Consider the following 56695-nt stretch of genomic DNA (forward strand, 5'->3'; position numbering starts at 1 on the left):
CTACCCGCTCACCCGCTACCCGGACGGCTCGCTGCGCCCGTACTGGGACGAGAGCGCGTACTACGAATTCTCGCTGCCCGAGGTCGAGGCGCTGGAAGAGGTCGTCGAGGAACTGCACGCCATGTGCCTGGCCGCGGCCGCGCACATCGTCCAGCACGACCGCTTCGCCGACCTCGGCATCACCGACCCGAGACTCGCCTCGCTGATAGCCGAGTCCTGGCGGAGGCGGGATGAACTCCCCTCCGTCTACGGCCGGTTCGATCTGCGCTACGACGGCACCGGCCCGGCCAAGATGCTGGAGTACAACGCCGACACCCCCACCTCCCTGGTCGAGGCCGCCAGCCCGCAGTGGTTCTGGATGGAGGACCGCTTCCCCGGCGCCGACCAGTGGAACTCCCTCCATGAACGCCTCGTCGACGCCTGGAAGCGCCAGGCGCCGCTGCTTCCGCCCGGGCCGCTGCACTTCGTCCACTCCGACGGCGACGAGCTGGGCGAGGACCTGATGACGGTCGCGTATCTGCGCGAGACCGCCGAGCAGGCCGGCCTCGTCACCGAGGCGCTGTCCGTCGAACGGATTGGCTGGGACCGGCTGTCCGGTCGCTTCGTGGACGACCGGCTGCGCTTCATCCGCAGCTGCTTCAAGCTCTATCCGTGGGAGTGGCTGGCCACCGACCGCTTCGGGCCGTACGTTCTCGACACCCTGGACAACGGCGGCGGCACCGGCACCACCTGCTGGATCGAGCCCGCGTGGAAGATGCTGCTCTCCAACAAGGCGCTGCTGGCGATCCTCTGGGAGCTCAATCCGGGCCACCCGAATCTGCTTCCTGCCTATCTCGACGGGCCACGTGAACTCGCCGCGGAGCGCGGTTACGTGGCCAAGCCGCTGCTCGGCCGCGAGGGCGCCGGAGTCACCATCCACGAGCCGGGTGCCGAGCCCCTACTGCGTGATGAGCCGTGCTGCTACCAGGAGTTGGCCCCGCTGCCCGATTTCGACGGCAACCGCGTGGTGCTCGGCGCATGGGTCGTCGGGGACCAGGCGGCGGGGCTCGGCATCCGGGAATCGGCGGGGCTGGTCACGGACGAGTACGCCCGCTTCCTGCCCCACGTCATCCTCCAGCCCGGTCGGAACGGTCCGAACGGGCCGCTCAGCCCTCCAGTACGGCTCTGAGCTGGTCCAGGCCCCAGTCCAGGTCCTCCTTGCTGATCACCAGCGGCGGGGCGATCCGGATCGTCGAGCCGTGGGTGTCCTTGACCAGGACCCCGCGGTCCATCATCTTCTCGGAGATCTCCCGGCCGGTGCCGTGGCTCGGCACGATGTCGACGCCCGCCCACAGCCCGCGGCCGCGCACCGCCTCCACCGCGCCGGCGCCCGTCAACAGGCCCAGCTCGTGGTGGAGATGGTCGCCCAGCTCGGTGGCGCGCTGCTGGAACTCGCCGGTGCGCAGCATCGCGATCACCTCCAGAGCCACCGCGCAGGCCAGCGGATTGCCGCCGAAGGTCGAGCCGTGCTCCCCGGGCCGGTAGACGCCGAGCACCTCGGCGGAGGAGACGACCGCCGACACCGGAACGACGCCGCCGCCCAGCGCCTTGCCCAGCACGTACATGTCCGGCACGACGTTCTCGTGCTCGCAGGCGAAGGTCCGGCCGGTTCGCCCGAGGCCCGACTGGATCTCGTCCGCGATGAAGAGGATGTTCCGCTCGCGGGTCAGCTCCCGCACCCTCGAGAGGTACCCGGCCGGCGGCACCAGCACCCCGGCCTCGCCCTGGATCGGCTCCAGCAGCACGGCCACGGTGTTCTCGGTCAGCGCCGCGCTCATCGCGGTCAGATCCCCGTACGGGACGATCTCGAAGCCCGGAGTGTAGGGACCGAAGTCCGCCCGTGCCTCCGGATCCGTCGAGAAGCTGATCACCGTCGTCGTACGGCCGTGGAAGTTGTTGGCCGCGACGACGATCTTCGCCATGTTGTCCGGGACGCCCTTGACCCGGTAGCCCCATTTCCGGGCGGTCTTCACGGCGGTCTCCACCGCCTCCGCCCCGGTGTTCATCGGCAGCACCATCTCCATGCCGCACAACTCGGCCAGCTGTGTACAGAAGTCGGCGAACCGGTCGTGATGGAAGGCACGGGAGGTGAGCGTGACTCTCTCCAGTTGTGCCTTGGCGGCGTCGATGAGACGACGGTTTCCGTGACCGAAGTTGAGCGCCGAGTACCCGGCGAGCATGTCGAGGTAGCGGCGCCCCTCGACATCGGTCATCCAGGCGCCCTCCGCCGTGGCGACGACGACGGGCAGAGGGTGGTAGTTGTGCGCGCTGTGAGCCTCCGCCGAGGCAATGGCACTCTCCGTTGTGGACACGGGATCTCCGTTCAGTAGAGACAAGCCGTCCGGTGTGGGGCGGGGTGGTGCCCCTGTTTCTATCGTCGCTCGCATGGTGGACTAAGAAACCTTGCTGTGGGGCGTGGCCGCTAGGCTGGGTATTACGCACGGCGACTGGCGTACGGGGAAGTGACCTCGAGGGAACCGCGCGCGGAAGATCACACGAGGTGCCGCCCGCCTGGGTACTCCGGGACACATCCCATCCGGGTGCTGCCCGCCCCTCGCCTCAGGCCGAGGGGATCCACGAGCCGCACCCCGGGACCACGACCGAGCAACGGATCGCCCCGGAGGACACCATGACGCTTCCCCTGCCGCACCCCGCACTCTCCGCCACCGACCCGGAACTGGCGGGCCTCGTCGCCGCCGAGGAACAGCTCCAGGCAGAGACGCTCCGGCTGATCCCCAGCGAGAACTATGTCTCCCGGGCCGTACTGGAAGCCTCCGGCACGGTCCTGCAGAACAAATACAGCGAGGGCTACCCCGGCCGCCGCTACTACGAGGGCCAGCAGAACATCGACCAGGTCGAGCGTCTCGCCATCGCCCGCGCCAAGGCCCTCTTCGGCGTTGAGCACGCCAATGTCCAGCCCTACTCCGGCTCTCCTGCCAACCTCGCCGTCTATCTCGCCTTCGCCGAGCCCGGCGACACCGTGATGGGCATGGCCCTGCCGATGGGCGGCCATCTCACCCACGGCTGGGGCGTCTCCGCCACCGGCACATGGTTCCGCGGCGTCCAGTACGGCGTACGCCATGACACGGGCCTCATCGACTTCGACGAGGTGCGCGAACTCGCCCTCAAGGAGCGCCCGAAGCTCATCTTCTGCGGTGGCACCGCGCTGCCCCGCACCATCGACTTCGCCGCCTTCGCGGAGATCGCCCGCGAGTCCGGCGCCGTCCTGGTCGCCGATGTCGCGCATATCGCGGGCCTGATCGCGGGCGGCGCCCATCCCTCCCCCGTGCCGCACGCCGACGTGATCTCCACAACCACCCACAAGACCCTGCGCGGGCCCCGCGGCGCGATGCTGATGTCCCGCGAGGAGCACGCCAAGGCGATCGACAAGGCGGTCTTCCCCGGACTCCAGGGCGGCCCGCACAACCAGACCACCGCGGCCATCGCGGTCGCCCTGCACGAGGCGGCCCAGCCCTCCTTCCGTACCTATGCGCAGTCGGTCGTCGCCAACGCCAAAGCGCTTGCCGAGGAGCTGCTCGCCCGCGGCTTCGACCTGGTCTCCGGCGGCACCGACAACCACCTGATCCTGATGGACCTCACCCCCAAGGACGTGCCCGGCAAGGTGGCGGCAAAGGCCCTCGATCGGGCCGGGATCGTCGTCAACTACAACACCGTCCCGTACGACCCGAGGAAGCCCTTCGACCCCTCCGGCGTACGCATCGGCACCCCCTCCCTCACCTCCCGCGGCCTCGGTACGCAGCACATGGCCGCCGTCGCCGACTGGATCGACCGTGGGGTCACCGCGGCCGGCACGGGCGACGAGGACGCGCTGGGCGACATCCGGTCCGAGGTCGCCGAGCTGATGGCCGCGTTCCCGGCGCCCGGACTTTCCGCCTAGCGCGGTCACCCGGTGACCTGTCACCGGTGACCGCGATGGTCGGCCAGGTCCGGCCGGGAGTCGGTTCGTCCTCAATCGCCGGACAGGCTCGAAAGCAATCCTGTCCGGGTGCTCGACGCCCGGACAGGGCGCCTAGCTGTCGAGCAGCTCCTGACGGGGGCCGGTCTCCGGCGTGCCGCCGCCCCGCCCGAACGGCGGGCGCGGCAGCCGTGAGGCCACCGGCCTCAGCACCGGTGCCGGCACCGCCCCGGCCGCGAGCCCCGAGATTCCCTTCGCCGGCAGAAGCCCCGGAAGGAGCCGCTCCAGCTTGCGCAGCGCGCGGTTCAGCCTCGACTTCACCGTGCCGCGCGGCCGGCCCAGCGCCTCGGCAGTCTCCGCCTCATCCATCTCCAGCAGATAGCGGTAGGTGACGACCTGCCGCTGCTGCTCACTCAGCCCGTCCAGCGCCGCCCGCAGCAGCGCGCTCCGCTCCTGCGCCACGGCTGCCACCGCGGGGTCCGCGGATTCCGGTATCAGCGGCTCTGAGCCGAGCAGCAGCGCCTCCCGCCCGGCGAGCGCCCGCAGCCGCACGGCGGAGCGCACTGTGTTCCTCGTCTCATTGACCACGATCCGCAGCGGCCACGGACGGAAGGCCGCGCCGTCCCGGAACCGCCCCAGCGACTGGTACGCCTTGAGGAAGGCGCTCTGCACCACATCCTGCGCGTCCGCACCCGCCCCGAAGACCACAGCCGCCCTCACCGCGACACTCGTAAGGGCGCGCACCAGCTCCGCGTACGCCTCCGGCTCTCCGGCGCGCACCCGTGAGGTCACCGCGGCCTCGTCAACGACGATGCCGCCCCCCTCTTCGACGGCGCGGCTCCCCTCCAGCGTCCCCTCGCGCTTGCTCACACCTTTGATACACCGGCGGCCGGGGATCGGTTCCACACCTGAGAGAATGATGAGCATGGCCTCTGATCGACCCCGCGCGCTCTCCGGTATCCAGCCCACCGCAGGCTCGTTCCACCTCGGGAACTACCTCGGTGCGATCCGCCAGTACGTGGCGCTGCAAGAGACCCACGACGCGTTCTACATGGTCGTGGACCTGCACGCGATCACCATGCCGCAGGACCCCGCCGAGCTGCGTGCCAATACCCGGCTCGCCGCCGCCCAGCTGCTCGCCGCCGGTCTCGACCCCGAGCGCTGCACCCTCTTCATCCAGAGCCATGTCCCCGAGCACGCCCAGCTCGGCTGGATCATGAACTGCCTCACCGGCTTCGGCGAGGCCTCCCGGATGACACAGTTCAAGGACAAGTCCGCCAAGCAGGGCGCCGACCGCGCCACCGTCGGCCTCTTCACGTATCCGATCCTGCAGGTCGCGGACATCCTGCTCTATCAGGCCAACGCCGTCCCGGTCGGCGAGGACCAGCGCCAGCACATCGAGCTCACCCGTGACCTCGCCGAGCGTTTCAACACCCGCTTCGGCGACACCTTCACCGTCCCGGCGCCGCACATCGTCAAGGAGGTCGCGAAGATCTACGACCTCCAGGACCCGTCGATCAAGATGAGCAAGTCGGCCTCCACGCCCAAGGGCCTGATCAACCTGCTCGACGAGCCCAAGGTGACCGCCAAGAAGGTCAAGAGCGCGGTCACCGACACCGACACCGTCATCCGGTTCGACCCCGTGAACAAGCCGGGCGTCTCCAACCTCCTCACCATCCACTCCACCCTCACCGGCACGACCGTCGCCGAGCTCGAGGCGGAGTACGAGGGCAAGATGTACGGTGCGCTCAAGACCGATCTTGCCGAGATCATGGTGGACTTCGTCACACCGTTCCGGAGCCGTACGCAGGAATATCTGGACGACCCCGAGACGCTTGACTCCATCCTGGCCAAGGGTGCGGAGAAGGCCCGCGCGGTCGCCGCCGAGACCCTGGCCGCCGCATACGACAAGGTGGGCTTCCTTCCCGCCAAACATTGAGCGGACACTGATTCCGTACTGAGTCATCACTGAATCAGCACTGTGTCCAAGGACTCTGGCCACACCTACGGTGCAGCCGCCACACTGGCGGCTGCACAACACCTAGCTACCGACGACTGAGGAGAACGACGTGGGGACCGTAACGCTCGGCGTTTCGATCGCGGTCCCGGAGCCTTACGGCAGCCTGCTCCAGGAGCGGCGCGCGGGCTTCGGGGATCCCGCCGCGCACGCCATTCCCACGCACGTCACGCTCCTCCCGCCCACCGAGGTCGAGGCCGACGCCCTGCCCGCGATCGAAGCGCATCTCGCCGAGGTCGCACGCTCCGGCCGGCCGTTCCCGATGCGGCTCTCCGGCACCGGGACGTTCCGTCCGCTCTCGCCCGTCGTCTTCGTCCAGGTCGCCGAGGGCGCGGCGGCCTGCACCTGGCTGCAGAAGCGGGTGCGGGACGCGTCCGGGCCGCTCGTGCGCGAGCTGCAGTTCTCGTACCACCCGCATGTGACCGTGGCGCACGGCATCACCGATGAGGCGATGGACCGGGCCTACGAAGAGCTCTCGGACTACGAGGCGGCGTGGACCTGCGCCTCCTTCGCCCTGTACGAGCAGGGCGCGGACGGCGTGTGGCGCAAGCTCAACTCGTACGCCTTCGGTGGCGGGGTCGCGGCCGTTCCGGCCCAGGGTGCCCCGATCGACGAGCCCGCCACCACCATCTGACCCGAGCATCCGGCCCACCGTGGCCCGTGCCCCGTTGCCCTGTGGCCCGCGAGGCCGTCAGACCGGCAGCCGGCGGAAGACCGGCCTCGGTACATGCCGCAGCGCCGACATCACCATACGCAGCGCCCCCGGCACCCACACCATCTCCGACCTGCGCCGCAGCCCCTGTTCGATGGCCGCGGCGACTGCGTCCGGCGTGGTGGCCAGCGGTGCCTCGGCCAGCCCCGCCGTCATCTTCGTGCGTACGAATCCGGGGCGTACGACCATCACATGCACCCCCGTCCCGTGCAGCGCGTCACCCAGACCCTGTGCGAACGCGTCCAGGCCGGCCTTGCTGGAGCCGTAGATGAAGTTGGCGCGGCGGGCCCGCTCGCCGGCGACCGACGACAGCACCACGATCGAGCCGTGCCCCTGGGCCTGCAGCGCGCCCGCGCACACCAGGGAGGCCGAGACCGCCCCCGTGAAATTGGTCTGCGCGACCCGGACCGCCGCCAGGGGCTCGGCCTCGTCGTTCGCCTGGTCGCCGAGGACGCCGAAGGCGAGCAGCACCATGTCGATGTCGCCCTCCGCGAAGACCTTGCCCAGTGCCGGCTCGTGCGCGGCGGGGTCGAGGGCGTCGAAGGCGACGGTGTGCACGTCCGCGCCGAGCGTGCTCAGCTCGGCCGCGGCGGTCTCCAGGGCGGGCGAGGGGCGGCCTGCCAGCCAGACCGTACGGGTGCGGCGGGCGATGAGCCTGCGGGCGGTGGCCAGGCCGATCTCCGACGTACCGCCGAGGACGAGCAGGGACTGCGGGGTGCCGAAGGCGTCCTTCATGACAGGGGCTCCTCAAAGTCGGAGGGAGAGGGCAGGGAGCAGGGGGACGAGCAGGTGGGTGCGGGGCCGTGGACGCCGGACGGGCAGGAAAGCTGCCGCAGCCGGGGGTCACAGGGCCAGGCGCCTCGACAGGTCCGAGACGAAGACGCCGCTCGGGTCCGCCTCGGCCCGCAGTGCGCGGAATTCGGGCAGTCGCGGGTACATCTCGGCGAGCAGTTCCGGGCGCAGCCGGGAGTCCTTCGCGAGATAGACCCGGCCGCCCGCCGACGCGACCTCCTCGTCCAGCTCGTCCAGGAACGCGCCGAGGCCCGGCAGCCCGGCCGGGATGTCCAGAGCGAGCGTCCAGCCGGGCATCGGGAAGGACAGCCACCCCGGGTCGCTTTCGCCGAACCGCTTCAGCACCGCCAGGAACGAGGGGCAGCCACGCCGAGAGATGCGCCGCACGATCCGGCGCAGCGCCTCCTCCTGCCCGTGGCCGACCACGAACTGGTACTGGACGAAGCCGCCGCGCCCGTAGATCCGGTTCCAGTGCGGGACGCCGTCCAGGGGATGGAAGAAGGTCGAGATCTTCTGCAGCTCGCCGGTCCGCTGCCGCGGCGCCTTGCGGTACCAGAGCGCGTTGAAGAGCCCGACGGTGGTTCGTCCCAGCAGGCCGCCCGGTACGAAGCCGGGGGCGGCCGGCAGCTGTCCCGGGCGATATGTGAGGGGCGTGCGCCGGGCGCGCGGAGGAAGCGCGTCCAGCGGTGCGTGCTCCCCGTAGGTGAGGACCGAGCGCCCCAGCGCACGGCCGCGCGCGAGGAGGTCGATCCAGGCGACCGAGTACCGGTGGCGATGATCGGTGGCGGTGAGCCTGGCCATCAGATCGTCGAGGTCCGTGGTCCGTTCGGTGTTGACGGACATCAGCGAGGTCTCCACCGGATGGAGCTGGACGGTCGCCGAGAGGATCACCCCGGTCAGGCCCATGCCGCCCGCTGTCGCGTTGAAGAGGTCGGTGCCGGGGACGACGTCTTGGATCTCGCCGTCGGCGGTGAGCAGTTCCAGCGACCGCACATGGCGGGAGAAGGATCCTGAGACATGGTGGTTCTTGCCATGGATGTCGGCGCCGATCGCGCCGCCCACCGTGACATAGCGGGTCCCCGGCGTCACCGGCACGAACCAGCCGAGCGGCAGGAGCACCTCCATCAGCCGGTGCAGGCTCACGCCCGCGTCGCACACGACGAGGCCCGCCTCCGTGTCGACGGTACGGATCCTGTCCAGCGCGGTCATGTCGAGTACGGATCCGCCCGCGTTCTGCGCCGCGTCGCCGTACGCCCGACCGAGCCCGCGGGCGATGCCGCCGCGCGCCCCGCACATCCGTACCGCTGCCGCGGCCTCCGCGGGCGTACGGGGCCGCAGCAGACGGGAGGTCGTCGGGGCGGTCCGGCCCCAACCGGTGACGGACACGAACTCGGCACTGAGCATGCCCTTGACCGTATAGCCGCTTATTACCTATTTGCTCTGTATGTCACTGGACTCGCCGAAATGGGTGATTAAACGAGTGTCATACAAGATGGGCGTGAAAGTGGGCCGTTCGCCGAGAAGAGTCGCCCCTGGCTCATGAGAAGGGGTGGCGAAGGCATATGGGATACGTCGACTGTGCTGCCGTCGACCGGCTGCTGCTGGCGGCGATGCGCGACTGCGGCAGCGAGCCGCGCGTGGCCGCGGTCGCCCGCGCGCTCTCCTTCACCGGCGAGCACGGCGCGCTCTGGCTCGTCGCCGGGCTCGCGGGCGCGGCGGCCGACCGGGAGCGGCGCGGGGTATGGCTGCGCGCCACGACCCTGGTGGGCTCGGCCCATCTGGCGAGCATGGGCCTCAAGCGCCTGGTACGCCGCCCCCGACCCGAACTCCCGGCTCGCGAGCCCCTCGTGCGCACCATGGGGCGTCTTTCCTTTCCCAGCTCGCACGCCACATCGGCTGCCGCGGCCGCCGTCGCCTTCGGTGCGGTGCGACCCGCCGGCCGTCGGCTGGCGCCGCCACTGGCTGCCGCGATGTGCGTGTCCCGCCTGGTCGTCGGGGTCCACTATCCGACGGACATCGCCGCGGGCGCCGTGCTCGGCGGACTCACCGCGAGACTGGGCGCGGCCTGGATGATGCGCCCCCTCGCGAGAGCGGCGGCACTCACCGCAGTGGCCGCAGGAGCGGCGGAACTCACCGCAGTGGCCACAGGAGCGGCGGGAGGAGGGCGCGATGACTGAGCGCGGCACTGCGCTGCTGGACCGGCAGGAGCGGCCCACGCCACCTCGGGCCGTAAGCCTGCCCGTCGGCCTGATGAGGACCGCCCGGCCGCGCCAGTGGGTCAAGAACGTGCTCGTCATGGCCGCGCCCGCCGCCGCCGGAGAGCTGGTCTCGCGGCACACCGCCGTCCAAATGGCCATCGTCTTCGCCGTCTTCACGGCGGCCGCGGCTGCCGTCTACCTGATCAACGACGCCCGGGACGCCGAGGCCGACCGCGCGCACCCCGTCAAATGCCGGCGGCCCGTCGCCGCCGGGGACGTCCCGGCGGCCCTTGCCTACACCGTCGGCGCACTCCTCGCCGGCGCCGCGATCGCCGGCGCCGTCACGCTGTGCAATGTCATGACCGGCGCGCTGATCACCGCGTATCTGTCGATGCAACTCGCGTACTGCGTCTGGCTCAAGCATGTCCTCGTCGTCGACCTGGCCGTCGTCACCACCGGGTTCCTGATGCGCGCGATGATCGGCGGGGTCGCGCTCGGCATCCCCCTGTCCCGGTGGTTCCTGATCACCACCGGCTTCGGCGCGCTCTTCATCGTGGCGGCCAAGCGGTACTCGGAAGCGGTGCAGATGGAGGGCGGCAAGGGCGTGACCCGGGCGCTGCTGAACGAGTACACGACCGGATATCTGCGCTTCGTCTGGCAGCTCGCGGCCGGTGTCGCCGTGCTCGCCTACTGCTTGTGGGCGATGGAGAGCGGCGGCGTGGCCGGTCGGGCGCTGCTGCCCTGGCGGCAGCTGTCGATGATCGCGTTCATCCTGGCAGTGCTGCGGTACGCGGTCTTCGCGGACCGGGGTACGGCCGGCGCGCCTGAGGACGTCGTGCTGCGCGATCCGGCGCTCGCCGTCATCGGGCTGGCGTGGGCGGCGATGTACGGACTGGCGGTCGCCGACCTGTGAGCGGCCATTCGTCCGGCTGCGCGGCCCCTTCGGCCGGGCCCCGCTCACCGCGAAGGCCCGCTCCTTCCTCGCGGGGACGCACCGTCGCGTCGGCATGGCCATCGCCACCTGCCTGCGATTCTGGGGAACCCGGACGCTGGCATTCGGTGTGGAGGGTACGCGTACGACATGGACTGGCTGACCAAGCTCCCCGTCATCGGCCCGCTCGTGGCCAGGCTGATGCGCACTCACGCCTGGCGTTCGTACGAGACGCTCGACCGGGTGCACTGGACGCGACTCGCCGCCGCGATCACCTTCATCAGCTTTCTCGCGCTCTTCCCGCTGATCACCGTCGCCGCGGCGATCGGCGCCGCGCTGCTCGGCAAGGAGCAGCTGGCCAAGATGGAGAACAAGCTCAGCGAGCAGGTGCCCGGTATCTCGGACCAGCTCGACCTCAACTCCCTGGTCACCAACGCGGGCACGGTCGGGCTTGTCGCGGGCGCGCTGCTGCTCTTCACCGGCATCGGCTGGATCGGCTCGCTGCGGGAATGTCTGCGGGCCGTCTGGGAGCTGGACGACGAGGAGGAGGGCAACCCCGTCCTGCGCAGGCTGAAGGACGCGGGTGTGCTGCTCGGGCTCGGCGCGACCGCGCTCGCCTCGCTCGCCGCCTCCGCGCTCGGCTCCACCGCCGTCGGCTGGAGCGCCGACCGGCTCGGCATCGACGAGGGCGGAGCCAGCGGCGTACTGCTGCAGATCGCGGCACTCGTGGTCGGCGTCGTCGCCGACTTCCTGATTCTGCTGTACATGCTGACGCTGCTGCCGGGAGTGGAGCCGCCGCGCCGCCGTCTGGTCGTGGCGGCACTGATCGGCGCGGTCGGCTTCGAACTCCTCAAGCTGCTGCTCGGCAGCTATATGAAGGGCGTCGCGTCGAAGAGCATGTACGGGGCCTTCGGCGTTCCGGTCGCCCTGCTGCTGTGGATCAACTTCACAGCGAAGCTGATGCTGTTCTGCGCCGCCTGGACAGCGACGCCGAGTGAGCAGAGCGGGCCGAGTGAGCAGGGCGGGCCGAGTGAGCCGAGCGGTACGACCGATGCCGTCGGCGGGACTAGCGGCGGCGCAGCGGCCAGCGGCGGTTGATCAGGAACACTCCGGCCGCCACCACCACCAGCACGCCGCCCGTGATGGCGATCGCAGTGCCGATGCCGCCGGCGCCCTTCCCGGCGGCGTGCGACTTCGCGGGAGCGCCGTTGTTGGCCGTATTCGCGTCGTTGGCGGACGGGGTGACCGCGGACTTCGGCGGGACCAGCTCACCGACCGGCTTGACCTTCCCGGCCGCGGCGAAGCCCCAGTCGAGCAGCCGGCCCGCTTCCTGGTAAACGGCCTGGCTCTCCTCCGAGTCCGGGTTCATGACGGTGACGAGCAGCACCCTGCCGTTGCGCTCGGCGACACCGGTGAAGGTCGCGCCCGCATGCGAGGTGTTGCCGTTCTTGACGCCCGCGATGCCCTTGTACGGAGAGATGCCGTAGTCGCCGGTGAGCAGGCGGTTGGTGTTCTGGATCTCGAACGTCTCGCGCTTCTTGCCCTCGACCTGCGCGCCGGGGAATTCGGCGTGCGCGGTGGAGCAGTACTCGCGGAAGTCCTTCTTCTGCATGCCGCTACGGGCGATGAGTGTGAGGTCGTACGCGGAGGAGACCTGGCCGTCGAAGTCGTAGCCGTCGGGCGATACGACATGGGTGTCGAGTGCCTGCAGTTCCTCGGCGTGCTCCTGCATGTCCATGACGGTCTTGGGCACGCCGCCGTTCATCGACGAGAGCACATGCACAGCGTCGTTGCCGGAGCGGAGGAAGACACCGAGCCACAGATCGTGGACGGAGTAGGTGAGGTTCTCCTTGACCCCGACCAGGCTGCTGCCCTCGCCGACGTCCGCGAGCTCGGCGTTGGTCACCGTGTGGATCTCGGTCCTCGGCAGCCGGGGCAGCACGGTGTCCGCGAACAGCATCTTGAGAGTGGACGCCGGGGGCAGCCGCCAGTGGGCGTTGTGCGCGGCCAGCACGTCGCCGCTCTCCGCGTCCGCGACGATCCAGGACCGGCCGCTCACATCCTTGGGCAGGACGGGCGCGCCGGGGCCGAGGCTGACCTGGGTGCCGGGCTTGCCGAGTTGGGTGCCCCCGACGGAGGACATGGAGGCCGGGGGGTTCGGCTGTTTCTTGTCTGTCGTGCGGTGCTCGGTGTCCGCGGACGCGGGCGTGATGGTGAGAACGGGGAGCAACGCGGCAGCGGTGACCGTCAGCGCGGTCTTTTTCAGAGCAGACACGGTCGAGAACGTACATGGCGTTGAGGAAAATATGTTCATCATGCCGATGACCCGCCGAGAGTGACGCCGGGACAGCCCACCCCGAGGAACCCGGTCGGAGGACGGCCGCGATACTGAGTCCATGAAGCTCAGCCGCCCGGTCTCCTGGTTCCTGCTCGCATTCGGGGTGTGGAGCTGGTTCATCTGGATCACTTTCGTCAAGAACCTTTGGAAGGACGGCAGCGGACTCGCCTTCGACGACGCGGGTGACCCGACCACGTACTTCTGGGTGCATCTGCTGCTCGCCATTACGTCCTTTCTCCTGGGGACGGTCGTCGGCGTGATCGGGTTGCGTGGCGTACGCGCATTGCGTCGTGAGGGCGCGCAGAAGGAAAAGGAATAGGGGAGCGCTTCCGTGCTGGTGGTCGTCCTGCTTGTGGTGGTCGTGATCCTGGCCGTGCTCGCCGGGGTGCACTGGTACGTATGGCGGCGGCTGGTCCGTGACACGACGGCGCGGGGCGGCGCGGCGCGCCGGGCGGGCACGGTGGCGGCGTGGGTGCTGCCGCTGCTCTCTGTGGGAGCGCTGGTGTCGGGGCGGGCGGGGGCGCCGTTCTGGCTGCAGCGGGTGGTGGCGTGGCCGGGGTATTTGTGGCTGGCAGTGCTGCTGTATCTGGCGCTGGCGCTGGTGGTGGGGGAGGGGGTACGGGTTCTGCTGCGGCGGGCGCTGGAGCGCCGGGCGGCGGCTGCGATGACCGGGCGGAAGCCCCTCACCCCGCCCCTTCCCGAAACTGCGGAGCAGGCCCCCCGGACCCCCGGGCCGACTCCGGCCGCGGCCGGAGCGACCGCGCAGGTGGAGCCCGGGCATGCTGCCGTCGTGACAACGCCGGCGGCGGACGCGGGCACGAACGGCACCCTCGTGGTCCCCATGCCCGAGGTGGTCCCCGTGCCCGAGGTGGTCCCCGTGCCCGAGGTGGTCCCCGTGCCCGAGGTGGTCCCCGCGGACCCGCCCGCCGGGCAAAGTGCCCCCTCGCGGCGGATGTTTGTTTCGCGGGTTGTCGGCGGAGGCGCCGCCGCTGTTGCTCTTGGGACCGTTGGGTACGGGACCTACGGCGTGCTGCGCGGGCCCCGGGTGAAGCGCGTCACCGTGCCGCTCGTCAGACTTCCGCGCGCCGCCCACGGGTTCCGGATCGCCGTCGTCAGCGATATCCACCTCGGCCCGATTCTCGGCCGCGCCCACACCCGGCGGATCGTCGACACCATCAACGCCACCTCGCCCGACCTCGTCGCCGTCGTCGGTGATCTCGTCGACGGCACCGTCGCCGATCTCGGGCCCGCCGCCGAGCCGCTCGCGCAGTTGCGGTCACGCCACGGGTCGTTCTTCGTCACCGGCAACCACGAGTACTTCTCGGGCGCCGAGGAGTGGGTCGACCACGTCCGCGAGCTGGGGCTCAGGCCGCTGCGGAACGAGCGCGTGGAGATCGGCGGCTTCGACCTCGCCGGCGTCAACGACCTCGCCGGCGAGAGCGAGGGCGACGGCCCCGATTTCGCCAAGGCCCTCGGCGACCGGGACCCGGCGCGCGCCTCCGTGCTGCTCGCGCATCAGCCCGTCGTCATCCATGACGCCGTCGAACACGGCGTGGACCTGCAGCTGTCCGGACATACGCACGGCGGTCAACTCTGGCCGGGAAACTATCTTGCGGCCCTGGCCAATCCGACGGTCGCAGGGCTCGAACGCTACGGAGACACTCAGCTGTACGTGACCCGCGGCGCCGGTGCCTGGGGACCGCCCGTGCGGGTCGGAGCCGCCTCCGACATCACCGTCGTACAGCTTGCCTCCCGCCAGGCATAGCCCAGATTCAGCGGACGGCACCGACATCCGGCGGCGGGGCGGCCGGGCCTTCCGGCGTTCCTGCGCGGTTTTTTCCACGCCGCGGTTTCTACGGCGCGACCGTCCGCGCGGCGGCCGGCAGTGCCACCGTCACCGCCAGGCCCTCACCCGGCGCGGTCTGCACCGTCACCGCGCCGCCGTGCGAGGCGACCACCGCCTGCACGATCGCCATGCCGAGACCGCTGCCCGCGGGCTGACCACCGTCCGCGTCCGAACTCCCGCCGCCCGCGCGGAAGAAGCGGTCGAAGATGCGGTCGGCGTCCTCGCGGTCCATGCCGGGCCCCTCGTCCGCGACCCGCAGCCGCACCCGGCCGCAGCCGCGCCCGTCGCCGTCCTCGCGCTCCAGCTCCACCCGCACCGGGGCGTCGGCCGGGGTGTGGGCGCGGATATTGGCCAGGAGGTTGCCGATGACCTGCCGCAGGCCCGACTCGTCGCCCTGGACGACCATCGCTCCATCGGCCTGTACGGCGACCGGGCGCCGCGGCTGCTGCGCCCGCAGATCGTCCGCAGCGTCCCGTACCAGACGGCTCAAGTCGACTGCACACAACTGTAGTTGGGGCTGCTGGTCGAGGCGGGCCAGAGTGAGCAGTTCCTCGACGAGCCGTCCCATCCGGTCGGCCTCGGCGTTCATCCGGGCCAGCGCCCGGGTCCGGTCCGCCGTCTCGCGCAGCATCCCCTTGTCGTACAGCTGGAGATAGCCGCGGATCGCGGACAGCGGCGTACGCAGCTCGTGCGAGGCGTCCGCGACGAACCGCCGCAGCTGGGCCGCGCTGTGCTCGCGCGTCTCGAAGGCCGACTCGACCTGGTGAAGCATGGAGTTGAGAGCGACCCGCAGCTGCTCGATCTCGGTGACGGGGTCGCGTCCGGCCGGTACCCGCCGGGTCAGGTCGCCCTCGGCGATGGCGGACGCCGTCTCCACCATGTCCTCCAGCGGCCGCAGCCGGTGCTTGGCGCCGAGCATGGTGAGCAGCGCGAGCAGCCCCAGCAGGAGGGTGCCGAAGGCGACATCGAGCCTGAGGGCCTTCTTCATCGAGGAGTGCACCGCCCCGGTGTGGGTCGCCATCAGGACGACCGTGCCGTCGCCGAGGCGTGTGCCGACCGCTCGGTACGCCTCCGAGTCGAGGCTCACGTCGACCGGCACCGGGGAGTCGGCGAGCGCGGCGGGATCATCGACGGCGTCGGCGAGTTTGTGCTGCCGTTCGATGGGCGCGATGCCCGCGAAGCCGATCGGCTCGCCCTCGCGGTCGAGGGCGACGAGGATCGTCTCCGGCCGAGGCAGGCTGTCGGCGTCCGACGTGCCCGGCGCGAACTGGTCGCGCAGCGCTCCGATGGCGCTCAGCGATTCGATCTGCTTCTGGGTGAACCCCGTCCGCTTCAGCGCGTTGCGGCTCCCGACGAGCTCTGTGTCCACCCGGTCCAGCAGATAGTGCCGCATGCCCATGAGGCTGACCGCGGTGGCCGCGACGATGCCGAGGGCCAGCAGCGCCACATTCACCAGCGTGAGCTTGGCGCGCAGGGAGTGAATTCCGCGGTGCTGGTGCCGACGCCGTATGCGGCCCGAGACACACCTCCATCGAGTCCTCGAGCGAGTCGTCGTGCGAGCCCTCATGCGAGTCCGTATCCGACGCCCCGCCGGGTGGTGATCAACGGTGGCCCCAGCGGGTCCAGCTTGTGTCGCAGATAGCTGATGTACGTCTCGACCACGGTGGACTCGGCCTGGTGCTCGTACTGCCAGACATGGCGCAGCAGCTGCTCCTTGGGCACGATGCGCCCGCCGTTGCGTACGAGAAAGCGCAGCAGCGCGAACTCGGTGGGCGTGAGCTGCACCGAGTTGCCCGCGCGCCGGGCCGCGTAGGTCGTATCGTCCAGCTCCAGATCCCCGTACCGCAGCGGTGGTCGCACCGGCAGCACATCGACGGGCCTGGTCCGGCGCAGTACTGCCCTGATGCGGGCCACGACCTCGTCGACGTTGAACGGCTTGGTGATGTAGTCGTCACCGAAGCCCAGCGCGCCCACGATCTCGGCAGGAGCGTCACGCGCGGTCACGAAGACGACGGCCATCTCCGGGTGAGCGGCACGCAGTTCACGCCCCAGCACCCGTCCGTCGCCGTCCGGGAGCATCACATCGAGGAGCGCCACATCCGGGCGCGTCTGCCCGGCCAGCTGCTGGGCCTGCCGTACGCTTCCCGCCGTAATCACCTCAAAACGGTGATAGCGCAGTGCGATCGCGAGGACGTCGGCGATGCTCGGCTCGTCCTCGACCACCAGCACGGTCGCTCCCTCGTGGTTCATGTCCCCAGTATCGGTGTGTATGCCGTACGGGGAGCCGGTCACTGTCTTGGAGTTCCTTGAGAGTCATGGCCGCGCCACGCCACGGGCCGTGTCCGCGGCCGATTCTTGAGACCGGCCCGGGGGAGACGGATCGACGAAGGGGCAGGAATCGTGGCGGCATTGGCACGGTGGTGCTATCGGCACCGGCTGGTGGTCCTGGTGCTGTGGGTGGGGGCACTGTTCGGCCTGGGGGTGGCGGGAAGTGCGGCAGGCACCAACTACTCGAACAGCTTCAGCCTCCCGAACACCGACTCCACACACGCGTACGACCTGATGGCGAAGGCCTTCCCGGAGCGCTCCGGCGACACCGACACGGTGGTGTGGCGGGTCTCCGAGGGTTCCGTACGCGACGGGTCGGTACGGGAGCGGATCGAGCCCGCGCTCAAGGAGATCGCGGGCATGAAGGGCGTCGGCGAGGTCGCGAGTCCGTACGCCGGAGCGGCGGGCGCGGCACAGATCAGCAAGGACGGGCGGATCGCCTACGCCCAGGTGACCTTTGCCGAGCAGGCCAACGGCGTGCCGAAGGAGCTCGTCCAGGACGTCGTCGACACCGCGCAGGACGCTGAGCGTGGCGGTCTGCGGGTCGAGCTCGGCGGGCAGGCGATCACCCGCATCCAGGAACCGCCGACCGGTACGGCCGAGATGGTCGGTATGGCGGCCGCGGCGATCGTGCTCTTCCTGGCCTTCGGCTCGCTCTTCGCGATGGTGCTTCCGCTGGTCGTGGCCGTCTTCGGGGTGGGTTCCGGGATGCTGTCGACGACGCTGCTCAGCCATGCCACGGATGTGCCCGAAGTGGCGCCGCTGCTCGGCTCGTTGATCGGCCTCGGCGTCGGTATCGACTATGCGCTGTTCATCGTGACCCGGCACCGCAAGGGCATCATGGGGGGCGTGACGCCGGAGGAGGCGGCCATCACCGCGCTGAACACCTCCGGGCGTGCGGTGCTGTTCGCCGGCGGCACGGTGTGCATCGCACTCGCCGGCATGCTCGTGATGAACATGCGTTTCCTCAACGGTGTGGTCGTCGCGACCTCGCTCACCGTCGTACTGAGCGTGCTCGCCGCGATCACGCTGCTGCCCGCGCTCCTCGGCGTCCTCGGCATGCGGGTGCTGAGCAGGCGGCAGCGGCGCAGGCTTGCCGCCGAAGGGCCCGAGCCGACGGAGTCGAACGGCGCCGCCGCCCGCTGGTCCGCGCAGGTGCAGAAGCGGCCCAAGTCGGTCGCGCTGGTCGCGGTCGTGGTGATGGCGGCGCTCGCCATTCCCGTACTGTCGCTGCGTCTCGGCGCGTCCGACCAGGGCAACCACAGGAAGGACACCACTACCCGGCAGGCGTACGACCTGCTCGCCGAGGGGTTCGGACCCGGGTTCAACGGGCCGCTGCAACTGGTCGCGCGGGACGCCGAACCCGCCGCCGTCCAGGCGCTGGTGGGCGAGGTGCGCGGAACGGCCGGCGTCGCCCAGGTCGTCGCGCTGCCCTCGCCGCCGGACTCCGGTATCGCGGTGATCCAGGTCGTACCGACGACCTCCCCGCAGTCCGAGGAGACCGACCGGCTGATCGACCGGCTTCGTGACGAGGTGATCCCGCAGTCGGGCCAGGAGGTCCATGTCGGCGGAGTCACCGCGGTCTTCAAGGACTTCGCGGCGGTGACCGGTGACCGGCTGCCGTACTTCATCGGGACGATCATCGCGCTGGGCTTCGTGCTGCTGCTGATCGCGTTCCGGTCGCTGGTGGTCCCACTGACGGCGGCCCTGATGAACCTGATCGCGGCCGCGGCCTCGTTCGGCGTACTGGTCGCGATCTTCCAGTGGGGCTGGGGAGCCGAGGCGCTCGGCCTCGGCAAGGAGGGTCCGATCACCGCGTTCCTGCCGGTGATCATGCTGTCGCTGCTCTTCGGGCTCTCCATGGACTACCAGGTCTTCCTGGTCAGCCGGATGCACGAGGAGTGGGTGCATACGAAGGACAACGCGCGGGCGGTACGGGTCGGCCTCGCCGAGACCAGCCGGGTCATCAACTGCGCCGCCCTGATCATGATCTGCGTGTTCAGCGCGTTCGTGCTGAGCGGTGACATGGAGGGCGCGATGGCGGGCATCGGGCTTGCGGCGGCGGTGGCGCTGGACGCGTTCATCCTGCGTACGGCGCTGGTGCCGGCGGCGATGCATCTGCTGGGGAAGTCCAACTGGTGGCTGCCTGCGGGTCTGGAGAAGCGGCTGCCGCATCTGGCGGTGGAGCCGCGGGAGGCCGCGTACTCGGGCCCGGCTGCCCCGGCGGTCCCCGGACAGCGCCTTCAGCCGCCGACGGGCGCGTCCGTCGTGCACGGCTTCGTCCGTACCGAGCTGGGCGAGCCGGTCGGGGACGCGATCCTCACCCTTGTCTCGCCGGGCGGCAGCCAGGTCGACCGGGTGGAATCGCTGGCCGACGGCTCGTACATCCTGTCCGCGCCGGCCGGCGGCGCGTATCTGCTGGCGGCGACGGCGGGGATCCGAGACCCCTGGGTCAGGCACATCATGATCGGCGGCGATCCGCTGGTCCACGATGTGGTGCTGACCGACGTGGGAGTGAGCCGCTGACGACGTCGGCCCCTGTTCGACGGACGCCCCGGGCCGCGGCCGGGGCGTTCGTCGTTCCGCGCTACTTCTTGCGGGCGGCGACGGTCTCCGCCATCCCGGGAAGGAAGTCCGTGAACAGCTCGTGCACCTCGCGTACGAGCGGCCGCAGTACCCGGAACCGGGAGAGCGCGACACCGCGCGTGGTGAGCCTGGCGCCGCGTTCGGCGAGGCGCCGGCTGCGCTCGCGGCCCTCAGAGCGGTCGAAGACCCAGTACAGGACGAGTCCCATCTGGGAGAGCCACATCAACTCGGGGAGGACGTCGGCGAGTTCTTCCGCCACCTTGGCCTTCGATCCGGCCAGCACCTCGCGGTGGACGGCGATGGCCGCCTCGCGCGCGTGTTCCGACTCGGGGGAGAAGGGGCTGAGCGGGCTCTCCGGGTCGGCCGCGTTCTTGAAGAACTGGGCCGCGAACTCGTGGTACGGCGCGGCGATGTCCAGCCACGCCTGCAGCACCCCGGCGAGCCGGGTCTCCAGATCCGTCTCCCGGTCCAGCACGGGCCGGACCGCCGCCTGGTGCTCGGCGGCGATCCGGTCGTAGAAGCCCTGGACGAGGTGTTCCTTGGAGGAGAAGTAGTAGTACGCGTTCCCTACGGAGACCCCGGCCTCCTTGGCGATGGCCCGCATCGTCGTCTTGTCGTAACCGCGCTCCTGGAAGAGCCGGAGCGCGGTCTCGAGAATGAGCGTGCGGGTCTGCTCGCTCTTGGGGGCCTTTACTTCTGTCACGGTGTCCGAGCCTAACCGGGGACGGAGCATCGGTCGTCGCAGGGCGTACCGATGGCCCCTCCTGCCGCGGTCGCCTCGCGGTACTTGGCCGCCGCGAGCATCGTGACGCGTACGAAGGGCTCGCCCGCCGGGGTGGCGAGCCAGTGGGCCTTCGGCCGGTGTTCGGCCAGTGCCCAGAGGCAGACGATCCAGGCGGCGGGCCCGGTGTAGATCTGGCCCCTGTCCCCGATGACGGTGATCTCTTTGAGAGTCCGGGCGTGGTCGAGGCGCGGGTATCTGCGCCGCGCCTCGTCCGACCCGGCGGGCACCAGGTCCAGCGGTACGAGTGTGCGCTGCCGCAGGAGCCAGCTCCGCAGGTGCACGCAGAGCGAGCACTGGGCGTCGTACAGGACGGTCAGTCTGCGGACCGGGGTGCGGACCGAGGGGCCGGTCGGGGTGCGGGCCGGGGTGCCCATCGCGCTCACGCCCCGGCGGGACCGGCGGCGGGTGCGGCCCACGGGCCCTGGCCTGCCTGGCCCGTCCAGCCCTGCGGCGGCACCGGCGGTATCTGCTCGCGCTCCATCATTCCGCGCCGGCGGATCTTGTTGAGTACGTAGACATTGCCGAGGTGCATCACACCGAGGACGAGGAGCACGACGCCGATCTTCACCGACAGCGCCTCGAAGAGTCCGCGGGCGTCGGCGACAGCGTCGGCGGCCTTGAGGTAGAGGGCGACGAAGCCCAGATTCACCAGGTAGAAGCCGACCACCAGAAGGTGGTTCACGGCATCGGCGAGCTTCTCGTTCCCCTGGAGTACGTCGGCGAGGAAAACCCGGCCGTTCTTGCTGAGCGTGCGGGCCACCCAGATGGTGAGGGCGACGCTGATCAGCAGATAGATGACGTACGCGATAACAGTGAGGTCCATGCCCCACCCTCCCTTGAACGCGTTCAAAAGCTGGTGTCATGGACTGTAGACCTCCTTTTGAACATGTTCAAGCCAGCTGGGAACCAGAGGAGGCGTGGACGTCGGGGCTCCAACCCCGGCCGGGTGACGCACTCTTGCGAGAGCGCAGGTCAGCGCCCGGCGGCGGCGGTGCTGCTGCTGCTCTTGGCCGGTCGACTCCCCCGGCTGGAGTGGCCGCTCCTGGCCGGCGGTCAGGCCGCCTACCTGTCGCGCCTCAGCTGAGCCGTGATCGTGCGGTCGGTGATCCTCTCGTCGTCGGCAAGCAGGAACGCCTTCGACATGATCACCGACAGCAGTCCGCCGTCCTCCTCGAAGGGCAGGAAGAGTCCCTCCCCGCTCCCGCCGACCGCCGAACGGTCCACCACGATGCAGAGACAGGCGTCGTTGGGCTCCATCAGGATGTTGCCCGAGCCGAGATGGATCTTGTACGTGCGGAGCTCACCGCGCACCCGCAGGAATCGGTCCGTGAGCTCCACACGGTCCGCGATCCGGGTCCGCGGCAGCAGGCGGGCCAGCGACTCCCGCCGTATCCGCGCCGATTCGGTGAGCTCGCCGAACGCCCAGCCCGCCCAGTACCCGGCGTACCCGCGCTCCTCACCGCGGTCCCGCCACTGCGGGTCCGCCCCGATCGACGCGACCCCCACGAACAGGTCAGCGTCCCGCATCGCCTCCGTCAGCACCAGCGGCGGTACGTCGACGAGGTCGGCCCGCTCCCACGGTCCGCGCGCCCCGTGCCGCCGCTCGAAGCGCAGCTGGTCCGTGGAGCACAGGGACGCCATGTCGCCGCCCGACCGCTGCTCGACCAGCTCGACATGGAACCGGGCCCGCCAGAACTCGCCGTCGGAAGTGGTCAGTTCACCGGCACGCGGCAGCTCCCGCACCATCTCTGCCGCGTATCCCTCGCCGTACCCCAGGTGGTTGCCCAGCCAGCCGCGCTCCACCATCAGCGCCTTCGCCCGGTTGTAGCGCAGGATGTGTCCGGCGAAGCGGTTGGAGTAGCCGCGGGTCTCCTCCTCGGCCGGGGTGAGCGGATAGACCTCCCGGAAGGCCTGCTTGAACGGCTGACGCAGCTCGCGTTCGGCGAGCTCCTCGCGCCAGATCCGTATCTCGTCGGCGTCGGCGCGCACCGGATGCCAGAGCCGCAACACGGAGCCGTCCGTCACCGGGGCCGCCGTGCCGTCCGCCCCGGCCAGCGCCCAGCCGCCCGCCGTACGCTCCGGCAGTCCGGCAACCCACTGCTCGCCGCCGTCCGTGCTCGCCTCCCAGAGCAGGCTGCGGGACAGCGTGCCGGTCACCGGATGGTCGATGTAGTACCGCTCCCAGTCGGCGGACGGCCACTGGGTGCCGGCCATCAGATGCTCCTCGAGCCGTACCCGTTCGACCGGCAGCAGGGTCCGCAGCTGCTTCAACGCGGCCCGGATGCCCGTCAGTCGGTCACCGAACTCCTCCCGGACCGCCTTCGGCGCGGACTTCAGCACCCGGCCCTGCGGCCCCCGGAAGGAGAGCGTGGCCGCCGCGGAAGCGGTGATCGACAGCACCGCGGTGTAGTCGCCGAGCGGATCCTCGCGGATGCCGCGCGCGTCGAGGCCCACGGACGGCACGGCCCGTTCCCTGAGCATCGACGGAGTGATCCCGCTGCGCTCGGCGACAGCCTGCAGGGAGGCGCTGATGCCCTTGACCACCGTGCGGTTGCGGATCTCGCGCCGGAGCCGGCCGAGCCAGTCGGCGGCCTGCTCGCCCTGCGTACCGCCGAAGTCGCCGAAGTCGCCGAGGACGGCGACCGCGGTCGTGGCCATCCTGCCGTTGCGGCAGTCACCGCCGGAACCGCGCGTCCCCGTGCCGGCGTTGAGCGCGACCGCGCCGACGGCCGGCACCACCCAGTCCGCTTCGACATCTGCGGCGGCCCACAACAGCCCGCGCAGCAGCCGGGTGCTGCCCTCCGCCGCGATCCCCGGCAGGGTGTGCCCGCCGACCCAGGCGGGCGCCGCCACCGGATGCTCCCGCTGCCCCGCCATCCCCTCCAGCAGCGCCCGCACCACCTCGGGACCGCCTTCCGCCTGGTCCAGCAGCGCCGCCGCCCCCTTGCGCCACCGCTTGGTGGCCCGCAACTTGTCCTGGCCCATGCAGTGCCACAGGAGGTCGTTGACGCCAGGAGCCCAGAGCAGCGTGCTGTGGGCGGCCCGCATCGCAGGTCCGTAATCGTCGAACCCGTCGAGCAGTTCGTCCGCAAGACCGGTGGCGGCTGGCTCCGTCCCCGCCAGCTCGTCGAGCTGCTCCCGCATCCTCTCGGACCCGCGCGCCGCGAAGGGCAGCCATCGGCGCAGCGACCGCACCAGCTCCCGGTCGTGCGGGCCGCCGCCAGTGCGGGCCTCACCAGCGGCTCGAACTCCCGCAGCAGGGTGAGCAGATCGACCTGCGCACGCTTGCCCGCCAGTCGCCCGAGCAGTTCGTCGGCCTGCTGCGCAGTCCAGTCGAGCTGCCGCGACGTCACCCAGCCGAGCGCCCCCAGGCTGACATCGTCCGCGCCGCCGTCGATGACGTTCTGGTGGAACCAGAGCGCGGCCTGCCGCTGCTCAGGCTCGTCCAGCGACTCCAGCAGTTCTTGCACCGGCGGCCCCTCGCCCGTGCGCTCCTGCCACCCCGCCTCGTACAGCCTGGTCTCCAGGCCGTCCGCCATCGCCGTCATCGTGCCGGTCCCCTCCCCGAGCTCAACTCCTTCCGACGGTACGGCGCACCACTGACAACGGCCCCGGCGGCCCCGAACCGGCGCACTCCCGGAACCGCCGCCGTGCCCAGGCAGGCGGCGCCCACGACGACCGCCGCGACCGCGAGCGGCACCGAAGGGCCCCATGCCGAGGCGGCCAGCGGTGCCAGCGCGTACCCGAGCGGCATCGCGCCGAGTGAGAGCAGCCAGTCGTACGAGGTGACCCGGGCCAGCGCATGCGCCGGGATCGCCTGCTGGACCGAGGTCTCCCAGACCGGTGAGAGGAAGCCGAGCCCGGCCTGGGCGACGCCGTACGCCGCGATGGTCAGCGGAGCGGGCGCGGAAAGGGCCAGCAGCCCGAGCGGCAGCGCGTAGGCCGCAAGACCCAGATTGGCCACCAGGACCGGCCGCTCGGGCCGGGCCCGCGCGGCGATCAGCGAGCCCAGCAGCAGTCCGACCGCGCCGGTCTGGAGCAGCGCCAGCCAGGTGCCCTGCCCGCCCAACTCGCTTACGGCGATGGCGGGGCCGAGCGTCATCAGCACGGCGGCCGCGCCGTTCCACGCGGCGTGCGCGAGGAGGCTGGTCCAGTACCAGTCGCGGGCGAGGACCTCGGTCCAGCCCTCCTTGAGGTCGGCGAGCAGCGACCGCCGCGGAATGGGCACGTGCCGTACGCGGACAGCCGCGAGCAGCACGGCGCTCACCGCGAAGCTCGCCGCGTCGAGTACGAAGGCCAAGCCGGGCCCGACGGTGTAGATCAGCAGTCCGGCGAGTGCGGGTCCGCCGAGCCGGGTGGCGCTCTGCGCGACGCCCATCACCGCGTTGGCCTTTCGCAGCCCGTCCTCCTCGACCGTCCCGGTGATCAGCGGTGAGACGGTCGGCATCGCGAACGCGCCTGCCGCCCCACCGACCGCCTCCGCCACGGCGATATGCCACAACCGGGGCTCGCCGCCGAGGAGTTCCACTCCCACGAGGAGCTGGGTGAGGCACCGTACGGCGTCGGTGACGAGCGCGACCGTACGGGCGTTGAACCGGTCCCCGACGACGCCGCCGAGCGGCAGCAGCAGGAGCTTCGGGACCATCGCACAGCCCAGCACGAGCGCGAGCGCGCCGGTCGATCCGGTGGCTTCGTACACGGCGAGGGCCAGCGCGGCGGGAATCGCGGCGTCGCCGAGCAAGGACAGTGTGCGGCCGAGGAACAGCAGCCGGAAGGCGCGCGTGCGCAGAGGATGCGGTGGCATGAAGGCCAATCTATTTCGGTATCTAATTATTCGTCAACGAAATATCTCCTCCCGAAGTACACCCCAGTACCATCGCGGCCATGGAGCACCGCGACTGGACCGACGGACATGTGGAGCGATGGAAGCCCGTGCTGCCCGACCTCGACCCCGACATCGAGGGGGCGGTCACGCGGATGAAGAAACTCTCCGTGCATCTGCGTCGGGTCCGGGAACAGTCCCTGCTCGACTTCGATCTGGAACGCCATGAGTTCGACACCCTGCACAAGCTCGCGGGCCGCGGCGGCAAGGCGGCCCCCTCCGAACTCGCCGCGGACCTCGACCTGGCCCCGGCCTCGGTCACCGGCCGCCTGGACGCGCTCGAGAAACGCGGGTTCATCCGCCGTACGCCCTCCACAACCGACCGCCGCCGGGTCGATGTGGAACTGACGAAGTCGGGCCGGGCGACCTGGCTGGGCGCGATGGACGTCCTCGGCGACGAGGAGTACCGGCTGCTCGGAGTCCTCTCCAAGGATGAACGGAAGCAGCTCAACGACATGCTGCGACGCGTCATGCTGGCCGCCGAGCACCCGTCACCGACATCACCAGGGAGTACAGACTCGTCGTCGCCGTGATGAACAGCCGGTTGTTCTTCGGGCCGCCGAAGGCGATGTTGGAGACCGCCTCGGGGACGACGATCCGGCCGATCAGGGTCCCGTCCGGGTCGTAGCAGTGCACTCCGCCGTGCATGGCCGCCGCCCACAGCCGGCCTTCGTCGTCGAAGCGGATGTTGTCGAAACGGCTGATGCCGTCCGCCGCCTCGGCGAAGACCTTGCCGTCCGAGAGGGTGCCGTTCTCGCGTACGTCGAAGACGCGGATCTGGCCGGCGCGTGTGTCGGAGACGTACAACTGCCGCTCGTCGAGCGAGAAGACCAGGCCGTTGGGGCCGCCGAAGCCGTCGGCGACCAGGCGGACCTCGCCCGTAGCCGGGTCCACGCGATAGACGTTGCAGGCGCCGATCTCGCTCTCGGCGCGGAAGCCCTCGTAGTCGCTGGTGATGCCGAAGTCGGGGTCGGAGAACCAGACCGAGCCGTCGGACCGTACGGCCGCGTCGTTCGGGCTGTTGAGGCGCTTGCCCTCGAAGCGGTCGGCGAGGACGGTGAGCGTGCCGTCCGGTTCGGTGCGGGTCACGCGTCGGTTGCCCTGCTCGCAGCTGATCAACCGGCCCTCGCGGTCGAGCGTGTTGCCGTTGCTGTGGCCGGCCGGAGAGCGGAAGAGGCTGATCGCGCCGGTCGCCTCGTCCCAGCGCAGCATGCGGTCGTTGGGGATGTCGCTCCAGATCAGCTGCCGCCAGGCCGGCAGATAGAGCGGACCCTCGGCCCAGCGGCAGTCGTCGTGGAGCGTCTCCAGCCGCTCGTCGCCGTTGGCACAGCGTCCGGTGCGGAAGCGATCGTCCAGGATCTCGTATATCGACGGGCGGGTAGTGCTGGACATGGTTGAGTCCCCCAGTTCTGCGACTGAATGGCATTCCGTGGAGTATCCGTATCGCAGTATGAGGTATGGTCGCAAGCGTGGATGACATCGATCGTGAGCTTGTGGCCCTGCTCCAGCAGGACGCCACCCAGGCCTACGCGGCGCTGGGCAAGGCCGTCGGCCTCTCGGCCGGCGCCGCGCACGAGCGGGTAAGGAAACTGCGCGAGCGCGGTGTCATCCGCCGCACGACGGTGGAGGTGGACCCGGCGGCGCTGGGGCGGGGTGTGCTCGCCTTCGTCATGGTCGAATCGTCCGTCTGGATGGGGGAGTCGGGCGCCGCGTTCGCCGCGATCTCCGAGATCCAGGAAGCGCACATCATCGCGGGCAGCGCGTCCGTGCTGGTGAAGGTGCGCACCGCCACCACCGAGCAGCTCCAGGACGTGCTGCGGCGGTTGTACGCCATCGAGGGCGTCAGCGGCACGCAGGCCACCGTCTCGCTGGAGACCTTCTTCGAGCGGCCGGTCTCCCCCCGTCAGGACTGATTGTCAGTGGTGGCTTCTACTGTTCTCGGCATGGGAATGGTGACCTTCGTCGACGAGGCGACATCGGGGGAACGTCGCGACGCTCTGGACTGGAGGTCGCGGAAGAACGCCTCGCGCTGCGTGAGTTGATCCGGCGCAGGGTGCTTGAGGAGGTCGTGCACGGCCAGGACGCCAGGGGCGCGTACGAGCGCGCCATCGAGGCGTTCGGGCGCAACGGCTTCCTGGTGCTGGTCGGGGACCGGCAGATCGAGAAGCTGGACCAGCAGCTCGAACTCGGCAGCGCCACGGAGGTCATCAGCGTAAACGACTCGTACCCGCCCGCGGTAAGGGAGTTGCCGCAGTGGGGGCTGCGCGCCGAGTACTGGATCGAGGGCGTCGGCGGCAGGGAGGACGACGACCTCACCGACTCCGGCGCGTACACCCGCGTCGTCACCGATCAGGTCCGCTTCTATCCGATCGACGCCCCCGGCAACCGGGCGCACGCGGGCGGCGGCGCCTACCGCCAGGGCAGCAGATGGCAGGACGGGACATCCGTCGACCTGCTGCCGCTCACCGGCATACCCGAGCTCGTGCTCTCCGAAGTCCTGCGCGACGTCGACCTGTTCGTGGGCGTGGCCTCCGTCGGCAACGACCCCACCTGGCAGGACGGCGGACCCGGCGGCCGCTTCCGGGAGTACTGGACCTCGTACGGCTTCGGCGAGCTGTCCCAAACGGCCGCGACCCGCCGCGAGTTGCTCACCCGGCTCGTCCCGCGGCTTGCGATCGCCGACCGTTGCACCGTCGGCGGCCGCTTCCTGCCGGGTCCGCGGCGATCGGAACACGTACCGGATCCATCTCGGCTCGGGCAACATCCTGGTCGATCCGCACGAGCGCTATCTGTGCATCGTCCCGTTCGCGGGCAGCGGCGCGGTGAACGCCGGATACCTGCCCTTCGAGGGTGACCGGATGCTCGCCGTGATCCTCAGCAAGGCGATGATGCTCGCCAAGGACACGGAGATCACCGACGTCACGATCACCAGCCAGCTCTAGGGGGTGTCGTCACATACTGCTCAGCGAGCGCGCGTAGTTGATCTGGCCCATCACCATTTGGAAGCTCTCGGGACCCCGGGCCGGGATCATCGTCGAGTGGTGCCGGCCGCCGCTCGTCACCGTGACCTGGATGAAGCCCGTGGTCGTCTTCTCCTTCATCAACAGGAAGAGCAGACCCAGCAGACAGAAGAGGAAGAACACGACAGCCAGCACGATGGCGTGCGTCGGCATCTTCTCCTCGGTGCGCGACATGTCCGTCGCGTTCCAGACCGCGCCCCTCAGCGGGAGGGTGCCGGCGGGCGTCACGATCGAGTCGCCCATGACGGTGATGTCACCGATCGACACCAGCGGCGCGCCACCCATCGGAGCGGGCGGACCGCCCGCAGGGATGGGCAGAGCAGGCTGCGTCTGGCTGTAGTCGGGGGTGCCCTGGCCGGGATATCCGTACCCCGGCGCCGGATTCGGGTAGCCGTACGCCGGCGTCCCCGGCGGCTGCGTCGGCCCCCACTTGTACTCGGGCTCTCCGTCCGCGTACGGATTGGGCTCGCTCATACTCTCGTCCCCGCTTTCCTGCTGCGCATGTCAGACAGAACCGATCCTGCCAGGTATAGCCCCCGTCGGTGAAGTGAAGCCGTACGGCGAAGGGTCCCGCCTCCCAGGACCGGGAGGCGGGACCCTTCGTACCGCATCGGCAACTACCGTTGCCCGGAAGTCCAGATGCTCACAAGCACAGAGGCGCAGAGGCTCAGAAGCGACGCGTGATCAGTGCCCGCTTCACTTCCTGGATCGCCTTGGTGACCTCGATACCGCGCGGGCAGGCGTCCGTGCAGTTGAACGTCGTGCGGCAACGCCACACACCGTCCTTGTCGTTGAGGATCTCCAGCCGCTGCTCGCCGGCCTCGTCGCGCGAGTCGAAGATGAAGCGGTGCGCGTTCACGATCGCCGCCGGGCCGAAGTACTGGCCGTCGTTCCAGAACACCGGGCACGAGGAGGTGCACGCGGCGCACAGGATGCACTTGGTGGTGTCGTCGAAGCGCTCGCGGTCCTCGGCGGTCTGCAGACGCTCACGCGTCGGCTCGTTGCCCTTGGTGATGAGGAAGGGCATCACATCGCGGTACGCCTGGAAGAACGGCTCCATGTCCACGACCAGGTCCTTGAGGACCGTGAGGCCCTTTATGGCCTCGACCGTGATCGGCTTCTCCGGGTTGATGTCCTTGATCAGCGTCTTGCAGGCGAGCCTGTTCTTGCCGTTGATCCGCATCGCGTCGGAGCCGCAGATGCCGTGCGCGCAGGAGCGCCGGAAGGTGAGCGAACCGTCGACGTCCCACTTGATCTTGTGGAGGGCGTCGAGCACACGCTCCTTGGGGTCGATCTCGATCGGGAAGTCCTGCCACTGGGCCTCGTCGGAGACCTCGGGGTTGAAGCGGCGGATCCGGAAGGTGACCGTGATGTAGGGCGAGGCGGCGCTCTCCGCCTCCACCTTGTCCAGTACGGGAGTAGCCATCAGTACTTACGCTCCATCGGCTGGTAGCGGGTCTGGACGACCGGCTTGTAGTCGAGCCGGATCGACTCGATGCCGTCGTCGCCCACCTCGCGGTACGCCATGGTGTGGCGCATGAAGTTGACGTCGTCGCGGTTGGGGTAGTCCTCGCGGTAGTGACCGCCGCGGGACTCCTTGCGGGCGAGTGCGGAGACGGCCATGACCTCGGCCAGGTCGAGCAGGTTCCCCAGCTCGATGGCCTCCAGCAGGTCGGTGTTGAACCGCTTGCCCTTGTCCTGGACCGAGACGTTCAGGTAGCGCTCGCGCAGCTCGCCGATCTTCTCGACAGCGGTCTTGATCGTCTGCTCGGTACGGAACACCATCACATTGGCGTCCATGCACTCCTGGAGCTCGCGGCGGATGTCCGCGACCCGCTCGTTGCCCGTGGCGCTGCGCAGCCGCTCGACCTGCTCCTGGACGAACGCCGCCGGGTCCTCGGGAAGCTCGACATAGTCGTTCTTCGCGGAGTACTCGGCCGCGGCGATGCCGGCCCGCTTGCCGAAGACGTTGATGTCCAGCAGCGAGTTGGTGCCCAGGCGGTTGGCGCCGTGCACCGAGACGCAGGCGACCTCACCGGCGGCGTACAGACCGGGAACGACGGTGGTGTTGTCCCGCAGGACCTCACCCTGGACATTGGTCGGGATGCCGCCCATGGCGTAGTGCGCGGTCGGCTGGATCGGGATCGGGTCCGTGTAGGGCTCGATGCCGAGGTACGTACGCGCGAACTCGGTGATGTCCGGGAGCTTGGCGTCCAGCTGCTCCGGCGGCAGGTGGGTCAGGTCCAGGTAGACGTGGTCGCCCTCGGGACCGCAGCCGCGGCCCTCGCGGATCTCCGTGTAGATGGAGCGCGAGACGACGTCACGCGAGGCGAGGTCCTTCATGACGGGCGCGTACTTCTCCATGAAGCGCTCGCCGTCCTTGTTGCGGAGGATGCCGCCCTCACCACGGGCGCCCTCCGTCAGCAGGATGCCCATGCGCCAGATGCCCGTCGGGTGGAACTGGAAGAACTCCATGTCCTCCAGCGGCAGTCCGCGCCGGTAGCAGGCGGCCTGCCCGTCACCGGTCAGGGTGTGCGCGTTGGAGGTCACCTTGAAGAACTTGCCGGTGCCGCCCGAGGCGTAGATGACGGCCTTCGCCTGGAAGATGTGGATCTCGCCGGTGGCCAGCTCGTACGCGACCACACCCGCCGACTTCTTGACGCCGTCGACCTCGATGATCAGCTGGTCCAGGACGTAGAACTCGTTGAAGAACTCCACGCCCTCCTTGACGCAGTTCTGGTACAGCGTCTGGAGGATCATGTGACCGGTGCGGTCCGCGGCGTAGCAGGACCGGCGGACCGGCGCCTCGCCGTGGTTGCGCGAGTGCCCGCCGAAGCGGCGCTGGTCGATGGTGCCGTTCGGCGTCCGGTTGAACGGCAGGCCCATCTTCTCCAGGTCGAGGACGGCGTCGATGGCCTCCTTCGCCAGGATCTCGGCGGCGTCCTGGTCGACCAGGTAGTCACCGCCCTTGACCGTGTCGAAGGTGTGCCACTCCCAGTTGTCCTCCTCCACGTTGGCGAGCGCGGCGGCCATGCCACCCTGCGCGGCGCCCGTGTGGGAGCGGGTCGGGTACAGCTTCGTCAGTACGGCGGTACGGCTGCGCTTGGTCGACTCGATGGCCGCGCGCATGCCGGCGCCGCCCGCGCCGACGATGACGGTGTCGTACTTATGGATCTTCATTGGTCTCGTCAGCCCCGGCTTTAGCGGATGTTCGGGTCGAAGGTGAAGATCACCAGCGTGCCCAGAAGGATGGTGAACACCGTGGCGGTGTACAGCAGGCCCTTGAGCCACAGGCGCGTGTTGGCGCGCTCCGCGTAGTCGTTGATGACGGTACGGAGGCCATTGGCGCCGTGCAGCATGGCGAGCCACAGCATCAGCAGGTCCCAGGTCTGCCAGAACGGGGACGCCCAACGGCCGGCCACGAAGGCGAAGCCGATCTTGGAGACGCCGCCGTCGAGCACCAGCTGGATCAGCAGGTGGCCGATGACCAGGACGACCAGGACGACACCGGACAGGCGCATGAAGAGCCATGCGGCCATCTCGAAGTTGCCGCGGGTCGACTTCGGGGTCTTCTTGGTGCGCCGGCGAGGCGCCTCGATGTACGGGGCCGGATTGTCCACGTCGTACAGGCTCTCGCCCTCGACGGGACCGATCACGGAAGAGGTGTCAGCAGACATGTCTGGCATCAGCTCCCGAGCAGTTCACGTACGGCGTGGCCGAGCACCGGGTACAGGGCGCCCACCATCAGTACGAACCAGATGGCCATGACGGTCCAGAACATCTGCTTCTGGTAGCGCGGGCCCTTGGACCAGAAGTCCACAGCGATGACACGCAGGCCGTTGAGCGCATGGAAGAGAATGGCGGCCACCAGGCCGTATTCGAGCAGCGCGACGATCGGCGTCTTGTACGTGGCCACGACACTGTCATACGCCTCGGGAGAGACGCGGACGAGAGCGGTGTCCAGCACGTGTACGAACAGGAAGAAGAAGATGAGGACGCCGGTGACTCGATGAGCCACCCAGGACCACATTCCTTCCCGGCCGCGGTACAGCGTTCCAGCCGGCACGGCAGAACCCTCCGGGAGCGGGGATTGGGGCCTGCCGGCTTGGGGGGTCGGTCTGGCCCGGCCGGGTACGGTCCACCGGCCCTGGCCATCGTAGCGACGAGTTGTCGGTTCGTTTGCCCGGGGTCCGCAGGTGTGATCAAACAGGCAATCAAACAGCCTCGGACGGGCTATCGGGAAGCCCCCGCGACGTCTGATTCCGGATGGTTGGCCACTACATGTGCCAGTCGGGAGCGGGCGAGGCCGCGCAGCTCCTCGGCGGAGACGGCCCGCTCCTCGTCCGGCTCGTGCGCGAGGCGGGTGCGGATTCCGGCCAGTACCTGGTCGAGGTATTCGTCGGGGTGGTAGCCGTGCAGGCTGATCACGAAGGCGTGGCCGAAGCGGCTCTCGTACGCGGCGTGGGCGGCGGAGAGCGCGGTCTGCGCGGCCTGCGGCGCGCCGGGGTGCAGACCGGCGGAGGACTCTCCGGAGAGGGCCTCGGAGACGTCGGCGGGGGAGAGATCGTAACCGGCCTCGTCGGAGGCGGCGAGCAGCGCGTCGAGGTCGGGATAGGGGCGGTGAGCGACCACGCGCTGGGCCCAGCGGCGGCTGCCGCAGCAGGCGAGCAGCACGGCTTCGGCCAGGTCGGCGGGGGCGGCGTTGAAATGCGCGAGGCCCGGCGCGCCGTGACGCGGGGAGGGTATGGCGGAAGGATCGAGGGCTCGGTGACTGTGGTGGAGTGGCGGCGGTCGCTTCGGGAGGCCGGCGTGGGATTCGCTGGACAGCGTGGGCTCCTCGAACGGGACAGCGGGACGGCTGGGAGACAAGTGATGGATGGTTCATAACGCTATCCAGGCCGGGCAGGAGCTGTCCGACGGATGCGCGATATTCACCCGGACGAGAGAGTTCCGCATTGCGTGATAGACCTTGATGGGGGGTGCTTCGCCATAGTTACGCCACATATGGGAGGAATCCGAGTGAGACGGCACTCTGGGCGCGCAGGGGTCACCGGCGCGATCGTTGCCGCAGCCGCGGCCTTCTCGATGACGCTGACCGGCTGCTCGAGCGGTGTACCCGGCGGGACGGGCAGCGATGTGCGCGGCGCCGGGAAGACACCCGTGGCCGCGGCGCCCACGCCGTCGCCCTCCAGGACGTACCCCCTCTCGAAGGCGCCCGACACCATCCCGTCCGTACGCACCTTTGAGCCGGGCCGCGGTCCTGGCTGGCGGCCCCAGGCCGGCGGCGGGGTCGTCATCGCCAAGGGCAGCGGGGCACTCGCCGACGAGGGTCAGCTGATCGCGAAGGAGCTGAAGCTCGGCTACCGGGGCGCGGTTCCCGCCCGCGCCGGCGACGTCGAGCTGGCGCTCGCGACCCCACCGAAGGGCAAGCCCGAGTCGTACACCGTCCTCACCCGTGGCGGGCGGGTCACCATCTCCGGCCCTGACCAGGCCGGGGTCTTCTACGGGACGCGGACGCTGAAGCAGGCGGTGCGGTCCGGGGGCGCGATGCCGGAAGGTGTCGTACGGGATCAACCGGACCGGCCGCAGCGCGGGCTGATGGTCGACATCGCGCGCAAGCACTACACGGCGGGCTGGATCGAGGACCGGCTGCCCGAGATGGCCGACCTCAAGCTCAACCAGCTGGGCCTGCACTTCTCCGACGACCAGGGCTTCCGTATCGCGTCGGACTCGCATCCCGAGATCGTCTCGCGCGAGCATCTGACCAAGGCCGAGGTGCGGCGGATCGTTGAGCTGGCCGCCCGGCTGCACATCACGGTCATCCCGGAGATCGACTCCCCCGGCCACCTCGGCGCGGTGCTGGACGCGCATCCGCAGCTCCAGCTGCGGGACGCGGCGGGCAGGTCCGTGCCCGGGGCGATCGACATCGGACAGCCCGCGTCGGCGAAGATCGTGGACGAGCTGCTGAAGGAGTACGCGGAGCTGTTCCCCGGGGCGTACTGGCATCTCGGCGGGGACGAGTACCAGGCGCTGACCAGGAAGAACCCGGAGGTGTCCTTCCCGCAGCTCGCGGCCGTCGCCCGCCGGAAATACGGGCCGAACGCGCGGGTCCAGGACCTGGCGACCGCGTGGGTGAACGACCGTGCGGCGGTGCTGCGCCCGCTGGGCCGCAAGCTCAAGGCCTGGAACGACGGCTTCTTCCGGGGTGGTGTGGTCACCGCGGACAAGGATCTCGAGGTCGAGTACTGGACGGGCAAGGAGATCGGGGCGCGGCCGCCGGAGGAGTATCTGCGCGAGGGCCGACGGGTGGTCAATGTCAATGACGAGTACATGTACTACGTGCTCGGCCAGCCGCAGACCTTCCGCTATCCGACGGGCCGCCGGATCTATGAGCAGTGGACGCCCTTCGTGATCCGCGGTACCCAGCCGGTGCCCCGGACGTACTCGGACCAGATCCTGGGCGGCCGCTTCGCTGTCTGGTCCGACCTCTCCCAGGCGCAGACCCAGGACCAGGTCGCACGCGGCATCGCCATGCCGTTGCGGGCGACGGCCCAGAAGCTGTGGGACCCACGTCCCCCGGTGCGCAGTTGGCAAGCCTTCGACCAATTGGCCCGGAAGCTGGGCTGAGCCGCGGGTTCACGCTGGACGGTGGCCGCCGGGGAGACATATCTTCTGCCGGCGGCCGCACATTGTGCGGCCGCCATTCTGTGACGCCTCTGGGGAGGGGTGTCGTCTCACCCGTGGGGGGTCCGCTCAGCCATGCTCTGCTCGAACTGCCAAACGAATACGGCCACGACCGGGGGGGCCTCTGCGATGGCTGCTCGGTAGCCGCGGCCAACAGCACTCCGCCGCCTGCGCGCCCCTCGATGGGCTACTCCAGGCCCACATCCGCACTGCGCTCGCCGGTCGGACTCTCGTACGCCGTCGTGGCGCTGCTCTCGTTCGTCATCGTGGCCGACCTCTTCTCCGTCCTCGCCTCGGTCAATCTCCGCGGAGTGGTGGGTCCGCTGCCGGGAGACAGGTTCGAGGTCTTCGCGGACGAGGACCTGGAGCGGGCGGACTTGCTGATCGCCATGGCGGGCGGGCTTCAGTCCCTCGGGCTCTTGGCCGCGGCCGTGCTCTTCATCATCTGGTTCCACCGGGTACGGATCAACGCCGGCGTGTTCGCGCCGGATCTGCAGAGCCGTGGCCCCGGCTGGGCGATCGGCGGCTGGTTCATCCCGATCGGCAATCTGTGGATCCCGCGCGGGGTCGCCGGTGACATCTGGGTGGCGAGCCGCCAGGACCCGTACGGAAGGTCGAAGGGGGAGTCGCAGGCCGTCCTCAACGCCTGGTGGACGGCGTGGATCATCTCGCTGCTGATCGACCGTGTCGCGGGCAGGCAGTACGACAATGCCAAGACGGCGGAGGCGCTCAGGACGGCCGCGAACGCGTTCATCGTCACCGACCTCGTCGACATCGCGGCCGCGCTGCTGGCGATCCTCGTCGTCCGCAGGCTGACGCGCATGCAGAGCGTCAAGGCCGTGCGGGGCCCTCAGGAGGTCGCGGTGTGAGGCCGCCCGGGGGCGCGCGGGCTCACACCGCGGGATTTCACGGCCGCGGCGGTCCCAACTGGGCGCTGCGCAGGCCGAGTTCCAAGTGGGCAGAATGTAACAGAGTTGTGGCGCATGTGTGTGCGAGTGACGTATGACGGTTCCTCCGGGTCAGGCTGGTGCCTCCGGCATGGGGGGAGCGGGGTATGGGGTTCTCGGGCTACTACGTCGTGGGCAGGAGCGGGCAGCCGCTCACGGAGCAGGGTGCGCTCGCCGGCGTACGGGGAAATCTGACGCTGTACCAGCAGCGAGCGGACGGCTGGCAGATCTGGCAGCACCCGAGCGAGCCCGATATCGGCGATATGGGCGCGCTCGCCCGGTCGATGGGCTCGCCGGTGCTCTTCGGCTTCGTCATGGACAGTGACTGCGTGGTCGTGGAGGCGGCGGCGCCGGAAAGCGGATCCTGGTACGCGTGCCTGGCCAGGGAGGCGATGGCCGGGTATCTGGGCGCGAGCGGCATGGTGCTCGACGACCTCTTCCTGACCGCCGAGGACGCGGTGCGGAGGGCGGCCGAGTGGGCCGAGGAAGCCGGCACGACCATGGCGGCGGAGGCCCTGAAGGGGGTACTTTGCGCCAAGCGGCCCGAGCCTTTCGCCGAGGAACTCTTCTTCCGATTCCTCGATGGACTGGGAATTCCCGGTCTGTCGGAGTGACGCATTTGAGCCACGGGGCGCAGTAAGAGGAAGTACTGCGTCCGCGACGGGAGGCGTCCATGGCGTCGAAGAGCCTGAGGGAACTGATGGCACAGGCGGATGAGCGAGGCCTGGCCGCGAGCGGGCTCGCCTGCCTGGACCGCTGTCTGCCGCTGCTTGCGTCCGAGGCCGATGCGCTGCGTCCGCTCTGGGCCGGGCTGGTGGAAGGCGAGGAGGACTGGTCCCTACGCCTCGCGGAGGCCAGGGAGACCATGGAGAGCGCGGCCGTCGACGACGAAGCCGCCGTTCTCGTACGGCAGATGCTCGGCGCCGCGCCCTCCGAGTGGGAGGTGGATCCGCTGCGGGAGTGGGCGGACGACTGCTCCGTCGCTGCCCTCGAACTCCACCACCGCTTCGATGCGGGTCCCGGTACCGAGGTACCGGCGGCGGCCGAGGTGGTCGACGTGCTGAAGCGTTGCCGTGAGGGCGAGCCGGACCGCGCGGGTCCGCTGGTCGCCGGTGAACTGCGCCGTCAGGTCCAGATCCTGGAGATCCTGGCGGACGCGGAGGGGGGCGTCGGGCTGCGCCAGGCGCTGGATGTGTCGACCGAGGGCCAGCGGGTGCTGCGCGCGGTCGTCTCGCGCCGTGCGCGCGTCAGGCGCTGACGCCCGCGGCTCGAGGCCGCCGAGGACGGCTGGGGCCCCGGGGGCTGACCCGGGCCCGGCGCTTGCCGAGGTCCGGTGGGCGGGCGGTGTCTGCCCGCCCGGAACGCCCCGCAGCCGGTGAGCGGCCGCCGGAGTGATCGTGTTCCGCCGGGGCTGCGAGTCCGGGGCGTCCGGCTCGGGGTGCGAGCGTGCTCGGCGGGGTCGGTGCGCGGCGCGTGACGAGACGCGTGAACGGGCCGACGGGGTCGGTGCGTGCGGGCCCCACCGGCTGTGCGGACTACGTGCACTGTTTCGGGTGCGACCAGGCTGAGCGGGTTCACCCTCGGCGGCGGGCGGGGCGCCGCCTGGATGAGACGAGCGGGCATCACTTCTTCCCGCGCCCGTCGGCCGGCAGTTCGCCGGTGCAGGTTGCTCGTCCGAAGTTGCCGGATGCGGTGGCACGTTGCACGTGTTTGCCGCGGATGGCGAGGGTGCAACTGGCCTGGCCGCCCTTCCCGTCGAGGGCGAGGGCGATGGTCGGCGCCTTGCCGAGCGGTACCTGGACCGTCTTCTTCCAGGGCAGCGTGACGCCCTTCTCCACGGTTGCCTCGCCGGACTCGCTGCGTGCGAGGTAGGAGAGCTCGGCCGTGCCGCTTCCGGTCACCTCATAGGTCACCTCGGCGGTCGGGACAGCGCGGGCCTTCGGCTTCTCGGGGGTGTTGAGGAAGCCGTAGCCGACAAGTCCGCCGCAGGCGAGCAGCACGACTGCCGCGATGACCAGACCACGCCGGTCCGGGCGCGCCTTGTCGGCGGTCTCCGGCTCCGCGACGTCGATCAGGTCCGAGGCTTCGGTGGATTCAGTGGATTCAGTGGATTTCGCGGATTCAACGGACTCAACGGACTCGGCGGATTCCGTGGATGGCATAAGGGACCGGCTTTCGGAGAATTGACTCTGTGCGGAACCGGGCGTTTATACACGACGCGATCCGCCTGGCGCGAGCGAGCGGAAGAAACGGGCGAATCGGCACTCTCTTCGAGGGCCAACTGTCCCTAATGTCCTAGGGGTTGACGGGGCATCACTCGGGACATTAGAAATCACGCCGCCACAGCCGTGAACTGCCAGTTCGCAGTCGTGGAGCAATGAGTCACGCCGGCCGGAAACCTCCAGGCCGGCTCATTCGGCGTGCCTATTTCGCATGCGGCGAATTGGCATCGCCTATGTGGAAGGGCATTGAGGTGAAAGTTCCATACGGGAGATATATCTCCTGTCTAGTCGTTTCGGCGGTGGCGGGAACGCTGCTGCCGCAGGTCGCGTATGCGGCGCCACCGTCGGCGGCGCACAACGACGACAAGGGGGTTGTCGACACCGTCAAGGGCTGGTTCTCGGACGACGACGACAAGGAGTCGGCCAAGCCGCCCGTCGGCGGAAAACTGGAGATACCCAGCCGCGAGAAGCTGCCGAAGGGCAAGAAGCTTCCGAAGCCCAAGCGGGTCAAGGAGCTGACGAACCGCCGTACGCCGCAGGCGCGGTTCTGGCAGCTGTCGGACGGCCGGGTCGAGGCGGAGCTGGCGGCTGTGCCGGTCTCCTACAAGTCCGGGAAGTCCTGGAAGCCGATCGACACGGCGCTGAGGCCGACGGCGGAAAAGGGCTTCGACTTCGCCAACACGGCGAACACGGGACAGAGCTGGTTCGGCTCCGACGCCGAGAAGCTGCTGCGTTTCGGGGCGCCGAACGGCCGCTCGGTCACGATGGGCCTGAAGGGTGCCGGCAAGTCGCTGAAGCCGCAGGCCAAGGGCGAGACCGTCACGTACAAGGACGCTGTTGGCGGCGCGGATCTGCAGTACAAGGTGGGCCGGGGACAGGTCAAGGAGAACATTGTCCTGGACGCGGCTCCGGCCGGCCCGGTGTCGTACACCTTCACGCTGAACACCGGTGGCCTGACGCCGAAGGCCCGCAAGGACGGTTCGGTCGCGCTGTTCGGTGAGCTCCCGAACACTCCGGTGATGGTGATTCCGGCGCCGTACATGACGGACGCCCAAAAGGACGCGCTGTCGCCGACCGGTGGTACGTACTCCACCAAGGTCAGCCAGAAGCTCAGCCGCGACGGCAAGAACTGGAAGCTGACGGTCACGCCGGACACCAAGTGGCTGGCGGCGAAGGAGCGTCAGTACCCGGTGGTGATCGACCCGACGATCACCATCGCGCCGTCGCCGACGGACTCGCAGGACACGATGGTCCTGTCCGACCAGCCGTCGGTGAACTTCAACACCACGTGGAAGCTCGCGGCCGGCAAGACGGACACGGGCATCGCCCGCTCGCTGATTCAGTTCCCGCTGAGCGAGATACCGGCGGGCGTGAAGGTCGATGCCGCGCGGTTGGGGATGTACTACGACCAGTCGCACACCACCAACGGCAAAGCCGTGACCATCGAGGCGCACCGGGCGACGGGTTCGTGGACCGAGTCGGGCGCGAACTGGTCCAACACCAGTGCGCTGGTGGGTGAGCTGTCCGGCACCACCGTCCAGCAGGACGACGGGGACACCGGTACGGCGGCGGTCGGCGAGTGGCCGGGAGGCACCACCACCGGTGGCGCCGCGACCAACGACGACTTCGCCTACAACAAGAACGCGCTGACGGGCGAGAAGTACACCTGGCAGCCGCAGGTCCCCGAGACCGACTCCTACCGGGTGGATGTGCACTACCCGGCGGCGTCGGACGCGGCCACGGCCGCCCCGTACACCGTGAACTACAGCGGCGGCACGAAGAACTACACGGTCAACCAGACTGGGACCGGCGGGGTCTGGAAGACCCTGGACACCGCCGAGTACAACTTCGACAAGGGCAACGCGGGCAAGGTCGTGCTGGGTGACACCGGCAGTTCGACCACGCGCACCCTGGCGGACTCGGTCCGGCTGGTGAACCCGGCCCAGATCGTGAAGCCCATCGGCGAGTACAACCTGTGGCACAACTTCCCGGTCACCGACACCGTCCAGAAGTGGGTGTCCGGTACCGCCACGAACTACGGGTTCGTGCTGAAGGCCACCGATGAGTCGGGCGACGCGACGACGGGCGGTCCGCTCGGCGGCCCGCGTTACGAGGCGGGCGACGCCAACACCTACGGCGGCGAGACCTCGACCATTCCGCGCCTGACCGTCACCTACGGCAAGGTCGGCACCGCGCTCGACTCGCCGACCGTGGTGCACGGCACGGGACCCGAGCTGTCCTGGCCCGCGTACGTCAACACAAGCGGCGCGGCGAACGACGCGATCGTCGAATACCAGCTGCACCGCTCCACGCAGCAGGTCTTCACGCCGTCCGCCGCGACCCTGATCGCCCCGATCGCGTCCACGGCGACGACGTACACGGACACCACCGCGGTGCCGACCCCGGACTCCAGTTCGTCGGAGATCGGGAAGTCGTACTTCTACCAGCTGGCGGTCAAGACCAAGGGCGGTGAGCTGCTCGGGTCTCCGACCCGGGTGGTGGGTATCCCCAAGGCCGGCCGGACGATGAAGATCATCCAGAGCGGTCAGACGGACACCACGCTGTCCTCGCAGCAGCCGACCACCAACCAGGACGCTATCAAGTCCTTCAACGTCGGCCAGACCTGGCTGAGCGTCGGCAACAACTCCACCACATACGGCAAGACGCGCGCCGTGCTGAAGTTCCCCACCACGGACATCCCCACCACCGCGACGGTGTTGGAGAACAAGATGTACATGTGGGGAGCGGAGACCACCAGCACCACCAACGGTGCGATCTACGAACTCCACGCGCTGACCCGGGACTTCACCGAGACTCAGGCCACCTGGAACAACGCCACCACCACCACCGCGTGGACCACGCCGGGCGGCGACATGTCCGCCACCGTCTCGGACACCGTCCCGCAGATCACCGACGAGGTCGGGCGCCACTGGTGGGACGCCACCGGCCTGATGCAGTCCTGGGTCAAGACACCCACGGGCAACAAGGGCGTGGCCGTCAAGCTGAAGGACGAGACCACCACCGGTCCGCAGGAGCGCACGCTGTTCCTGTCGTCGGAGGCCTCCGACCCACAGCTGCGCCCGTACATGCAGGTCATCTACGTCGACTCGACGACCGAGGACACGTACTACGCGCCGCAGACGCCGGCCCGGATGACCCCGAACTCCACCTACACGGTGGACTTCACGGTCACGAACACGACCGCTTCGGCGTGGGCGGCCGGTGAGCGGCAGCTGTCGTACACCTGGAAGCTGCCCGACGGCACGGACATGACCAACGGCGGCAACCAGCTGTCGACGGCCATTCCGGCGCTGTTGCCGGGCAAGTCCGCGACCATCCAGGCGCAGGTCAAGACCCCCATCAACTCGGACAACGGCTCCAAGCGCACCGAGTACGTGCTGGGCTGGGACGTCCGCAAGATCTCGGACGGCAGCTGGCTGTCGGCCGGGACGGGCGCCATTCCGTCGCTGAAGCAGAACGTGGCGGTGGAGGACCCGACCTCGAACTCGCTGGGCCTGGAGAAGTTCTACACGTACACCGGCCAGAACACCGGCGCCGGCTCGACGATGATGAACAACCTGGCGTCCGGCAACAACGTCTGGTCGTACAACGCCTTCAACAACCCGGGCCGAGGGGTGAACACCTTCGCCCGGTTCTCGTACAACTCGCTCGACACCACCGACACGGTGCTTGGTGCGGGATGGTCCGGGCAGGCTTCCGGTCCGATCCGGCTCGGCGCGCCGCTGGACTTCCACCCCAACCCGAACCCGACCGAGATCAAGCTTCCGGACGGCGACGGCACCACGCACATCTTCCGTTGGGACAGCGCCAACTCGGTGTGGAAGGCCCCGGCCGGTGTCCACTACAAGCTGGCCGCCAAGGCGGGCCTGGACTGCAAGCCCTCGAAGGACCCGGTCCCCGACGCCTGGACGATGACCCGTCCGGACGGCACCCGCTTCCTGTACGGCTGTGACGGCTACCTCACGTCGATCGTCGACCAGAACGGCAACACGCAGACGTTCACGTACGAGGAGCGCAAGTCCAACAACAAGCCGACCAAGTTCCTCAAGTACATCACTGACCCTGCCGGCCGTCAGTCGCTGACCGTCACCTACTACAACAAGGGTGACGCGTCCTACGACTACATCGACGCCACTGGCGCCAAGGTCACCGGCATCAATCTCACCAACTCCAAGATCTACGACCATGTGAAGTCCATGACGGACATCTCGGGCCGCAAGATCTCCTTCTACTACACCGACAAGGGCCTGTTGGGGCAGTTCGCCGACGGCGACGGTTCGTCCCAGCCCAAGGTGTTCAAGTTCACCTACGACGCCACGCAGGGGAACAAGAACGTCAAGCTGGTCAAGGTCACCGACCCGCGCGGTAACGCCACCAACGTGGCGTACTACGCGCCGCAGACCGGTGACGACCCGAAGTACCACTGGTGGACCAAGACGATCACCGACCGTCTTCAGGGCTCCACGGGCTTCGCCTACGCGGCCGACGCCGGCAACGCCGAGTTCACCGATACCACGGTCACCGATGCCGAGAACCACGCGTCGACCTATGTGACGGACGACTTCGCCCGCCCGGTCCAGGTGACCAACGCCAAGTCGCAGAAGACCAAGCTGTCGTGGGACGCGGACAACAACGTCACCTACCTCGAAGAGGCCAACGGCGCCAAGACCGCATATTGCTACGACCAGAAGACCGGCTACCCGCTCTGGCAGCGTGACGCGGAGAACAACAAGTCCGGCGTCCCGCCGTCGTCGGACTGCGCCCCGGGCACCTACCCGGCCAACGCGGCCAAGTACGAGTACCAGACCCGGCTGGACGGCTACTCCGCCGACCTGTTCAAGAAGACGTCCCCCGAGGGCCGTACCTGGCAGTTCGGTTATGACAGCTTCGGCAATCTGAAGACGGTCACCGACCCCAAGGGTGTTGCCACCCCCACGGCGGGCGACTACACAACCGCCTACGAGTACGACGGGTACGGCGAGCTCACCAAGGCGACCGACGCCAACGGCAACCCGACGACCAACAGCAACTTCGGTCCCACCGGCTACCCGGCGTCGATCACCGACGCGCTGAACAAGGCAACCGCGTACGTCTATGACGAGCGCGGACAGGTCACCCAGGTCACCGACGCGCTGGGCAAGAAGACCACGCAGACGTACGACACGTTCGGCCGTCCGCTGGTCAAGAGCGTGCCGAAGGATCAGAACGCCGGTGTGCTCATCACCACCCCGGCCCCGGTCTACGACGCCAATGACAACGTCAACCAGTCCAGTGCGACCAATGGCGCCGTGTACACGGCGGAGTACGACGCGGCCGACCGGGTCACGTCAACGAACGACCCGAAGGACACCACGTCGTCCGACGAGCGGAAGACGCTCTACACGTACGACAGGGTCGGCAACGTCACCGCGACCACGGAGCCGAAGGGCACGCTGACCACAGCGAACGCCAACGACTTCAAGACCAGCAACTACTACGACGAGATCTACCAGCTGACGTCGGTCGTCGACGCCGCCGGTGACAAGCTCTCGTACGCCTACGACAACGTCGGCAATGTCACGACGGTCGCCGACCCCAAGAAGAACGCGACTGCTGACACCACCGACTTCACCACCAAGACCGACTACGACCTGAACCACCGGCCGACGGTCGTCACCGACGCCGCGGGCAAGACCACCAAGAAGTCCTACGACAAGGACTCGCTGGTCGTCTCGACCACGGACCCGGAGAACAACACCACGCTCATCACCTATGACGAGCGTGGCAAGAAGATCCAGGCCAAGGTTCCGCACGACGGAACCTCGACCATCACCTACCGGACGAAGAAGTACGAGTACGACCAGGTCGGCAACACGACCAAGGTCATCACTCCTCGAGGCGTGGACTCGGCCGCGGCCGACGACTTCACCTCGGAGACGACGTACGACGCACTGAACCGTCCGGCAAAGGAATACCTGCCGTACGACCCGGCGGACGCCCGCCACAACAAGAAGGTCTACAGCGAGACGACGTACGACGAGGTCGGCCGCGCCGCCAAGTCGTCGCTGCCGCCGTCGGAGGGCCAGTCGGTCCGCAACGACACCACGTACTCGTACTTCGACAACGGCTGGACCAAGTCGTCGACGGACCCGTGGGACATCGTCACGACGTACGACTACGACGCGCTTGGCAAGCAGACTGCCCGCACGCTCACTTCGGCCGGCGGTTCGTCCAGCCACACCATGAGCTGGACGTACTTCCCGGACGGGAAGCTCAAGTCCAAGGCGGACGACGGCGTTCCTGTTGGCAGCGCGGTCGCGCTGGTCGACAACTCCGACAGCCAGAACACGTCCGCCACCGGCACCTGGACCAAGGGAAGCGTCACCGGGCAGCAGGGCTACGACCACCAGGTCCACGCCTCAGGCACCGGAACCGATGCCTTCACCTGGACCCTGAACATCCCCAAGGACGGCACCTACGCCGCGTATGTGAAGTTCCCGCAGGTGACGGGCGCGGCTACGGCCGCGAAGTACACGGTCACCGACTCCGTCGGTGCGACTACCGACAAGACGCTCGACCAGAACGCCAACACGGGTAGCTGGGTCTCACTGGGTTCGTACAGCCTCAAGCAGGGCAATGCCGCCAAGCTGCAGCTGTTCCAGAACGGCGCAGGTGCGGTCGTCGCCGATGGTGTGAAGCTGGTCCGCGACAACTCCGGCGACAGCGACACGGAGAAGCACAACTTCGCCTACGCCTACGACGCCAACGGCAACTTGACCTCGATCGGCGACACGTCGGCCGGAGCCAAGATCGACGCGTACACAGTCGCCTATACCGGTCTCAACGAGGTCGCCAAGGTCACCGAGGCGCTGGCGGGCCAGGACAAGGAGACCACCTCTTACACCTACGACGCCAACAGCCAGCCGGACACTGTCACCCACCCCGATCAGTACTCCAAGTACACCTACGACATTCGGGAGTTGACCAAGTCCGTCTCGGTGGGCAAGTCGGCCACCGACGCCTCGCCCAAGGTCACCGGCTTCACCTACACCGACCGCAGCCAGAAGCTCAAAGAGACCAAGGGCAACGGCAACACGGTCGACTACACCTACTTGCTCGACGGTGCGCTGAAGAGCACCACCGAGAAGAAGGCCACCGGCACCCTCGTCGCGTCGCACACCTACGCCTATGACGCCAACGGCAACAAGGCGCAGGATGTTGCGAAGAAGATGAACGCCGACAACCACTCGGCGTATCTCGACTCCACCACCGACTACACCTACGACCCGGTCGACCGGCTCGCCAAGGCAGTCAAGTCGGGCAATGGCGCGGGCACTGAGTCCTACGTCCACGACGACAACGCCAACGTCATCAGCCAGACGGTCAGGGGCACGCCCACGACGTTCACCTACGACCGCAACCGGCTCCAGTCCGCGTCCACATCGGGCGCTTCCATCAGTTACAACTACGACCCGTTCGGGCGGCTGGACACGGCCACCTCCGGAACCTCCGTGGTCGAGCGCAACGTCTACGACGGCTTCGACCATGTGGTGGAGCACACCGCCCTCAACAGCACAACGAAGTACACCTTCGACCCGCTGGACCGCACCCAGTCGATGGCCGTCGGTGGCAAGACCACCGACTACACCTACCTGGGCCTGGGCAATGAGGTGCTGGCCGAGGAGGTCGCAGGCCAGCTGACCAAGTCGTACCAGTACAGCCCGTGGGGTCAGCGTCTCTCCCAGATCACGCACAACGGTGACGGGACGGAGGAGGACGGCTACTACGGCTACGACAGTCACAGTGATGTCGAGACGGTGACCACCAAGGACGGTGACACCAAGGCCACATACGGCTACACCGCCTACGGCAGCGACGACGACTCCGAGTTCACGGGTGTCGACAAGCCCGACCCGGCCGACCCGACAAAGGAGGCGTACAACCCCTACCGCTTCAACGCCAAGCGCTGGGACGCCAACTCCGGCACGTACGACATGGGCTTCCGGGACTACGCCCCGGGGCTCAACCGCTTCACCACTCGGGACATGTACAACGGCGCCCTCGCCGACATGAACCTCAGCAGTGATGCGCTCACCGGCAACCGGTATGCCTTCGCAGGCGGCAATCCCATCAGCCGGATCGAGCTCGACGGGCACGGCTGGTGCGACTGGTGCTCCGACGCGATGGACTCCACGGGCGACTGGCTGTCGGAGAACGCGGACACCATCGGTGACATCGGCGGTGACCTGGGGTCGATGCTGCTCGGAGCCGGCGGCATGTTCGGTGGCGGGGCCGCGATGGTCCTGGGCGGTGCCGAGTGCATCGCGCTGGGCATCGAGACCCTCGGCCTCGGATGTGTGCTCGGCGGTGCGACGGCGGTCGCGGGCTTCGGCCTGATGGCCGAGTCGGCCATGGCCTTCGCGAACAGCGCGGGTGACCTGGGCAAGGACCTCGGGAACCTGCGCAGCACCGAGGAGGGGGCGAGCTCCGGCTCGGCGAAGGACCCCGGGGCGCAGAATCCCGATGTCACCTGGAAGACCGAAGAATACGACGGATGGCAGCACACCATGGACCGTCACCGCATTGGCGGTAAGGAATACGACGCCGAAGAAAAGGGTGCGTTCATCGGCAAGGAAAGGAAGATCAAGCAGTGGATTCAGGACGTCGTCAAGAATAATCCGGCGAAGCCTAATACGGGCGGCAGGGACGGATACATCTATGAGGGCCGGGTGAATGCCGGGGCCGACGGTGTAGGAATTCTCGGCAACGAGCAAAGCAAGGGTCTGGGGACCAACAGGGCATACGGAATCAGGGTAATTCTCAACCCTGATGGAAGTCTGAGGACTGCCCACCCGATTCCGTGATAGCGTAGCGTCCGCCCACGCCGGACGGAATTCATATTCTGTCCGGCGTGGGCGGCGCTTTCCGTGAATCAATTGGAGAGAAATGTTTGTGGTTGAGTTCGGCCGGGACTCTATGCGGGACCTGTCCGCGGCGCAGATCGCCAAGGTGGGGACCACCAGCGAGATGAACCTGCGCTACGGCTATTTCGAGACGGACATCAACTTCGCCGTTCAGGGCAGGGACCCCCAGGTGTTCAGGCGGATCCCCCTGGTCGACTTCATGTTCTGCCTGCTGCTCTCGGCCCGAGAAATCCGCCAGGGCGAATCCGGCAGTATCAGCTTCACCGAAAATGACAGGGTGCTCGGATTCACGCCGGGCGCTCCCGATTCGACCGAATTGGTTGTCACCAATTCCTGGGACTCCCAGGTGGGCAACTGCGAGGCGAGCGAATTCCTGGCTGCCGCTTCCCGGTTCGTCGACGAGGGCCTCGAATTCATCGTGCAGCAGTACCCGCTGTTCGCGAACAACCCAACGTACCGAAAGCTGACGGACCTCCGGGCCGAATTGGCCTGACGTGCGAGGTCTCAAGGAGTACAGGAAGCTTGAGGGGCGTAGCTGATCTCTGAGGAAGCCTGGTTGTCCGGTGACGCCGAAGCGCATGGCGATCGTGGTTTTGGGGGCGCGCCGGAGGCTGGCACGCCCCCAAGCCTGAATCCCCGATCGGAATGTGAAAACTGTGTGGGTCGAGCGAATTACTGCGGTCACGGGCTGGGGACCTCTGAATTTGTCTTGCTCAGGTCCGTGCGGGGGGGACCCCGACAATCGGCGGATGTTCGAACCGTTCGGGATCCTCGGAGCGAATGACGAGAGCAAGGGCAAGGGCCTTGTGCAGTGGGGTTACTCCTTCACCGAGGAGGAGTACTACTGGCTGGCCGACACGTCGCAGGATCCGTCGACGTGGCCCGTGGTGGCGCGAGTGGATCCGCTGGAGCCTTTCCAGCGTTTCGACATGACCGCCTCGGAATTTGTTTACCGTGTGCTCACGGAAGCCGAGTTCTCCGCATTCAGTGTCGCGGCGACGATCGAGACGCCCTATTACCGGACCTTCTGAGCCGCCGGGCATCTACTGAACCGGACTCCGATGCGACGGCCCGCCAGGTCGAACTGGCGGGCCGTTTGCATGTCCGGGGCGGGGCGTCAGGCACACCGCTCCTTCTGGTCTGGGCAGCCGCCGGGCTCACGGAGCCGACGCCCGGACCTCCTTGAGGGACGTGACGAAGGACGTCCAGGCGGGGGCCGGGACCGTGAGGACCGGGCCGTGGGGGAGCTTGGAATCGCGGACGGGGACGATGCCCCTGTGGGCGTCGCAGACCTCGACGCAGTCGCCGCCGTCGCCGTTGCTGTAGCTGCTCTTGCGCCAGCTGGCCGCGCCGGGGAACGCTTCGGCGACCTCGACGCAGTTCCCCCCGCTGCCGTTGCTGTAGCTGCTCTTGCGCCAGACGGCCGTTCTCAAGTCAATGTCTTTGCTTGCCATTTCGGTCATCCTCAGCCGCTTCCTCGATCATGGCGAGGGACGCCTCAGGTGGCAGCGCGGCGGCCCTGAGCCAATCGTACGACCGGCGGTACTCCTTCACGAGGGCCGGATCGTCGATGGTGTCGCCGGTGTGCAGCGCCTCCGTGTAGACCAGGGGCGGGGCATCCGGGAAGGTCATGATCATGACTGTACCGAGCATGAATGGATGCGGTCCGCAGTTCCACGGAAGGATCTGTGGAAGGATCCGGCGGCTTCGCGCCAACGCCGTGATGTGCTCAAGCTGTTCGGCCATGGCCCCCGGCGGGAGGATCGGCTGGCGCAGCAGCGACTCGGGCAGGATCACCCAATACATCGGGGTCTTGTGGTCGTCCTCGAAGAGCCGGGCCCGCGCCATGCGGGCGCTGGCCTTCTCCTCCACCTCGTCGTCGGGCGCCAGCGGGTGCGTCGCCCGTACGACCGCCCGCGCGTACGCGTCCGTCTGCAACAGGCCCGGAATCAGGGTCGGACACCACTCCTCGATGGTCTCCGCGTGCTTCTCCGCCTCCAGCACGCGCTCGAAGTAGCTTGCGTGGCCTCGTCTCTTCGCTTTCCGTACGTCGTCACAGCGGCGCTTGAAGAAGCCGTCCGTGCCGAGAGCCTTGTCCACGTGCTCGGCCAGTTCCGCCGGCATGCGGCGCGCGCCGCGTTCGATCTCGCTGAGGTGGCTGGGGCCGTAGAAACTGCCCTCGACCAGTTGCTGGAGGGTGAGCCCGGCCTCCTCCCGCTTCCAGCGCAGTTCCTTGCCGTAGAAGGTGGGGACGCTTGCCGATCCGTCGATGTCCTTGCGCTGCCCCATCGTTCACCGCTCCTGGTGCCGTTACCGCCCGTTTCCCGGCGTGTCCGGCCGAGTCCCGGCGATTCCCGTGCCCGTACCAACTCCACGTCGCGTACGTGCAGTTCAGAGCCGGGAGCCCGAACCTCTTTCACGGTACGCGGCGCCGCGTCAGGGTGTGAGCAGTTCGTCACAGAGCGCACTGGAAGGTGTGACCCCCATGCACGACCACCCTGAGGTACAGGACTGCGCCGAGGAGCTGCGGGCCGCCCTCGCCTCCCACGGCATCACGCTGCCGTCCCTCGGCATCGACATGCCGACCTTCGCCGCCAGCTACCGCACCCCGCCCCTCATCGTCCTGGGCAACTGCAACCTGGCCACCGCGCGCGCCCTGGTCGCCGCCCTGCGCAAGGGAGTTGCGTGATGCGACCAGCGCTCACCCTGGAACTTCTCGCCACTCCGAAGGACGTGCCCGAGGTCCGCCGGGCCCTACGTGCGTACATGGGCGGGCCCTGCGCCGATCTCCAGCTGTGCGCCAGCGAGCTGATCACGAACGTCGTCCGCCATCTCGGGGAGGGCGTTCCCTTGACCGTTCGCGTGGCCTGTGGGCAGGGCCGTACGCGACTGGAGGTCACCGACCCCGACCCCCGGGCCCTGCCCGTCCTGTGCGAGGCCGCAGACGATGACGAGACCGGCCGCGGCCTCGCCCTGCTCGACGCTCTGACCCTGCGGTGGGGTGTGGAACAGGGCCCCCGCAGCAAGACCGTGTGGTGCGAGATGCAGAGCATTCATGCCGGTTCGCGAGGAATGGTCGTCGGCGTGATCGGAGGCTGATCGCTGCTGTACAGTCCGCGCGCCCCGCCGTGACGTAAGGAAGAGATCCATGCGAAGTCGTTTCAGGTGCGCTGCACTGGTTCTCCCGCTCGCCCTCTCGCTGGCCGCCTGCGGCGCGGCGGAGGAGGACGGGCCGGTGGAGCCCGCCGCGGCCGAGAGCCCAGAGGCGACGCCGTCCTCCGAGGCGCCCGCGGCACCCGAGTCCCCGGAGGACTTCCTCGACCTCGCCGAGAAGGCGATGGCGGCGGAAGGCGCCTGGACGTTCTCCGTAAAGGGACAGGAAGGACTGACGCTCCAGGGCCGGAAGAGCGCCGCGACCTACCGGGCCACGGTCCGGCGCGGCATGGAGCCGGAGGTGCTGCACTCGCAGGGCGTCAGCACCAGCAGTAAGGGGACCACGAAGAACGAGGAGATCTACGTCCTCGACGACATGGTGCACCTCAAGGAGGGCAGCGCGCCTTGGAAGGCCGCGGCCACCTCCGACCCCGAGATGCAGAACAAGGTCGAGGACCCGGTCGCGGTCATCGAGGAGTTCCGGGACTACGCGCAGGCCGCCGGTGACGACATGACGCTGACCCAGGCGGACGGCACGATCCGGCTCCGTGTCGGCAGCGACAAGCAGAAGCTGACCGCCGTCCGTGATCGGGCCTGGGTGAAGAAGGCGCTTCGGGAGTTCGACCCCACCGCCGAGCAGCTCCGGGACGCCGGAATCCCGGTGAATGACGCTCAGTTGACGCTCTCCGGTCTGGAGGAGGTGCTGGTCCTGGACGCCAAGTCGTACCGGATCAAGAGCCACCGGTTCGAGTTCGGCTTCCTCGTCCCGTACGCCGGTGGCCAGGACATCACGTTCGAGCAGGACGTACGGCAGGAGAACCAGGGCACGTTCGACGGAAAGATCGAGCTTCCCGCGGGCGTGCGGTGACCTCCGCAGTCACCGCCAGCGCCGATGTACCCCTGGAGCACACAGCCATGGAGATCGTTCCCCTCACGGGCATGTCCGGTGTCTCCTTCGGACAGTGGCGCGCCTGAGGTGCCGAGACCGTGAGGTGCCGGGGCACTGTGGAACGGATGAATTCATTGCGGCTGTATCCCCGTTCACAGCCCACGGCTTGGGGTTCATCGCCGGTACATACCCGGCCTTCTGTAGTAGCCCAATGTTTCAGAAGCTGACTCTCTTCAGGTCCGATTTGGCCTGAGCAACCACGGCTGGCCCCGACCATTCGTGATCGGCCGTCAGCTTCGGTGTATCTCGACCCCGGCGCCTAGGGATTCGTCCGAAAGGTCCGTCGGCTCGCATCTCGGCGTCGGCCTGATATAGAACCGGCCCACTTCGCCGTGCCGACCTCGGCCGTCGCGATTTCCCCATCAACCGAAGGGTTACTTCGTGCTGCCCTCGTCCCGTAACTTCGCCGCACTGGCTGCCACCGGCGCGATATTCCTGGCGTCGGCATGCGGACACCAGGGCCAGGATGCCCCGGCCGCAGATGCCGCTGCAGCCACTGCCAAGAGCGTGACGTCGGACGTGCCCGGCTCGTCCGAATCCGCCAGCAGTTCCGCCTCCGCCTCGGTATCTGCTTCCCCCTCCGCCTCCGCCACCGCTTCCGCGACGCCGTCCGACAGCGCGAAGCCGGCGCCCAGCGGCTCACGCACTGCGGCGCCCGGCGGTGCGGGGAAGGCTCAGGCAGCCCCGTCAGCCCACGCCCCGAACTTCCCTGTGCCGGTCGACGTGGGCAACGCCACCCAGCTCATCACCGTGAAGGCCAGCGGCTCGTACGCCACGGTGACGGCCTGGTCCAAGGGGTCGTCCGGCTGGAAGTCCGTCATCTCCGACAGCGGCCGGGTCGGCTCGAACGGCGTTGTCGACGGCTCCACCCGCAGGCAGAGCACCTACACCACGCCCTCGGGCACCTACACCATCACCGAGGGCTTCGGCGTCGAGTCCAGCGGCACGAGCATGCCGTACACACGGGTCAACTCCAGCCACTGGTGGGTGGAAGACCCCGAGTCGAAGTTCTACAACCAGATGCACACCGAGGCCGGGGCCGACTTCCCGCTTACCGAGAGCGGCGAGCGGGGAAGTGAGCGCCTCATCAACTACCCGACCCAGTACGCCAAGGCTCTGGTCATCAACTTCAACCGCTGGCCGGCCACACCGGGCCGTGGCGCCGGGATCTTCCTGCATGTCAACGGCAAGGGGGCGACCGCGGGTTGCGTATCCGTGCCGCGCTCCACCATGGACCGGATCATGGGCTGGATCCAGCCCGGCGCGCACCCGCGCATCGCCATCGGTTGACCCGTCGGCCGAAGAAGCCCAATGTGTAAGTCCGAGCCAGGACTCGACCGTGTTCCAGTCGACGGGGACGGGTGCGGGGGCAGCGCCGGCCGGGGGTGGGCCGAACAGTTCCGCGAAGGCGGTGACGTACGAGGCTGGTGTCATGGGGGGCGAACCCTGGCACGTTGCGTGAATGACGTGGTGGTCGACGACGCCTGAGCTGTGCCGATGGTTGTACGAGTGGCTCGAAGTCGTCCGTGAGAACGAACACTTCCGCACTCCGTGATGATCTCCGCGCACCTGTCGCTTGGTCATACATGGATACGGACTTTGGAGTTCTGCCCAGCGCGGCCGACATGCGCGCGTACGTCGCCGGGGTCGTCGATCGGCTGACGGAGCGCAACCGGCTGCCGTTCGACTACTCCGTCGCCAGCCTGCGCCTCGTCGACTTCATGGTGGACGGGGTACGGCGCGGCCGTCCGGAGGTCGGGCAGGTCGCCGGGCTGCTCCAGGGGCTCGGGGCGTACACGGGAGAGGTGATCGTCCGGCGGGCCGGGGCGCGTTGGGCGGACTTCGGGCCGGAGCAGCGGGAGCTGTTCGGGCAGCCGGTGGGTGTCCGGATGCCCGATGGACGCGTGTGGAATCCGCTCGGCAAGGTCGTCAACCGCTTCGAGCTGGGCGGCCCGGAAGAGTCGGTGCAGCGCCTCTACCTCATGCTGCACGGGCGGGCACGCAGACCCGCCGACCCGAGGGCCGCCTGCGGACGGTGACGTTTCTCCGTCTCCGTACGCAGAGATGAAGGGGCATGTGCCGAAGTGCGTCGGTACGGAGAGGGAACTGTGGGGGCGTACGACGCGGAACTCGGGGCTGCCGTCGAGCGGGCACAGCAGGGTGACGAGGACGCCTTCGCGACCGCGTACCGGCTGGTGCAGCCGGGGCTGATCGGCTACGTCCGAGGGCTCGTTGGCGACGAAGCCGAGGACGTGGCCGCTGAGGCGTGGCTGGAGATCGCCCGTGACCTGAGCCGTTTCCGTGGCGACGGGGCGGGGTTCCGGGGCTGGACGGCGACGATTGCCCGGCACCGCGCCCTGGATCATCTGCGCAGGCGGAAGCGGCGTCCGCGCATCTCCTTACCGGAGCAGGATGTGCTGGAACTTCCGGACGGGCAGGACACGGCCGCCGCGGCCCTCGAAGCGCTCTCCACCGAGCGCGCCCTCGAGTTGATCGGCAGCTTGCCGCGCGAGCAGGCGGAAGCGGTACTTCTGCGGGTGGTCGTCGGGCTTGACGGGCCCACGGCCGCGCGGGTGCTGGGCAAGCGCCCCGGAGCCGTACGTACCGCGGCGTACCGGGGACTGAAAGGACTGGCGGAGCGACTGGCCAGGGCGTACGCCGAAGGATGAGGGATGAAACCCGAACGGGATGCCCCCCGCACACCCGAACTCGATGCGTTGCTTGGGGCGGCGCGCCGCCGCGGCGAGTTCGATCCGGCCGGCGAGGAGCGGGCGCTGCGGGCGTTCCGCCCGGCGCGTGACGAGGGCGGCGTGCGCGCGGCACCGGTGCGGTGGCGGCGCAGCCGGGACGACTGGCGGCCGGGCGGTCAGCGGCACTGGGCGCAGGCGCTCAAGGCGCTGGCGGCGGGTGTTGCCGCGGCGGCGGCGCTGGGCGGAGTGGCGGTCGCGGCCGGGGAGGGGGCGATCCCGTCGCCGTTCGGGGGTGTCGTGCAGCCGGAGCCGGTACGGACCGCGCCCACGGAACCTGGCGTCGAAGAGGGCGGGGCTGGTGGCGCGCGCGGGGAAGGAGCACCGCAGGGCCCGGTGCGGCCCACTCAGTCGTCCGCGGACGACGCTCCCCCCGGGCGGCCGGGCACCGCGCGGGACACAGCCGCGCACTGCCGCCAGTATCTGGCGGCTGTTTCGCGACCGGGAAAAACGCCCAGGGGCAAGCCCATGGCCGAACTGGAGGCAGCCGCCGGCGGCCCGGACGCCGTACGGGCCTACTGCGAGCGGCTGTCGGCGGATGAGATGAACGACACCTTGCCGAACCCTGCGGACGGGAAGCCCGCGAAGAGTGCGGAGAAGCCCGCGGACAAGCCGCAGAAGCCCGCGGACAAGCCGCAGAAGCCCGCGGGCAAGCCGCAGAAGCCGGGGAAACCGGGGAAGTAGGACGCCGGGGCCGCCGTTCCGGCGGCTCGGCCCGCCTGACAGTTGCTCGCGGACGTGGAAGGACGACCGGGGCCGCCACCCCCCACAGGAGAGGCCCCGGTCGTCGCTCGCCAGGGCCGCGGAGCGGCCCCGTACTTCTCTCAGCGCCGAGCGTGCGTTTTCTGTCACACCCCGCTGTGTCAGCATGTTGTTGCGGGTTGTACAAAATGTGGACGCGGCTCGGTAGGAGGACGTAGCGTGCTGATTCGCGTACAGGGCGGCGCGGCAGTGGTGACCAGCTGCGATTCAGGACGGGTTGAGGGAGTGCTGGGGGACGACGCGGAGTTGACCGCCGCGGTGCTCGCGGCTCAGGACGGGGACGAGGACGCCTTCCGTGCTGTGTACCGCGCTGTGCACCCGCGATTGCATGGATATGTCCGGACTCTGGTCGGCGAGTCGGAGGCCGAGGACGTGGCCTCGGAGGCCTGGCTGCAGATCGCCCGCGACCTCGAGCGGTTCAGCGGCGACGCGGACCGCTTCCGGGGCTGGGCCGCACGAATAGCCCGCAATCGCGCTCTCGACCACATACGTATGCGGGGCCGGCGCCCCGCCGTCGGCGGCGACGAGAGTGAACTCACCGGGATGCCCGCCGAGTCGGACACCGCGGACCAGGCCTTGGAGGCGCTCGCCACCGGCCACACCATGGAACTCATTGCCCAGCTGCCGCAGGACCAGGCCGAGGCCGTCGTACTGCGCGTCGTGGTCGGCCTCGACGCGAAGAGCGCGGCCAAGACGCTCGGCAAGCGGCCGGGTGCCGTACGGACAGCGGCGCACCGCGGCCTGAAGCGGCTGGCCGAGCTGCTGGGCGCGGACGGTGCGGACGGTTCGGACGGTGCGGACGGTGCGGACGGTGCGGGCTTCGCGGACGGCGCGGACGGCGCGGACGGCGCGGACGGCGCGGACCTGGACAACCTCCGTACGGGCGCGGCGGATCTCGGCGGCGTACCGCCGCAGCGAGGCCCCCGACCGGGCTCGACGGCACCCGCCGGTGTGACGCATTCACGCCTGCGGACGCAGAAGGACATGTGATGGCCGACGAGCGGTACGAGTGGCTGGACAAGGATGCTGCGGAGCGACTGCTGCGGGGCGAACCGGTCGAAGCCGCCGATGAACACGCCCGTATCCAGGCCGCGCGACTCTCCCGTGCGCTGGACGGCGTGGGCCGGGCCGACTACTCCGACGACGGCGAAATGCCGGGCGAGGCCGCCGCACTGGCCGCCTTCCGCAAGGCCAGGGCCGACGCCGCCGCGCCCGTCGGCGACACCATCGGCACCGTACGACTCGCTCGCTCCTCCCGCTCGGCGCCCGGACTGCGCTTCGGGCGTCCGGTGCGCTTCGGTATCGCCGCCGCGGTGGCCGGCTGCGCGCTCGGCGGAGTGGCGGTCGCGGCCGGCACCGGCATGCTGCCCGGCCCCTTCAGCAACGACGATCCGCTGCCCGCGTCCTCCCTCTCGGCCGCCGCGACTCCCGGGCCGCTGGTCTCGGAGTTGCCGACCGGCGGCGGACCGGACTCCCCGTCGCAGACCCCGGGCGGGATCAGTACGCCGCCGGTGTCGCCCTCGCCGAGCGGCGGGCCCGGTCGGCATCCGGACCAGGCGAACGGCGGGAAGCCGGACGACGACGGCAAGCAGCAGGGCGACGCCGGCAAGAAGAACAGCGACCGGAACGCCGAGTGGTACCGCAGGACGGCCGAGGCCTGCCGCGACTACCGCAGCGGCCGTATCGCCCCGGAGCGCAAGCGGCGACTGGAGGCGACGGCCAAGGGGCCGGAGCGTGTGGAGCGGTTCTGCGACCGGGTGCTCAGCGGGGACAGCGACGGCGACGGCGGTGACGACGGCGGCGGCGACGGACAGAGCAACGGCGGCTCCGACTCGGACGACGGCCGGCCGGGCGGCGGATCGCTGCCGCCCGTGTCCTGGTCACCTCTGCCGGCCGAATCCCCGACCGTCCCCTCCGT

The 56695-nt window shown here is 69.0% G+C and carries 51 protein-coding genes and 1 pseudogene (2 of these 52 running past the window's edge); 29 read left to right on the forward strand and 23 right to left on the reverse strand.

From position 1 onward, the window contains the following. Positions 1-1168 carry the 3' portion of a glutathionylspermidine synthase family protein gene (locus AB0D12_RS09140; protein WP_362678563.1) on the forward strand. It extends 65 nt beyond the left edge of the window, so 1168 of the gene's 1233 nt are visible here — the last part of the coding sequence; the start codon falls outside the window, past its left edge; its stop codon occupies positions 1166-1168. Here AB0D12_RS09140 and rocD read toward each other — a convergent pair. Beyond that, entirely contained in the window at positions 1146-2351 is a 1206-nt protein-coding gene (rocD, locus tag AB0D12_RS09145; protein ID WP_362678566.1) for an ornithine--oxo-acid transaminase, read from the reverse strand. The two genes, AB0D12_RS09140 and rocD, sit on opposite strands and share 23 nt — an antisense overlap. A 317-nt stretch (positions 2352-2668) precedes the next feature. On the opposite strand from rocD, the gene glyA reads away from it, so the two are divergent. Then, positions 2669-3937: a serine hydroxymethyltransferase gene (gene glyA / locus AB0D12_RS09150; RefSeq protein ID WP_362678568.1), complete on the forward strand. Its 1269-nt coding sequence runs from the start codon at positions 2669-2671 to the stop codon at positions 3935-3937. Between the two features lie 291 nt (positions 3938-4228). Here glyA and AB0D12_RS09155 read toward each other — a convergent pair. Beyond that, positions 4229-4882: pseudogene (locus AB0D12_RS09155) on the reverse strand (RNA polymerase sigma factor); the annotation flags it as partial. On the opposite strand from AB0D12_RS09155, the gene trpS reads away from it, so the two are divergent. Both trpS and AB0D12_RS09165 read left to right on the forward strand, forming a co-directional pair. Beyond that, a complete protein-coding gene (gene trpS / locus AB0D12_RS09160; RefSeq protein ID WP_362678571.1) occupies positions 4881-5894 on the forward strand; it encodes a tryptophan--tRNA ligase in 1014 nt (337 codons plus the stop codon). The pseudogene AB0D12_RS09155 and the gene trpS sit on opposite strands and share 2 nt — an antisense overlap. Before the next feature lie 130 nt (positions 5895-6024). Next, positions 6025-6606: a 2'-5' RNA ligase family protein gene (locus AB0D12_RS09165; RefSeq protein WP_362678574.1), complete on the forward strand. Its 582-nt coding sequence runs from the start codon at positions 6025-6027 to the stop codon at positions 6604-6606. Between the two features lie 57 nt (positions 6607-6663). Here the strand turns inward: AB0D12_RS09165 and AB0D12_RS09170 are convergent, their stop codons facing one another. Both AB0D12_RS09170 and AB0D12_RS09175 read right to left on the reverse strand, forming a co-directional pair. After that, positions 6664-7419, reverse strand: a complete 756-nt coding sequence (locus AB0D12_RS09170) for a decaprenylphospho-beta-D-erythro-pentofuranosid-2-ulose 2-reductase (protein ID WP_362678577.1) — start codon at positions 7417-7419, stop codon at positions 6664-6666. A gap of 108 nt (positions 7420-7527) precedes the next feature. Continuing rightward, positions 7528-8880 (reverse strand): FAD-binding oxidoreductase, encoded by a 1353-nt coding sequence (locus AB0D12_RS09175; protein WP_362678580.1) that lies wholly within the window; start codon positions 8878-8880, stop codon positions 7528-7530. 158 nt (positions 8881-9038) lie between these two features. Here AB0D12_RS09175 and AB0D12_RS09180 point away from each other — a divergent pair, with 158 nt between their 5' ends. From AB0D12_RS09180 to AB0D12_RS09190, 3 genes are all read left to right on the forward strand, one after another. Beyond that, entirely contained in the window at positions 9039-9653 is a 615-nt protein-coding gene (locus AB0D12_RS09180; RefSeq protein WP_362678583.1) for a phosphatase PAP2 family protein, read from the forward strand. Then, a complete protein-coding gene (locus AB0D12_RS09185; RefSeq protein ID WP_362678586.1) occupies positions 9646-10587 on the forward strand; it encodes a decaprenyl-phosphate phosphoribosyltransferase in 942 nt (313 codons plus the stop codon). The genes AB0D12_RS09180 and AB0D12_RS09185 overlap by 8 nt, the downstream gene beginning before the upstream one ends. Positions 10588-10755: 168 nt before the next feature. Continuing rightward, the gene (locus AB0D12_RS09190) at positions 10756-11703 is read left to right on the forward strand and encodes a YihY/virulence factor BrkB family protein (protein ID WP_362678588.1); all 948 of its coding nucleotides are present in this window, start codon (positions 10756-10758) and stop codon (positions 11701-11703) included. On the opposite strand, the gene AB0D12_RS09195 is transcribed toward AB0D12_RS09190, so the two are convergent. Continuing rightward, complete coding sequence (locus AB0D12_RS09195; protein WP_362678591.1) at positions 11672-12880, reverse strand: D-alanyl-D-alanine carboxypeptidase; 1209 nt, start codon at positions 12878-12880, stop codon at positions 11672-11674. The two genes, AB0D12_RS09190 and AB0D12_RS09195, sit on opposite strands and share 32 nt — an antisense overlap. A 121-nt stretch (positions 12881-13001) precedes the next feature. Here AB0D12_RS09195 and AB0D12_RS09200 point away from each other — a divergent pair, with 121 nt between their 5' ends. Beyond that, entirely contained in the window at positions 13002-13262 is a 261-nt protein-coding gene (locus AB0D12_RS09200; protein WP_327325600.1) for an SCO4848 family membrane protein, read from the forward strand. Between the two features lie 12 nt (positions 13263-13274). Next, positions 13275-14708: a metallophosphoesterase gene (locus tag AB0D12_RS09205; protein ID WP_362678594.1), complete on the forward strand. Its 1434-nt coding sequence runs from the start codon at positions 13275-13277 to the stop codon at positions 14706-14708. An 88-nt stretch (positions 14709-14796) separates the two neighbouring features. On the opposite strand, the gene AB0D12_RS09210 is transcribed toward AB0D12_RS09205, so the two are convergent. Next, on the reverse strand, positions 14797-16356 hold the full coding sequence (locus AB0D12_RS09210) for a HAMP domain-containing sensor histidine kinase (RefSeq protein ID WP_362678597.1): 1560 nt from the start codon (positions 16354-16356) through the stop codon (positions 14797-14799). Next, the gene (locus AB0D12_RS09215; RefSeq protein WP_362678600.1) at positions 16353-17039 is read right to left on the reverse strand and encodes a response regulator transcription factor; all 687 of its coding nucleotides are present in this window, start codon (positions 17037-17039) and stop codon (positions 16353-16355) included. The genes AB0D12_RS09210 and AB0D12_RS09215 overlap by 4 nt, the downstream gene beginning before the upstream one ends. Positions 17040-17198: 159 nt before the next feature. Between AB0D12_RS09215 and AB0D12_RS09220 the strand changes: the two genes are divergently transcribed. After that, positions 17199-19643 (forward strand): MMPL family transporter, encoded by a 2445-nt coding sequence (locus AB0D12_RS09220; RefSeq protein ID WP_362678818.1) that lies wholly within the window; start codon positions 17199-17201, stop codon positions 19641-19643. Between the two features lie 61 nt (positions 19644-19704). Here AB0D12_RS09220 and AB0D12_RS09225 read toward each other — a convergent pair whose 3' ends face one another. From AB0D12_RS09225 to AB0D12_RS09245, 5 genes are all read right to left on the reverse strand, one after another. Next, on the reverse strand, positions 19705-20436 hold the full coding sequence (locus AB0D12_RS09225) for a TetR family transcriptional regulator (RefSeq protein WP_362678603.1): 732 nt from the start codon (positions 20434-20436) through the stop codon (positions 19705-19707). Beyond that, on the reverse strand, positions 20418-20861 hold the full coding sequence (locus AB0D12_RS09230) for a DCC1-like thiol-disulfide oxidoreductase family protein (protein WP_362678821.1): 444 nt from the start codon (positions 20859-20861) through the stop codon (positions 20418-20420). Before AB0D12_RS09230 ends, AB0D12_RS09225 begins: the two co-directional genes overlap by 19 nt. Positions 20862-20866: 5 nt before the next feature. Continuing rightward, entirely contained in the window at positions 20867-21310 is a 444-nt protein-coding gene (locus AB0D12_RS09235) for a hypothetical protein (protein ID WP_362678606.1), read from the reverse strand. 239 nt (positions 21311-21549) lie between these two features. Then, on the reverse strand, positions 21550-23631 hold the full coding sequence (locus AB0D12_RS09240) for a DUF4132 domain-containing protein (protein ID WP_362678609.1): 2082 nt from the start codon (positions 23629-23631) through the stop codon (positions 21550-21552). 400 nt (positions 23632-24031) lie between these two features. After that, entirely contained in the window at positions 24032-25291 is a 1260-nt protein-coding gene (locus tag AB0D12_RS09245; RefSeq protein ID WP_362678612.1) for an MFS transporter, read from the reverse strand. A gap of 80 nt (positions 25292-25371) precedes the next feature. Between AB0D12_RS09245 and AB0D12_RS09250 the strand changes: the two genes are divergently transcribed. Further along, entirely contained in the window at positions 25372-25902 is a 531-nt protein-coding gene (locus tag AB0D12_RS09250) for a MarR family transcriptional regulator (protein ID WP_362678615.1), read from the forward strand. On the opposite strand, the gene AB0D12_RS09255 is transcribed toward AB0D12_RS09250, so the two are convergent. Then, positions 25838-26761, reverse strand: coding sequence for an SMP-30/gluconolactonase/LRE family protein (locus tag AB0D12_RS09255; protein WP_362678617.1), 924 nt, complete (start codon positions 26759-26761; stop codon positions 25838-25840). The two genes, AB0D12_RS09250 and AB0D12_RS09255, sit on opposite strands and share 65 nt — an antisense overlap. Before the next feature lie 77 nt (positions 26762-26838). Here AB0D12_RS09255 and AB0D12_RS09260 point away from each other — a divergent pair, with 77 nt between their 5' ends. Both AB0D12_RS09260 and AB0D12_RS09265 read left to right on the forward strand, forming a co-directional pair. Then, a complete protein-coding gene (locus tag AB0D12_RS09260) occupies positions 26839-27282 on the forward strand; it encodes an Lrp/AsnC family transcriptional regulator (RefSeq protein ID WP_362678620.1) in 444 nt (147 codons plus the stop codon). A gap of 140 nt (positions 27283-27422) precedes the next feature. Next, positions 27423-28223 carry a hypothetical protein gene (locus AB0D12_RS09265; RefSeq protein ID WP_362678623.1) on the forward strand — a complete coding sequence of 267 codons (801 nt, stop codon included), beginning with the start codon at positions 27423-27425 and terminating at the stop codon, positions 28221-28223. 97 nt (positions 28224-28320) lie between these two features. On the opposite strand, the gene AB0D12_RS09270 is transcribed toward AB0D12_RS09265, so the two are convergent. From AB0D12_RS09270 to AB0D12_RS09295, 6 genes are all read right to left on the reverse strand, one after another. Further along, the gene (locus AB0D12_RS09270) at positions 28321-28863 is read right to left on the reverse strand and encodes a hypothetical protein (RefSeq protein WP_362678626.1); all 543 of its coding nucleotides are present in this window, start codon (positions 28861-28863) and stop codon (positions 28321-28323) included. A 193-nt stretch (positions 28864-29056) separates the two neighbouring features. Then, on the reverse strand, positions 29057-29815 hold the full coding sequence (locus AB0D12_RS09275; protein ID WP_362678629.1) for a succinate dehydrogenase iron-sulfur subunit: 759 nt from the start codon (positions 29813-29815) through the stop codon (positions 29057-29059). Next, the gene (sdhA, locus tag AB0D12_RS09280) at positions 29815-31569 is read right to left on the reverse strand and encodes a succinate dehydrogenase flavoprotein subunit (RefSeq protein WP_362678631.1); all 1755 of its coding nucleotides are present in this window, start codon (positions 31567-31569) and stop codon (positions 29815-29817) included. The genes AB0D12_RS09275 and sdhA overlap by 1 nt, the downstream gene beginning before the upstream one ends. Positions 31570-31589: 20 nt before the next feature. Continuing rightward, positions 31590-32066, reverse strand: a complete 477-nt coding sequence (locus AB0D12_RS09285) for a succinate dehydrogenase hydrophobic membrane anchor subunit (protein WP_327325632.1) — start codon at positions 32064-32066, stop codon at positions 31590-31592. Between the two features lie 8 nt (positions 32067-32074). After that, positions 32075-32455: a succinate dehydrogenase, cytochrome b556 subunit gene (gene sdhC, locus AB0D12_RS09290; protein WP_327325633.1), complete on the reverse strand. Its 381-nt coding sequence runs from the start codon at positions 32453-32455 to the stop codon at positions 32075-32077. Positions 32456-32622: 167 nt separating this feature from the next. Further along, positions 32623-33267 (reverse strand): 2-oxo-4-hydroxy-4-carboxy-5-ureidoimidazoline decarboxylase, encoded by a 645-nt coding sequence (locus AB0D12_RS09295; protein ID WP_362678824.1) that lies wholly within the window; start codon positions 33265-33267, stop codon positions 32623-32625. 207 nt (positions 33268-33474) lie between these two features. Here AB0D12_RS09295 and AB0D12_RS09300 point away from each other — a divergent pair, with 207 nt between their 5' ends. The 4 genes from AB0D12_RS09300 (at position 33475) to AB0D12_RS09315 (ending at position 37278) form a co-directional block, all read left to right on the forward strand. Beyond that, entirely contained in the window at positions 33475-35016 is a 1542-nt protein-coding gene (locus AB0D12_RS09300; protein WP_362678827.1) for a glycoside hydrolase family 20 protein, read from the forward strand. Between the two features lie 239 nt (positions 35017-35255). Further along, positions 35256-35942, forward strand: a complete 687-nt coding sequence (locus AB0D12_RS09305) for a DUF4328 domain-containing protein (protein WP_362678639.1) — start codon at positions 35256-35258, stop codon at positions 35940-35942. A gap of 185 nt (positions 35943-36127) precedes the next feature. Continuing rightward, a complete protein-coding gene (locus AB0D12_RS09310) occupies positions 36128-36634 on the forward strand; it encodes a hypothetical protein (protein WP_362678642.1) in 507 nt (168 codons plus the stop codon). 59 nt (positions 36635-36693) lie between these two features. Then, positions 36694-37278, forward strand: coding sequence for a hypothetical protein (locus AB0D12_RS09315; RefSeq protein WP_362678645.1), 585 nt, complete (start codon positions 36694-36696; stop codon positions 37276-37278). Positions 37279-37642: 364 nt separating this feature from the next. Here the strand turns inward: AB0D12_RS09315 and AB0D12_RS09320 are convergent, their stop codons facing one another. Continuing rightward, a complete protein-coding gene (locus AB0D12_RS09320; RefSeq protein WP_362678648.1) occupies positions 37643-38182 on the reverse strand; it encodes a hypothetical protein in 540 nt (179 codons plus the stop codon). A gap of 293 nt (positions 38183-38475) precedes the next feature. Between AB0D12_RS09320 and AB0D12_RS09325 the strand changes: the two genes are divergently transcribed. The 3 genes from AB0D12_RS09325 (at position 38476) to AB0D12_RS09335 (ending at position 48197) form a co-directional block, all read left to right on the forward strand. Continuing rightward, positions 38476-47106 carry a DNRLRE domain-containing protein gene (locus tag AB0D12_RS09325; protein WP_362678830.1) on the forward strand — a complete coding sequence of 2877 codons (8631 nt, stop codon included), beginning with the start codon at positions 38476-38478 and terminating at the stop codon, positions 47104-47106. An 88-nt stretch (positions 47107-47194) separates the two neighbouring features. Continuing rightward, entirely contained in the window at positions 47195-47659 is a 465-nt protein-coding gene (locus AB0D12_RS09330; protein ID WP_362678651.1) for a hypothetical protein, read from the forward strand. 256 nt (positions 47660-47915) lie between these two features. Then, on the forward strand, positions 47916-48197 hold the full coding sequence (locus AB0D12_RS09335; protein WP_362678654.1) for a hypothetical protein: 282 nt from the start codon (positions 47916-47918) through the stop codon (positions 48195-48197). Between the two features lie 126 nt (positions 48198-48323). On the opposite strand, the gene AB0D12_RS09340 is transcribed toward AB0D12_RS09335, so the two are convergent. Both AB0D12_RS09340 and AB0D12_RS09345 read right to left on the reverse strand, forming a co-directional pair. Continuing rightward, complete coding sequence (locus AB0D12_RS09340; RefSeq protein ID WP_362678657.1) at positions 48324-48620, reverse strand: DUF397 domain-containing protein; 297 nt, start codon at positions 48618-48620, stop codon at positions 48324-48326. Next, on the reverse strand, positions 48601-49455 hold the full coding sequence (locus AB0D12_RS09345; RefSeq protein ID WP_362678660.1) for a helix-turn-helix transcriptional regulator: 855 nt from the start codon (positions 49453-49455) through the stop codon (positions 48601-48603). The genes AB0D12_RS09340 and AB0D12_RS09345 overlap by 20 nt, the downstream gene beginning before the upstream one ends. A gap of 196 nt (positions 49456-49651) precedes the next feature. Here AB0D12_RS09345 and AB0D12_RS09350 point away from each other — a divergent pair, with 196 nt between their 5' ends. From AB0D12_RS09350 to AB0D12_RS09360, 3 genes are read left to right on the forward strand one after another with little or no spacing between them, the layout of a single operon-like run. After that, on the forward strand, positions 49652-49855 hold the full coding sequence (locus tag AB0D12_RS09350; RefSeq protein WP_362678662.1) for a hypothetical protein: 204 nt from the start codon (positions 49652-49654) through the stop codon (positions 49853-49855). Then, positions 49855-50265 (forward strand): ATP-binding protein, encoded by a 411-nt coding sequence (locus AB0D12_RS09355; RefSeq protein WP_362678665.1) that lies wholly within the window; start codon positions 49855-49857, stop codon positions 50263-50265. The genes AB0D12_RS09350 and AB0D12_RS09355 overlap by 1 nt, the downstream gene beginning before the upstream one ends. Positions 50266-50314: 49 nt before the next feature. Then, on the forward strand, positions 50315-51187 hold the full coding sequence (locus tag AB0D12_RS09360; protein ID WP_362678668.1) for a hypothetical protein: 873 nt from the start codon (positions 50315-50317) through the stop codon (positions 51185-51187). A gap of 455 nt (positions 51188-51642) precedes the next feature. Here the strand turns inward: AB0D12_RS09360 and AB0D12_RS09365 are convergent, their stop codons facing one another. Further along, complete coding sequence (locus tag AB0D12_RS09365) at positions 51643-51915, reverse strand: hypothetical protein (protein WP_362678671.1); 273 nt, start codon at positions 51913-51915, stop codon at positions 51643-51645. A gap of 76 nt (positions 51916-51991) precedes the next feature. On the opposite strand from AB0D12_RS09365, the gene AB0D12_RS09370 reads away from it, so the two are divergent. The 6 genes from AB0D12_RS09370 to AB0D12_RS09395 all read left to right on the forward strand — a co-directional run. Next, positions 51992-52558 (forward strand): L,D-transpeptidase family protein, encoded by a 567-nt coding sequence (locus AB0D12_RS09370; protein ID WP_362678674.1) that lies wholly within the window; start codon positions 51992-51994, stop codon positions 52556-52558. A 296-nt stretch (positions 52559-52854) separates the two neighbouring features. After that, a complete protein-coding gene (locus AB0D12_RS09375) occupies positions 52855-53307 on the forward strand; it encodes a hypothetical protein (protein WP_362678677.1) in 453 nt (150 codons plus the stop codon). A 69-nt stretch (positions 53308-53376) separates the two neighbouring features. Beyond that, positions 53377-53937 carry an RNA polymerase sigma factor gene (locus tag AB0D12_RS09380; protein ID WP_362678680.1) on the forward strand — a complete coding sequence of 187 codons (561 nt, stop codon included), beginning with the start codon at positions 53377-53379 and terminating at the stop codon, positions 53935-53937. 3 nt (positions 53938-53940) lie between these two features. After that, positions 53941-54699 carry a hypothetical protein gene (locus tag AB0D12_RS09385; protein ID WP_362678683.1) on the forward strand — a complete coding sequence of 253 codons (759 nt, stop codon included), beginning with the start codon at positions 53941-53943 and terminating at the stop codon, positions 54697-54699. Positions 54700-55002: 303 nt separating this feature from the next. Further along, the gene (locus tag AB0D12_RS09390; protein WP_362678833.1) at positions 55003-55767 is read left to right on the forward strand and encodes an RNA polymerase sigma factor; all 765 of its coding nucleotides are present in this window, start codon (positions 55003-55005) and stop codon (positions 55765-55767) included. After that, positions 55767-56695 carry the 5' portion of a hypothetical protein gene (locus AB0D12_RS09395; protein ID WP_362678686.1) on the forward strand. It continues 13 nt past the right edge of the window, so 929 of the gene's 942 nt are visible here — the first part of the coding sequence; the start codon lies at positions 55767-55769; the stop codon falls past the right edge of the window. Before AB0D12_RS09390 ends, AB0D12_RS09395 begins: the two co-directional genes overlap by 1 nt.

The sequence above is a fragment of the Streptomyces sp. NPDC048479 genome, from assembly GCF_040651435.1.
In the GTDB taxonomy this organism is placed as follows: Bacteria; Actinomycetota; Actinomycetes; order Streptomycetales; family Streptomycetaceae; genus Streptomyces.

Coding starts and splice junctions, on each gene's coding strand:
- glyA (WP_362678568.1), top strand. CDS start 2,669: ATGACGCTTCCCCTGCCGCACCCCGCACTCTCCGCCACCGACCCGGAA.
- trpS (WP_362678571.1), top strand. CDS start 4,881: ATGGCCTCTGATCGACCCCGCGCGCTCTCCGGTATCCAGCCCACCGCA.
- AB0D12_RS09170 (WP_362678577.1), bottom strand. CDS start 7,419: ATGAAGGACGCCTTCGGCACCCCGCAGTCCCTGCTCGTCCTCGGCGGT.
- AB0D12_RS09175 (WP_362678580.1), bottom strand. CDS start 8,880: ATGCTCAGTGCCGAGTTCGTGTCCGTCACCGGTTGGGGCCGGACCGCC.
- AB0D12_RS09180 (WP_362678583.1), top strand. CDS start 9,039: ATGGGATACGTCGACTGTGCTGCCGTCGACCGGCTGCTGCTGGCGGCG.
- AB0D12_RS09185 (WP_362678586.1), top strand. CDS start 9,646: ATGACTGAGCGCGGCACTGCGCTGCTGGACCGGCAGGAGCGGCCCACG.
- AB0D12_RS09190 (WP_362678588.1), top strand. CDS start 10,756: ATGGACTGGCTGACCAAGCTCCCCGTCATCGGCCCGCTCGTGGCCAGG.
- AB0D12_RS09200 (WP_327325600.1), top strand. CDS start 13,002: ATGAAGCTCAGCCGCCCGGTCTCCTGGTTCCTGCTCGCATTCGGGGTG.
- AB0D12_RS09210 (WP_362678597.1), bottom strand. CDS start 16,356: ATGAGGGCTCGCACGACGACTCGCTCGAGGACTCGATGGAGGTGTGTC.
- AB0D12_RS09215 (WP_362678600.1), bottom strand. CDS start 17,039: ATGAACCACGAGGGAGCGACCGTGCTGGTGGTCGAGGACGAGCCGAGC.
- AB0D12_RS09225 (WP_362678603.1), bottom strand. CDS start 20,436: ATGCTCCGTCCCCGGTTAGGCTCGGACACCGTGACAGAAGTAAAGGCC.
- AB0D12_RS09230 (WP_362678821.1), bottom strand. CDS start 20,861: ATGGGCACCCCGGCCCGCACCCCGACCGGCCCCTCGGTCCGCACCCCG.
- AB0D12_RS09235 (WP_362678606.1), bottom strand. CDS start 21,310: ATGGACCTCACTGTTATCGCGTACGTCATCTATCTGCTGATCAGCGTC.
- AB0D12_RS09240 (WP_362678609.1), bottom strand. CDS start 23,631: ATGCGGGAGCAGCTCGACGAGCTGGCGGGGACGGAGCCAGCCGCCACC.
- AB0D12_RS09245 (WP_362678612.1), bottom strand. CDS start 25,291: ATGCCACCGCATCCTCTGCGCACGCGCGCCTTCCGGCTGCTGTTCCTC.
- AB0D12_RS09250 (WP_362678615.1), top strand. CDS start 25,372: ATGGAGCACCGCGACTGGACCGACGGACATGTGGAGCGATGGAAGCCC.
- AB0D12_RS09255 (WP_362678617.1), bottom strand. CDS start 26,761: ATGTCCAGCACTACCCGCCCGTCGATATACGAGATCCTGGACGATCGC.
- AB0D12_RS09270 (WP_362678626.1), bottom strand. CDS start 28,863: ATGAGCGAGCCCAATCCGTACGCGGACGGAGAGCCCGAGTACAAGTGG.
- AB0D12_RS09275 (WP_362678629.1), bottom strand. CDS start 29,815: ATGGCTACTCCCGTACTGGACAAGGTGGAGGCGGAGAGCGCCGCCTCG.
- sdhA (WP_362678631.1), bottom strand. CDS start 31,569: ATGAAGATCCATAAGTACGACACCGTCATCGTCGGCGCGGGCGGCGCC.
- AB0D12_RS09285 (WP_327325632.1), bottom strand. CDS start 32,066: ATGTCTGCTGACACCTCTTCCGTGATCGGTCCCGTCGAGGGCGAGAGC.
- AB0D12_RS09300 (WP_362678827.1), top strand. CDS start 33,475: ATGACGCTGACCGGCTGCTCGAGCGGTGTACCCGGCGGGACGGGCAGC.
- AB0D12_RS09305 (WP_362678639.1), top strand. CDS start 35,256: ATGGGCTACTCCAGGCCCACATCCGCACTGCGCTCGCCGGTCGGACTC.
- AB0D12_RS09310 (WP_362678642.1), top strand. CDS start 36,128: ATGGGGTTCTCGGGCTACTACGTCGTGGGCAGGAGCGGGCAGCCGCTC.
- AB0D12_RS09315 (WP_362678645.1), top strand. CDS start 36,694: ATGGCGTCGAAGAGCCTGAGGGAACTGATGGCACAGGCGGATGAGCGA.
- AB0D12_RS09320 (WP_362678648.1), bottom strand. CDS start 38,182: ATGCCATCCACGGAATCCGCCGAGTCCGTTGAGTCCGTTGAATCCGCG.
- AB0D12_RS09325 (WP_362678830.1), top strand. CDS start 38,476: ATGTGGAAGGGCATTGAGGTGAAAGTTCCATACGGGAGATATATCTCC.
- AB0D12_RS09335 (WP_362678654.1), top strand. CDS start 47,916: ATGTTCGAACCGTTCGGGATCCTCGGAGCGAATGACGAGAGCAAGGGC.
- AB0D12_RS09340 (WP_362678657.1), bottom strand. CDS start 48,620: ATGGCAAGCAAAGACATTGACTTGAGAACGGCCGTCTGGCGCAAGAGC.
- AB0D12_RS09345 (WP_362678660.1), bottom strand. CDS start 49,455: ATGGGGCAGCGCAAGGACATCGACGGATCGGCAAGCGTCCCCACCTTC.
- AB0D12_RS09350 (WP_362678662.1), top strand. CDS start 49,652: ATGCACGACCACCCTGAGGTACAGGACTGCGCCGAGGAGCTGCGGGCC.
- AB0D12_RS09355 (WP_362678665.1), top strand. CDS start 49,855: ATGCGACCAGCGCTCACCCTGGAACTTCTCGCCACTCCGAAGGACGTG.
- AB0D12_RS09360 (WP_362678668.1), top strand. CDS start 50,315: ATGCGAAGTCGTTTCAGGTGCGCTGCACTGGTTCTCCCGCTCGCCCTC.
- AB0D12_RS09375 (WP_362678677.1), top strand. CDS start 52,855: ATGGATACGGACTTTGGAGTTCTGCCCAGCGCGGCCGACATGCGCGCG.
- AB0D12_RS09385 (WP_362678683.1), top strand. CDS start 53,941: ATGAAACCCGAACGGGATGCCCCCCGCACACCCGAACTCGATGCGTTG.